Origin of the sequence: Mycobacterium hainanense, assembly GCF_041890355.1 — a bacterium.
GTDB lineage: Bacteria > Actinomycetota > Actinomycetes > Mycobacteriales > Mycobacteriaceae > Mycobacterium > Mycobacterium hainanense.
Map to the genome: position 1 here is coordinate 3,201,864 of NZ_CP169059.1, position 57,671 is coordinate 3,259,534.

General features: G+C 71.3%; 42 protein-coding genes and 2 pseudogenes (2 of these 44 cut by a window edge). 15 read left to right on the forward strand and 29 right to left on the reverse strand.

Annotation, left to right across the window (positions count from 1 at the left end):
* From ACEL92_RS14880 to ACEL92_RS14900, 5 genes are all read right to left on the reverse strand, one after another.
* Nucleotides 1-112 carry the 5' end (the start) of an HAD-IIA family hydrolase gene (locus tag ACEL92_RS14880; protein WP_374021509.1) on the reverse strand. It extends 899 nt beyond the left edge of the window, so the window shows 112 of its 1,011 coding nt (coding positions 1-112); its start codon is at nt 110-112; the stop codon falls past the left edge of the window.
* Between the two features lies 1 nt (nt 113).
* On the reverse strand, nt 114-896 hold the full coding sequence (locus tag ACEL92_RS14885) for a tetratricopeptide repeat protein (protein ID WP_374021510.1): 783 nt from the start codon (nt 894-896) through the stop codon (nt 114-116).
* 28 nt (nt 897-924) lie between these two features.
* Nucleotides 925-1,299 carry a DUF732 domain-containing protein gene (locus tag ACEL92_RS14890; protein ID WP_374021511.1) on the reverse strand — a complete coding sequence of 125 codons (375 nt, stop codon included), beginning with the start codon at nt 1,297-1,299 and terminating at the stop codon, nt 925-927.
* Between the two features lie 75 nt (nt 1,300-1,374).
* The gene (gene tyrS, locus ACEL92_RS14895) at nt 1,375-2,646 is read right to left on the reverse strand and encodes a tyrosine--tRNA ligase (protein ID WP_374021512.1); all 1,272 of its coding nucleotides are present in this window, start codon (nt 2,644-2,646) and stop codon (nt 1,375-1,377) included.
* 87 nt (nt 2,647-2,733) lie between these two features.
* Nucleotides 2,734-3,345, reverse strand: a complete 612-nt coding sequence (locus ACEL92_RS14900) for a DNA-3-methyladenine glycosylase (protein WP_374021513.1) — start codon at nt 3,343-3,345, stop codon at nt 2,734-2,736.
* 71 nt (nt 3,346-3,416) lie between these two features.
* On the opposite strand from ACEL92_RS14900, the gene ACEL92_RS14905 reads away from it, so the two are divergent.
* From ACEL92_RS14905 to ACEL92_RS14920, 4 genes are read left to right on the forward strand one after another with little or no spacing between them, the layout of a single operon-like run.
* A complete protein-coding gene (locus ACEL92_RS14905) occupies nt 3,417-4,697 on the forward strand; it encodes an ammonium transporter (RefSeq protein WP_374021514.1) in 1,281 nt (426 codons plus the stop codon).
* Nucleotides 4,698-4,728: 31 nt separating this feature from the next.
* On the forward strand, nt 4,729-5,484 hold the full coding sequence (locus ACEL92_RS14910; protein ID WP_374021515.1) for an ABC transporter ATP-binding protein: 756 nt from the start codon (nt 4,729-4,731) through the stop codon (nt 5,482-5,484).
* Nucleotides 5,418-6,236 carry an ABC transporter permease gene (locus ACEL92_RS14915; protein ID WP_374021516.1) on the forward strand — a complete coding sequence of 273 codons (819 nt, stop codon included), beginning with the start codon at nt 5,418-5,420 and terminating at the stop codon, nt 6,234-6,236. The genes ACEL92_RS14910 and ACEL92_RS14915 overlap by 67 nt, the downstream gene beginning before the upstream one ends.
* 6 nt (nt 6,237-6,242) lie before the next feature.
* A complete protein-coding gene (locus tag ACEL92_RS14920; protein WP_374021517.1) occupies nt 6,243-6,866 on the forward strand; it encodes a TetR family transcriptional regulator in 624 nt (207 codons plus the stop codon).
* Here the strand turns inward: ACEL92_RS14920 and ACEL92_RS14925 are convergent.
* From ACEL92_RS14925 to ACEL92_RS14935, 3 genes are all read right to left on the reverse strand, one after another.
* On the reverse strand, nt 6,832-7,056 hold the full coding sequence (locus tag ACEL92_RS14925) for a Trm112 family protein (protein ID WP_374021518.1): 225 nt from the start codon (nt 7,054-7,056) through the stop codon (nt 6,832-6,834). The two genes, ACEL92_RS14920 and ACEL92_RS14925, sit on opposite strands and share 35 nt — an antisense overlap.
* Nucleotides 7,049-10,036, reverse strand: a complete 2,988-nt coding sequence (locus ACEL92_RS14930; RefSeq protein WP_374021519.1) for an acyl-CoA synthetase — start codon at nt 10,034-10,036, stop codon at nt 7,049-7,051. Before ACEL92_RS14930 ends, ACEL92_RS14925 begins: the two co-directional genes overlap by 8 nt.
* An 86-nt stretch (nt 10,037-10,122) precedes the next feature.
* Entirely contained in the window at nt 10,123-10,407 is a 285-nt protein-coding gene (locus tag ACEL92_RS14935; protein ID WP_374021520.1) for a hypothetical protein, read from the reverse strand.
* 97 nt (nt 10,408-10,504) lie between these two features.
* Between ACEL92_RS14935 and ACEL92_RS14940 the strand changes: the two are divergent.
* Nucleotides 10,505-10,755, forward strand: a pseudogene (locus ACEL92_RS14940) (enoyl-CoA hydratase); the annotation flags it as partial.
* 33 nt (nt 10,756-10,788) lie between these two features.
* Here ACEL92_RS14940 and ACEL92_RS14945 read toward each other — a convergent pair.
* A complete protein-coding gene (locus ACEL92_RS14945) occupies nt 10,789-11,028 on the reverse strand; it encodes a hypothetical protein (protein ID WP_374021521.1) in 240 nt (79 codons plus the stop codon).
* A 208-nt stretch (nt 11,029-11,236) separates the two neighbouring features.
* On the opposite strand from ACEL92_RS14945, the gene ACEL92_RS14950 reads away from it, so the two are divergent.
* Nucleotides 11,237-11,926: an MspA family porin gene (locus tag ACEL92_RS14950; RefSeq protein WP_374021522.1), complete on the forward strand. Its 690-nt coding sequence runs from the start codon at nt 11,237-11,239 to the stop codon at nt 11,924-11,926.
* A gap of 7 nt (nt 11,927-11,933) precedes the next feature.
* Here the strand turns inward: ACEL92_RS14950 and ACEL92_RS14955 are convergent, their stop codons facing one another.
* Complete coding sequence (locus ACEL92_RS14955) at nt 11,934-13,388, reverse strand: HNH endonuclease signature motif containing protein (RefSeq protein ID WP_374021523.1); 1,455 nt, start codon at nt 13,386-13,388, stop codon at nt 11,934-11,936.
* Between the two features lie 458 nt (nt 13,389-13,846).
* Between ACEL92_RS14955 and ACEL92_RS14960 the strand changes: the two genes are divergently transcribed.
* The 8 genes from ACEL92_RS14960 to ACEL92_RS14995 all read left to right on the forward strand — a co-directional run bounded on the left by ACEL92_RS14960 (nt 13,847) and on the right by ACEL92_RS14995 (nt 23,266).
* Nucleotides 13,847-14,326, forward strand: a complete 480-nt coding sequence (locus ACEL92_RS14960; protein WP_374021524.1) for a hypothetical protein — start codon at nt 13,847-13,849, stop codon at nt 14,324-14,326.
* A 5-nt stretch (nt 14,327-14,331) separates the two neighbouring features.
* Complete coding sequence (locus ACEL92_RS14965) at nt 14,332-15,078, forward strand: gluconate 2-dehydrogenase subunit 3 family protein (protein WP_374021525.1); 747 nt, start codon at nt 14,332-14,334, stop codon at nt 15,076-15,078.
* On the forward strand, nt 15,078-16,781 hold the full coding sequence (locus ACEL92_RS14970; protein ID WP_374021526.1) for a GMC family oxidoreductase: 1,704 nt from the start codon (nt 15,078-15,080) through the stop codon (nt 16,779-16,781). Before ACEL92_RS14965 ends, ACEL92_RS14970 begins: the two co-directional genes overlap by 1 nt.
* Nucleotides 16,774-18,567, forward strand: coding sequence for a glycoside hydrolase family 15 protein (locus tag ACEL92_RS14975; protein ID WP_374021527.1), 1,794 nt, complete (start codon nt 16,774-16,776; stop codon nt 18,565-18,567). Before ACEL92_RS14970 ends, ACEL92_RS14975 begins: the two co-directional genes overlap by 8 nt.
* Nucleotides 18,568-18,584: 17 nt before the next feature.
* The gene (locus ACEL92_RS14980) at nt 18,585-19,592 is read left to right on the forward strand and encodes an SDR family oxidoreductase (protein WP_374021528.1); all 1,008 of its coding nucleotides are present in this window, start codon (nt 18,585-18,587) and stop codon (nt 19,590-19,592) included.
* The gene (locus tag ACEL92_RS14985; RefSeq protein ID WP_374021529.1) at nt 19,589-20,695 is read left to right on the forward strand and encodes an enolase C-terminal domain-like protein; all 1,107 of its coding nucleotides are present in this window, start codon (nt 19,589-19,591) and stop codon (nt 20,693-20,695) included. Before ACEL92_RS14980 ends, ACEL92_RS14985 begins: the two co-directional genes overlap by 4 nt.
* Before the next feature lie 74 nt (nt 20,696-20,769).
* Complete coding sequence (locus ACEL92_RS14990; protein WP_374021530.1) at nt 20,770-21,474, forward strand: PAS and ANTAR domain-containing protein; 705 nt, start codon at nt 20,770-20,772, stop codon at nt 21,472-21,474.
* 19 nt (nt 21,475-21,493) lie between these two features.
* Nucleotides 21,494-23,266, forward strand: coding sequence for an ABC-F family ATP-binding cassette domain-containing protein (locus ACEL92_RS14995; RefSeq protein WP_374021531.1), 1,773 nt, complete (start codon nt 21,494-21,496; stop codon nt 23,264-23,266).
* A gap of 37 nt (nt 23,267-23,303) precedes the next feature.
* Here ACEL92_RS14995 and ACEL92_RS15000 read toward each other — a convergent pair whose 3' ends face one another.
* The 18 genes and pseudogenes from ACEL92_RS15000 to ACEL92_RS15085 form a co-directional block, all read right to left on the reverse strand.
* Complete coding sequence (locus ACEL92_RS15000) at nt 23,304-23,795, reverse strand: STAS/SEC14 domain-containing protein (RefSeq protein WP_374021532.1); 492 nt, start codon at nt 23,793-23,795, stop codon at nt 23,304-23,306.
* Nucleotides 23,796-23,906: 111 nt separating this feature from the next.
* The gene (locus ACEL92_RS15005; RefSeq protein WP_374021533.1) at nt 23,907-24,968 is read right to left on the reverse strand and encodes a type III polyketide synthase; all 1,062 of its coding nucleotides are present in this window, start codon (nt 24,966-24,968) and stop codon (nt 23,907-23,909) included.
* Nucleotides 24,969-25,095: 127 nt separating this feature from the next.
* On the reverse strand, nt 25,096-28,125 hold the full coding sequence (locus tag ACEL92_RS15010; protein WP_374021534.1) for a type I polyketide synthase: 3,030 nt from the start codon (nt 28,123-28,125) through the stop codon (nt 25,096-25,098).
* A 1-nt stretch (nt 28,126) separates the two neighbouring features.
* Nucleotides 28,127-34,489 carry an SDR family NAD(P)-dependent oxidoreductase gene (locus ACEL92_RS15015; RefSeq protein ID WP_374021535.1) on the reverse strand — a complete coding sequence of 2,121 codons (6,363 nt, stop codon included), beginning with the start codon at nt 34,487-34,489 and terminating at the stop codon, nt 28,127-28,129.
* Nucleotides 34,470-40,829, reverse strand: coding sequence for an SDR family NAD(P)-dependent oxidoreductase (locus ACEL92_RS15020; protein ID WP_374021536.1), 6,360 nt, complete (start codon nt 40,827-40,829; stop codon nt 34,470-34,472). The genes ACEL92_RS15015 and ACEL92_RS15020 overlap by 20 nt, the downstream gene beginning before the upstream one ends.
* A gap of 80 nt (nt 40,830-40,909) precedes the next feature.
* The gene (locus ACEL92_RS15025) at nt 40,910-41,971 is read right to left on the reverse strand and encodes a type III polyketide synthase (RefSeq protein WP_374021537.1); all 1,062 of its coding nucleotides are present in this window, start codon (nt 41,969-41,971) and stop codon (nt 40,910-40,912) included.
* A 108-nt stretch (nt 41,972-42,079) separates the two neighbouring features.
* Complete coding sequence (gene argH / locus ACEL92_RS15030; RefSeq protein WP_374021538.1) at nt 42,080-43,498, reverse strand: argininosuccinate lyase; 1,419 nt, start codon at nt 43,496-43,498, stop codon at nt 42,080-42,082.
* The gene (locus ACEL92_RS15035; protein ID WP_374021539.1) at nt 43,495-44,703 is read right to left on the reverse strand and encodes an argininosuccinate synthase; all 1,209 of its coding nucleotides are present in this window, start codon (nt 44,701-44,703) and stop codon (nt 43,495-43,497) included. Before ACEL92_RS15035 ends, argH begins: the two co-directional genes overlap by 4 nt.
* Nucleotides 44,704-44,719: 16 nt before the next feature.
* Nucleotides 44,720-45,214, reverse strand: a complete 495-nt coding sequence (locus ACEL92_RS15040; protein ID WP_374021540.1) for an arginine repressor — start codon at nt 45,212-45,214, stop codon at nt 44,720-44,722.
* A complete protein-coding gene (gene argF / locus ACEL92_RS15045; RefSeq protein ID WP_374021541.1) occupies nt 45,211-46,137 on the reverse strand; it encodes an ornithine carbamoyltransferase in 927 nt (308 codons plus the stop codon). Before argF ends, ACEL92_RS15040 begins: the two co-directional genes overlap by 4 nt.
* On the reverse strand, nt 46,130-47,335 hold the full coding sequence (locus tag ACEL92_RS15050; RefSeq protein ID WP_374021542.1) for an acetylornithine transaminase: 1,206 nt from the start codon (nt 47,333-47,335) through the stop codon (nt 46,130-46,132). The genes argF and ACEL92_RS15050 overlap by 8 nt, the downstream gene beginning before the upstream one ends.
* On the reverse strand, nt 47,332-48,219 hold the full coding sequence (argB, locus tag ACEL92_RS15055) for an acetylglutamate kinase (protein WP_374021543.1): 888 nt from the start codon (nt 48,217-48,219) through the stop codon (nt 47,332-47,334). Before argB ends, ACEL92_RS15050 begins: the two co-directional genes overlap by 4 nt.
* Nucleotides 48,216-49,427, reverse strand: a complete 1,212-nt coding sequence (argJ, locus tag ACEL92_RS15060) for a bifunctional glutamate N-acetyltransferase/amino-acid acetyltransferase ArgJ (protein ID WP_374021544.1) — start codon at nt 49,425-49,427, stop codon at nt 48,216-48,218. Before argJ ends, argB begins: the two co-directional genes overlap by 4 nt.
* Nucleotides 49,424-50,483: pseudogene (gene argC, locus ACEL92_RS15065) on the reverse strand (N-acetyl-gamma-glutamyl-phosphate reductase). The gene argJ and the pseudogene argC overlap by 4 nt, the downstream one beginning before the upstream one ends.
* 40 nt (nt 50,484-50,523) lie before the next feature.
* Nucleotides 50,524-53,010, reverse strand: a complete 2,487-nt coding sequence (pheT, locus tag ACEL92_RS15070; RefSeq protein WP_374021545.1) for a phenylalanine--tRNA ligase subunit beta — start codon at nt 53,008-53,010, stop codon at nt 50,524-50,526.
* A complete protein-coding gene (gene pheS / locus ACEL92_RS15075) occupies nt 53,010-54,053 on the reverse strand; it encodes a phenylalanine--tRNA ligase subunit alpha (protein WP_374021546.1) in 1,044 nt (347 codons plus the stop codon). Before pheS ends, pheT begins: the two co-directional genes overlap by 1 nt.
* Nucleotides 54,054-54,185: 132 nt before the next feature.
* Nucleotides 54,186-54,992: a rhomboid-like protein gene (locus ACEL92_RS15080; RefSeq protein ID WP_374021547.1), complete on the reverse strand. Its 807-nt coding sequence runs from the start codon at nt 54,990-54,992 to the stop codon at nt 54,186-54,188.
* Nucleotides 54,993-55,009: 17 nt separating this feature from the next.
* A complete protein-coding gene (locus ACEL92_RS15085; protein WP_374021548.1) occupies nt 55,010-55,924 on the reverse strand; it encodes an adenylate/guanylate cyclase domain-containing protein in 915 nt (304 codons plus the stop codon).
* 191 nt (nt 55,925-56,115) lie between these two features.
* Here ACEL92_RS15085 and ACEL92_RS15090 point away from each other — a divergent pair, with 191 nt between their 5' ends.
* On the forward strand, nt 56,116-57,159 hold the full coding sequence (locus ACEL92_RS15090) for an oxygenase MpaB family protein (protein WP_374021549.1): 1,044 nt from the start codon (nt 56,116-56,118) through the stop codon (nt 57,157-57,159).
* On the opposite strand, the gene ACEL92_RS15095 is transcribed toward ACEL92_RS15090, so the two are convergent.
* Nucleotides 57,146-57,671: the 3' portion of a TrmH family RNA methyltransferase gene (locus tag ACEL92_RS15095; protein WP_374026226.1), read on the reverse strand. It continues 266 nt past the right edge of the window; only the last 526 of its 792 coding nucleotides appear in the window; its start codon lies beyond the right edge, outside the window; it ends in the stop codon at nt 57,146-57,148. The genes ACEL92_RS15090 and ACEL92_RS15095 overlap by 14 nt on opposite strands.

Sequence of the window (57,671 nt, forward strand, 5' to 3'; positions counted from 1 at the left end):
TTGTGACCTCGGCCAGCGCCTCGACCGCGCCCTCGGTGGGCCGGCGGCCCCGAAACAGCGTTCCGTCCAGGTCGAGCAGCAGACAATCATATTGGCGCGCAACGCTTGTCATCTCAGCCCAGCTCGCTGACCCGGTCTTCGGCGTCGGTGACGCCCTCGACGTCGGCGGCGGCCGAGCGCAAAAACCATTGCAACGCTTCGTCATTGCGGCCCAGCGCGAGCAGCGTATCGGCGTAGGCGTAAAACAACCGCGCCGCCGTCGTACCCTGGCGGGCGGGATCGAGCTGCGGGGTCGACAACACCGTCAGCGCCTGCTCCAGCTGCCCGAGATCCGCGCGCGCGCCGGCGGCGACGATGCGCAGCTCGTCGGCGTCGTCACCCGCGAGCTGGGCCGCCTCGGGGCCGCGCGCGAGTTCGATGGCCCGCTCCGGGCGGCCAAGCCCGCGTTCGCAATCCGCGATCAGCGCGAGCAGATTGGACTTGCTGCCCATCCTGCGGGCGGCGCGCAACTCGGACAGTGCCTGGGCCCAGTCGCCGCAGTGATAGGCGGCGATGCCGACCGCCTCGCGAATCGCGGCGATCCGGCTGGACCGGGCCCGCGCCGCGCGGGCGTGGGCCAGCGCGGCCTCGGGGTCCTCGTCGAGCAGCTCGCCGGCCGCGACCAGGTGGCGCGCCACCGCGTCCGCCGTGGCGCGGTCCAGCGTGCTCAGCTCGCCGCGGATCTCGGGCGCCAGCTGTCGGGCTTCCACGCCCGGCGGTATCGGCGGCCCGGCATCCGGCGTGCGAGGGCCGTCGGGCTTCTGCGGCTGCGCGGGTCGCGCGCGGCCCGGCCCCGACCAGGCGCCGGATGCGCGCGGGCGCCGCTCACCCCGCTGCCGCTGCCTGTCGTCGACCACGCAGCCGAGGATACGGGGGCGGCGCGGCTTAGTACGCCGTGAGCCGGTTCTGCAGCAGCGGCGCGATCACGGCCGGGCAGTAGTTCGCGACGGCGACGATGGTGAACAGGCCGGCCGACTCATAGCCCAGCCCGCTGCGGTTCGACATCTCGGCGGCCACCGAGTCGAAGGACTGGCCGGGCATGACCACCATCGGGCACACCGACTCGCCCAACGCCAGGGCGCTGGCCGGGTGAGGATATGTGATGCCGGCGTTCGACAGGGCCATCAGGAAGGCGTTCCCACGCATGTCGGCGCGGACCGGCGCAGCCAGCGGCGCGGCCAGGCCCGCCACACAGGCGCCCACTCCGACGAGACGCAGCAGGGCCCACTCCACACGCCTCAGTGATGTCACCGTGACCACCCTGGCCAATGTGGGTCACAGCCGCAACACGGTGCGGTAAAGATTTGCGCATCCAGGCGTTTTACGGGTGCGTTCCTAGACCTTTTCGATCCCCGCGACGGTGCGCTTGCCGCGGCGCAGCACCAGCCACCGGCCGTGCAGGAAGTCCGATGGTTGCGGCGCCCAGTCCTCGCTGTCGATCCGGGCGTTGTTGACCGACACCCCGCCCTCGCCGATGGTCCGGCGGGCGGCCTTGCGGCTCTCGGACAGGCCGCTGGCCACCAGCAGGTCGACGATCCCGTCCGGGCCGCCGGGCTTGAGCTCCGCGACCGACGCCTCGCGCAGCGCCGCCGCCAACGTCGCCTCGTCCAGTCGGTCCAGCTCGCCCTGCCCGAACAGCGCCCGGCTGGCGTGCTCGACCGCCTCGGTGGCCGCCTCCCCGTGCACCAGCACGGTCAGCTCGCGGGCCAGCCGCCGCTGCGCGGCGCGCTGCTGCGGCCGCTCCCGGGTGGCTTGTTCCAGTTCGGCCAGCTCGTCGGCCGACAGGAAGGTGAACCACCGCAGGTACCGGATGACGTCGGCATCAGCGGTGTTGAAGAAGTACTGATACCAGGCGTACGGCGTGGTCATCGTCGGGTCCAGCCACAGGCTGCCGCCGCCGGTGGACTTGCCGAACTTGGTCCCGTCGGCCGCCGTCACCAGCGGGACGGTGAGCGCGTGCACCGTCGCGCCCAGCTTTTGGCGGACCAACCGCACGCCGGCGATGATGTTGCCCCACTGGTCGGAGCCGCCGACCTGCAGCGTGCAGCCGTACCGGCGGTGCAATTCGACGTAGTCGTTGGCCTGCAACAGCATGTAGCTGAATTCGGTGTAGGAGATGCCGTCGCCCTCGAGCCGCCGCCGGACGGTGTCGCGATCGAGCATGACGTTGACCGAAAAGTGCTTGCCGAGGTCGCGCAGGAACTCGATGGCCGACAACGGGGCCGTCCAGTCGAGGTTGTTGACCACGACCGCGCCCGTCGGGGATGCGTCGAAGTCGACGAAGCGCTCCAGCTGCCCGCGGATGCGCTCGGTCCATTCGGCGACGGTGTCCGCCTCGTTCAGGGTGCGCTCCCCGACCTCGCGCGGGTCACCGATCATGCCCGTCGCGCCGCCGGCGAGGACGATCGGACGGTGGCCGACGCGCTGAAAGCGGCGCAGCGCCAGCAGCGGCACCAGGTGGCCCGCGTGCAGGCTGGGCGCCGTGGGGTCGAAGCCGGCGTAGACCGTCAGCGGCCCGCGTTGCGCCTCCGCGGCCAGCGCGTCGAGGTCGGTGGACTGCGCGATCAGTCCGCGCCAGCCCAGCTCGTCAAGGATCCCGGAAGACATCGCCAGCGACTTTAGTCGCTCCCGCGGCGACCAATCGCCCTCGCACTGCCCGATCAGGCAAGCGCGCTCTACCGTGCCGTCGGCGGATCAGTCGCTGGTGCCGGGGGCCGGCGCCCGCGGACTGCGCCGGTAGGCCGACACCTCGGGCCGGCCCGCGAGCCACAACCGCCAGGGCCGGTCGGCGGCCTGGCTGACGCCGACGCGAGGGCCGGACACGGCGGTCAGCGGTTCGTTGAGTTCCAGCGTTATCGGGCTGGCGGGGTCGAAGAGGTCGATCCCGTTGTCGTCCATGGTGATTCCCAGGGCCGAACACAGGTTGCCCGGGCCCCGGGCGAGGGCGGCCGCGCGTACCAGCTCGCCGCGGCGGGCGCGCGCGACGTCGGCGCCGTCCTCGAGGGCGGCCGCCCGCAGCAAGACGGCCGCCGCGGTCCCGTCCGGACCGCACGAGACGTTGGCGCAGACGTGGATGCCGTGGCTGCGGTAGGTATACAGCCGTCCGGGGGGTCCGAACATCACCGCGTTGCGCCCATTGATGCCGCGATAGGAGTGGGCCGCCGCGTCCGGCCACGGGCCGTCCGGCACGCCGCCGTACGCCTCGACCTCGACGACGATGGCCCTGACGTCCCGGCCGGCGAGGGTGGCGCCGAGGAGCCGATGCGCGGCCGCCACGGGGTCGACTAACAGCTGGCTTGCGGCCACCCACCGAACCTACCGACGGCGCTGCCATGGCAATATCCCGGTGTCCTGGGACCAGTGAAGGAGCGCACGTCATGCATGCGATCGACCCCGCCGCCACCGCGTGGCTGCTGGCCAGCACGGCACTCGTCCTGCTGATGACCCCCGGCCTGGCTCTGTTCTACGGCGGCATGGTCCGCACCACCGGGGTGCTCAACATGATCATGATGAGCTTCATCTCCATCCCGCTCGTCACGGTGGCATGGCTGCTGGTCGGCTACACGATCGCGTTCTCCGAAGACGGCGCAAGCGGATTCCTGGGCAACCTGCGCCACCTCGGGATGCTGGGCATCACCCCGGACACCGTCCACGGCACGGTTCCCGAACTGCTGTTCGCCACCTTCGAGGTGACGTTCGCGATCATCACGGCCGCGCTGGTCAGCGGCGCGATCGCCGACCGCGCCAAGTTCGCGGCCTGGATGGTGTTCGTGCCGATCTGGGCGGTCGTCGTGTATTCGGTTGTGGCGCATTGGGTCTGGGGGCCGGGGGGCTGGCTGGCCAGGCTGGGCGTGCTCGACTACGCGGGCGGCCTGGTCGTCGAGATCGTGTCCGGTTCCTCCGCGCTGGCCCTGGCGCTGGTGCTCGGCCCGCGCATCGGCTTCAAAAAGGACGCGATGCGGCCGCACAACCTGCCGCTGGTGCTGCTCGGGGTCGGCCTGCTGTGGTTCGGCTGGTTCGGGTTCAACGCCGGATCCGCCCTGGCGGCCAACGGAACCGCCGCGGCCATCTTCCTCAACACGCTCGTCGCCGGCTGCCTCGGCATGCTCGGCTGGCTGTCGGTCGAGCAGACCCGCGACGGCAGGCCGACGACGTTCGGCGCGGCGTCGGGCGTGGTTGCCGGGCTGGTCGCCATCACGCCGTCCTGCGGGACCGTCAACACGCTGGGCGCGGCGGTCGTCGGGTTGGCGGCCGGGGTCGTGTGCTCGTTCGCGGTCAGCGCGAAATTCCGCTTCAACTATGACGATTCGCTCGACGTGGTCGGTGTGCACTTCGTCGGCGGCGTCGTCGGGGTGTCGTTGATCGGGTTGCTCGCCACGGCGGTCACGACGGCCGGCCCGCGGGGCCTGTTCTACGGCGGCGGCGTCACCCAGCTGGGCAAGCAACTGCTCGCGATCGTCGTGGTCGCGCTGTACGCGTTCACGGTGTCGTTCGTGCTCGCCAAGGTCATCGACCGGGTGATGGGCTTCCGGCTCAGCCCGGAAGACGAGACCACCGGCGTCGATCTCACGCAACACGCCGAGACCGCCTACGCCGAGGGTGTGCACGGGCACCTGCCGCTGCGCCGCCCCGGATCGGACGAACGCGCCCACCCTTGACAACTCCCCGCCGGAGGACGATATTCATCACATGATGACTTCATCACGTGATGAATTAATCACGGCCCCGGCCGTCCGCATCGAACACCTGCGGGTGATCCGCGGGAAACGCCCTGCCCTGCATGACTTCTCGGTGCAGATCGGGCGGGGCAGCATCACCGGCCTGCTGGGCCCGTCCGGCTGCGGCAAGACCACTCTGATGCGCTGCATCGTCGGCACTCAGATCGTCACGTCGGGGACCGTCGAGGTGCTCGGCCACCCGGCCGGTTCGGCGTCGCTGCACCGCCGGGTCGGCTACCTGCCCCAGGACCCGACGATCTACAACGACCTGCGAATCGTCGACAACGTCCGTTACTTCGCCGCGTTGTACGGCTTTGACCACCAGGCCGCCGACGCCGCGATCGAGCGGGTCGGCCTTGCCGATCACCGGACCGCGTTCTGCGGCAACCTTTCCGGCGGCCAGCGCACCCGGGTGTCGCTGGCCTGCGCGCTGGTCTGCCGGCCCGACCTGCTCGTGCTCGACGAGCCCACGGTGGGCCTCGACCCCGTGCTGCGCGCGGATCTGTGGGAGCAGTTCGCCGACCTCGCCCGCGCCGGAACCACGCTGCTGGTCTCCAGCCACGTCATGGACGAGGCCGACCACTGCGGCGACCTGCTGCTGATGCGCGAGGGTCACCTGCTTGCCCACACCACCCCGGCCCAACTACGAGAGGACACCGGATGCACGTCACTGGAGGACGCGTTTCTGTCCATCATCAAGCGCAGCACCATGCCCCAGGCCGGCTAGGGCTCACGGGCTACACCGCCACCACGACGCGGATCCTGCGCCAGCTGGCGGCCGACCATCGCAGCGTCGCGATGATCCTGTTCGTGCCGGTCTTGGTGATCACGTTGATGTACTACATGTTTCAGAACGCGCCGCATCGACCCGGCACGCCTTCGCCGTTCAACAACGCCTGCCTGATCCTGCTGGGCCTGTTCCCGCTGTTCGTCATGTTCATCATCACGGCGATCACGATGCAGCGCGAACGGGCCTCCGGGACGCTGGAGCGCATCCTGACCACTCCCCTGCGCCGGTTCGACCTGCTGATCGCCTACGGCACCGCCTTCTCGGTGGCCGCCGCCGCGCAGGCGGTGCTGGCCTGCATCGTGTCCTTCTGGTTGCTCGGCTTCGACACCGCAGGCAGCCCGGCGTGGGTGTTCGTGATCGCGATCGTCAACGCCGTCCTCGGCGTGGGCCTGGGCCTGCTGTGTAGTGCGTTCGCGCGCACGGAGTTTCAGGCCGTGCAGTTCATCCCGCTGGTGATGGTGCCGCAACTGCTGTTGGCCGGCATCATCGTGCCGCGGGCGCTGATGCCGCACTGGCTGCAGTGGGTCAGCAACGTGATGCCGGCCAGCTACGCGCTGGAGGCGCTGCAACAGGTGGGCGCGCACCCGCAGCTGACCTACGTCGCGGTGCGCGACATCGTCGTCGTGCTGGGTTTCGCGCTCGCGGCGCTGTGCCTGGCCGCCGCCACGCTGCGACGGCGGACCGCCTAGACCCCGGTGGCGACCACCAACAGCCGCGGTCGGCGGCCCGGGCGGCCGGCGGGTAACTCCGACACCCGCGAGCGCATCCTATCCAGCGCGCGAGAGTTGTTCGCCCGCAACGGTATCCGCAATACCTCGATACGCGCGGTGGCGGCGGCAGCCGGGGTGGATTCCGCGCTGGTGCACCACTACTTCGGCACAAAGGAGAAGCTCTTCGCCGCCGCCGTGCACATCCCGATCGACCCGATGGAGGTGATCGGTCGGCTGCGCGAGGTGCCGGTCGACGAACTGGGCCATACCCTGCCGTCGACGTTGTTGCCGCTGTGGGATTCCGAGGTCGGTACCGCGTTCGTCGCCGCCCTGCGTTCCATCATCGCCGGCAGCGAGGTCAACCTTTTCCGTACCTTCATCCAGGACGTAATCGCGGTGGAAGTTGGTGCGCGCGTTGACAATCCACCCGGAAGCGGACAGATTCGCGTCCAATTCGTCGCGTCGCAACTGATCGGCGTGGTGATGGCTCGCTACATCCTCAAGCTGGAGCCGTTCGCCTCGCTGCCGGCCGAGCAGGTCGCTTCGGCCATCGCGCCCAACCTGCAGCGCTACCTCACCGGGGATCTGCCGGACGGCCTTGTGCCGTGAGTCGGGCATGCTCCTCGTCGTCGACGTCGCGGGCCTCGTCGACGAGCAGCACCGGAATGCCGTCCTCGATGCGGTAGGCGCGCCGCAGCCGCGGGTTGTACAGCAGTTCCCCATCGGCTGAGTCCACGAGCAACAACGGGCCCCGGTCGGCGGGGCACACGAGGATGCTCAGCAGCGAATCGTCAACCATCGGCGTGCCCCTTCAGTTCGGATCGGATGCCGGGGGTCAGCTTGCGGAAGTGCTGGCCGTCGGCGTCGAAGTACCACACCTGGCGACCCGGCTTGGGAATTCCCGCCGCGCGCAAAGCGCTGACGGTCGGACGGTAGGTCGCGCTCAATGTCATCTCCGGGCAGACCTGGACGATGTCGGGGCCCACCCCAATCGGAATCTTGGCGACGGCGTCCGTCAGGTCCGCCGCGGTGATGCTGGCCCCGGGAAGCAGCGTCACCGCCGAGACCGCGACCTCCCGGTCGCCCAACGGCACGCTGTAGGTCACCGCCAGGTCGACACCGTTGATGCAGCCCAGCACGTTGGTGACCGGCTCGTCGAACACCAGGCCGCGCGCGGTGTGAACCACCGAGCCGCGCCTGCCGGCCAGCCAGTAGTCGCCGTCGTCGTCCCGGTAGAACAGGTACTCGGTGGAGATCCACGTGTCGCCGGCGGCGAACACCCCCCGCTTGACCGACGCCGTCGGATCGATCGGGCCGTTGGACGCGGCGAGCAGCACCCCGACCTGTTTCGGCTCGGCGACCTGGACGAAGCCGCGCTCGGTCTCCAGGATCAGGTCCTGCTCGGCGTCGTAGGCGGCCAGTTCGATGCGCCCCGCGCCGGGCAGCGGACGACCCTTGCTGCCGGTCTTCGCGCCGGACACGTTGGCCAGCACCGCTTGCCCGTCGGTGGTGGCAAAGAACTCGACGACGTGCGCGGGCGCGAACGCGTCGACCACCCGGCCCCACAGGCCCGTCGGCATGCCGGACCCGATGAACAGCCGCACCGGGTGGTTGCCGTGCAGCACGAACGCGGGATCGTCGACGATCTCGCGGAGCATGGCCCAGGTGTAGGACACCACCGTGACGCCGTACTGCCGCACCTCCTGGACGAACCGGTTGCGGTCCAGGCCGCGGGACAGCGCGATGCGGGTGCCGCCGACCACCGCCCCGCCCAGGCTCACCAGCAACGCCGACTCGTGGTGCAGCGGGGTCAGGCAGTACACGGTGTCGCGGCGGTCCAGGGCCGCCGTCGACGCGGTCCCGAAGGCCGACACCGCCCAGCGATAGTTGGTGATCTGCTTGGCCACCAGCTCGCCACCGGCCGCGCTGAACGCGATGAACGCCAGGTCGCGGGCCAATCCCGGGTTGGGGCGGTACCACCCGGGCAGCTGGACGGCGGCCGGGTCGATCTGCTCCATGTCGATGACATCGCTGTCGTCGGGCAGATGCAGGTCGCGCGCCTCGCCGCCGCCGAGCACCAGCACCTGCCGCAGGCCTTGGCGGTCCGACGCCAGCACCGCCTCGAGATTGGTGGGGTCGGTCAGCAGCTCGGTCACCCCGCCGAGCCGGACCGACGCGGCCAGGTCGGCGTCCGGTCGCATCACGACCCCGATCGCGCCCAGGCGGGACAGGGCGGCGATGGCCACCAGCGCGCTGGGGCGCGTCTCCATCAGGACACCCACCCGGTCACCCTGCCGGACGCCGACCTCGATCAGGCCGCGGACGACGTTGTTGATGCGCCGGTTGACGGCCTCGTAGGTGTGCACGCGCCCGTCGAACAGCAGGAATTCGCCCTGGGGGGCGTCGTGCGCCTGCTCGTCGATGATGCGGCCCAGCGAGATGCGGGTGTGGTCATTGATCTGTCCCAGGCGCACCAGGCGCGGCAGCGTGCGGGCCGTCTCGACGGCGAGCGTGCGCATCGACTTGTTGGCCGCGACCACCGTGTTGGCCGCGCCGCGAACCATGCCCAGCGCCGCCTCGGAGACCTCGCCAAGGCCGTGCGTGATCCGGGAGCTCAGCGCGACGCCGCTGTCGGTGTGCTCCGCGGGCTGGTCTGCCATCAGGTCGATGCTCTCCGGCTTGTCACCGCCGGTGGACAGCCACTTCACCCAGGCGGCGACGGTCGGCCAACTCTGTTGCGCCGCTTTGGATCCCACGACCAAGCCGAAATGGCCTGTGCGGATGGTGGATTCGTAGACCTCGGCGTCGGGAGCTGCGCGTCGGATGCCGCGCACCGAGGCGGGCTGCCCGATGTCGTCCACCTCGCCAACGAAGGCCAGCACCGGGCAGGTGATGTCGGTGAGCGTGACCATCTGGCCGTTGACCGCGAAGCCGCCGGTCATCATCCGGTTGTGGGCGATGAATTGCTTGAGCAGTTCGGAGATCGCCGGACCCGACCAGGCGATCCAGCCTTCGCGCTCGAGGAACCGGCGCTGCTGTTCGCGCGGGAGGAGCGCCTCGCGGTCGTGCAGCTGCCGCAAGAAGTCGACGCGCGCCTTGGCGGTCTTGAGCGGATCGAGCATCTGAAAGCCGGTGCGCGCCATCCAGCTTGGGATGGCCAACCGGCTGAAGACGTGGTCGGCCATGAAGTTGGCGGCGGGCGCCGCGAAGTTCGCCGGGATGCCCATGGGCAGCGCGGCCAGGGTGTCCACCGGCGAACCGAACGTGACGATGCTCGCCAGGCTCTTCGACCGCCGGTAAGCGGCGACCTGGTAGCACCACATGCCGCCCTGTGAGTAGCCGACCAGGTGAATGTCGCTGCCGGTGACCTCCTTGACGGTGTCGATGGCCTGACTGAGCGCGACGATGTGGTCGGCCAGGGTGCGGCGCATGCCGCCTTCCACCTTGTCGGGCTCGCCGAAGTCGATCACCCAGGGATCCAGCCCGTTGGCGTGCAAGATGCCCACCGCGCCCTCGTCGCGCGTGACGTCCCACATGTTCGCCGACATCATCATCGGGTGCACCATCAGAACCGGCGGACCCACCCGCGGCTTCTCGCGCCGGCTGTCCGGGGGGAAGTAACGCCGCAGCTTGTACATCGGTACGCTCTCGACGATTTGCGACGGCGATGGGACGCTACCTGTTTCCAAGCCCCCCAGCCGGACAACCTCCAGCCCGTTCTGCGCCGTAGCGATCAGGCGCTCGACCGGTCGCGTGACAATCGACAAGTTGAGATCCACGGCCGCTCCCTTGTGTCTTGACAGCTCCGACATCATGGCACACCGGTGGGCTTGCCAGTCCTGGCCAGGCGATTTGCTCCGGACGGTCAACCGTTGCAGTCGTGGAGGTCGATTTTGGACCCCGACCCCGCGCCGTCGAGGGCCGCCGCGTCGGCCGCGTAGAGGGTCGGCGCTACCCGCGCCGCCAGCGCGTTGCCGTCCCCGCCTTCCGCGATCGACAGACACCACAGCCCCGACGTGAGGACCTGGCAGTCGTTGGTCTTGCCCATGAGGTCGCACCACGGGACGGCGGCGTCCTCGGCCTGCAGCCGGGTGCGGTAGTTGAGGCGGATGGCTTCACTCTCCGGTCGAGGGCGACGCCGCGATCGCACCCCAGCAGCCGGGCCGGCAATAGAAGTCGATGTCGGCGTGGGCCACCGGGGCCGCCGTTTGCCATCCGGCGGCGAGCAGAGCACTCACCACCACCACGGACTGCCTCTAATCGACGGCGGCACCGTCCGACTGCCCCGACTCATCGGACACAGTCGGGGGCTGCCGAACTCTCGGCGCTGCAATTGCGCCTGCGCTCGGACCACCTGTCGACGCTCTACCAAGGGGGTCGAAGCGAGGCCGGGGCCATGGACTTCGAGTTCGTAAGCCTGTCGCGTTTGGGATCCGAATTGCAGTCGGGCGCCGAGCGGTTCGTGGACGGTGCAGGCCGACACGGCTCCACGACGTGATGAGCCGACAGTGCTGACAGCGTCGCGATCCGCCTAATGGCACCGCGCGAAACGGTTCTCGCAATACATGCCGACGGCATTCGAGTCCACCGTGGGACCGTTTTCGTTCGCGGGAGCCGGATTCAGCGCCGGGGTGGACGTGATCAGCTGGTTGAGCACGTTCGGTCCCGTCGGGTCTCCGGAATCCGCCTGCGCTACGCCGGTGCCCCCCGCGAGAGCCAGGACGGTCACCGCCCCGGCCAACAGTCCGCGAACGCGCGGGTGGGTTTTCATCGCCGCCCTTTCTGTCGCCGGGACACTCGTCACCTTACCGGTTTGGCAAACGCAGCGGGTGCGGAGATTCCTTCACACCGGTTTTTGCCACCGGTCATCCACAGAGTTCCGGACCGATGTTCCATAACGGTCACGAACGCAAAACGACTTCGGCCGGTCGGCCAGCAAATTTCGGGACCGCAATCTGGCCGCGCTTACCGTATCGCTCGTGTGGCCGGTAGCCGTCATCGTCCGTCGCGCTGCGATTCTCGCGCTGTGCGTCGTCACGGCAGTGACCTCGGCGCCGCCGACGGCCGCCGATCCCGACGCTGAAAACGCAGCGGCCACCGCGGGGGCACCGGATGACGGGCGGGTGCCGTCGTCCGACCCGGTGACCTTCACGACCCCCGAGGGCTGGATCCTGACTCTCGGGGCGAGGGACGAGTCGCAGGTTCCCGTCGCGCCGCTGACCACCGCGGTGTCATCCCGCGAATACGTTTCTCGCGGAACGTTTACCGCTTCGCTAGAAGGCCTCGAACAACCTCACGGCGTGCTCGAGGTGGGTTATGAGATCGGCTGCGGAATCGACATGAGCACCTCCAACGGCGTCACCATGGCGGGCAGCGCCGGCCTCAACCCGGGCGTCGGCTTTCCGCTGGCGGGCGGTCTCATCCCCTTGGTCACCGCGCCGATAAACGGCGTGATCACCGTGGGCCTCAAGCCCGGCGTGGTACTCGTCGTGCCGGTCGTCAGGAAGGACTTCAAGGGCCCGAATCCGCGAGTCATTGTCACGGGCTTCCACGTCAAGATCGACGGATGCGTGGGTCAGTCGTTCATCCGGTCTTACGCGACCCTGACCCAAGCGACGGACGAATCCGACGTGGTGCTGTCCTACGTGGGCGTCACCAAGTCCGTCTGACCCGCGATCAGAAGGGCGGGGGGTCATCATCTGGGGGTGCCGGGCCAGCGGGCGCCGGATTGGTCGGCACTGCGGGTTGGGCGGCCAGCCGGGCTTGGCGGTTGTGGCGGCGTTCGGTGGTGATGCGCTGGGCCCGGTTCTGGGCGCGGGTGCGGCTGCGCCGCGGCATCATCGCGGTGCGCTCGGCGCACCGCTCGACCGGTGTCGGGGTGGCCGGCGGGTGGCCGGTGGGGGCACACAGGCTGGGGAACAGCAGCGCGCTGCCCGGGGTGGTCACATAGGTGTGCCCGTCGGGCAGCCGCCAGATCAAGGTGCCGTCGGGTAGCTGTTCGTCGCGCCAACCCCAAAACGTTTTCAGCAAATGATGTTGGCGGCACAGGCATTTCAGGTTCGACGGATGCGTCGCACCGCCCTGGGAGTAGGGCACCGTGTGGTCAAGGTCGCAGTCGACGGCCGGGCGATCACACCCCGGCGCCCGACACGTCAGGTCCCGGCACCGCACGAAATCGGCCAGCCTCTGCGACGGGGTGTAGCGCGGCTCCGCGGCGCGCGGGACGGCCAAGGGCACCAGCGTGGCCGAGCCGGCCAACTCGGCGATCACCTCGGCGGGAAGCAGTCCCTCGAAACCGGGCAGCACGCCCGGGACCGCGCCGGGGCCGGCGACGGTGGCCTGCTCGGCGACGACGTGAATCACCACAGCGCTCGGGGTGCGCTCGGCGGCCGCACACCCCGGGGTTCCGCATTGGCACCGCAACCGCTGCGCCCCGGCGGCCAGCGCGCCCAGCGCATCGGCACGCCGCTGGCGGTGGTTGCGGGGATCGGCCGCACACACCCCGCGCGCCAACTCATCAAGCCGCCGATCCAGGGCATGCCCGTCAGCACCGACCATGCTGCCCGTCAGCCACGCCATCCCCGACTCGTTGGCCTGCACATCCACGAATCGATCACTGACCGCCTCCTTGGCCCGGCGCACCGCATCGGCATCCACCAGCGCCACCACGCGATCCACCGCCGCGCTCAACCCGCCCCGGGTCAGCGAGGGACGCCGGGACAGCAACGCCGCCAGCCGCGCATCCACCCGCGCCAACACCGCGGCGTCGGTGATCAGATCAGTGCGGAACACGATCGTCTGAAACGCGCGATAGTCGATATCGCCGGCCTGCAACGCCTTGCCGACCTCAGGCAGCCGCTCACGCAGCGCCATCGCATACCGTAGATAACTCTGCGCCATCGCCACACTGCATCCCAGCGCCGCACCGACCTGCCCGGCGACCGCCGCCCACGCATCAGCCGCCCAGTCCGCCTGCTCCCCCGAATCCCGGCAGCGCAACACCAGCAGCTCCCCGACCGCCACCAAACGTTCGGCCGCCGCCCGCGCCTCCGCACGCCCCGCCTCACGCACCCGGTCCAGCAGCGCCGCCGATTCCGGCGTCGCCCGCGAGGCCTCCGCAAACTCGAACATGTGTTCGACAGTACCCCGAGCCATCGACAAGTTGCGGGGAGCTATGAGCGGGGCGGGGGTACACGCGCCGCGGCACCGCAGTCTCGAAGACCTTCGCGGCCGCCAACCCGACACCGATCGAACTGTTTACACCGGCAGGAATCGGGTACGCAGCCGATGCGCTTCGGTCACGACGCGCCGTCGGGACCACCTCGGTTGAAACACGCAGCTGGGCGCACGCAGTTCTCGGCAGTCATCGCGATCCTTCATCGCGTTGGTTGCCAGAGCGTGTTTCGTCCCGGGAGTGAGGTGACGCATGGACAAGACGGCGGCAGGCTTTCTCCGCGCACGGCTACCCCATCCCGGCGATGCTTCGCAATACATCCCGCACATCCGCGTGGGTCAGCGAGCGCAGCCGATCGGCTGACTCACAGGAAGCAAAAAGCGAGCATGAAGCAAAAAGCGAGGAAGGGAACTCAATGTTGTTGTTAGGCAGCGGCAGTCGGCGCACGGGCGAGGCAGAACACCTCGCCGAGCGGGCGCTGTACGACGTCGCGCACGGCCGCTTCGAACGCTCACTGTCCGGGTTGACGGCCATCGCGGCCGTCGTCACGACAGCGGAAATCTATTTCGAGCACTACAAGGCCAGCTTCGGCAACAAGTGGATGTGGAGCCCGATCGTGGTGACACCGCCCGTGGTGGTCGCCGGAATCGGCGGAGTGTTTTCCCGGCGCTGGGCCAAACTCTGGCTGCCGATCACCGCGGGGGTCTACACCGCCAACGGCCTGATGGGTGAATACCTGCACGCGCGCGGCGTCGCCCGCAAGCCGGGCGGGTGGAAGAACGCGTCCTACAACGTGCCCATGGGGCCACCGATCGCGGCCCCCGGGCTGATGTGCATGGTCGGGGCGATGGGGCTGCTGGCCTCGATCCTGCGGCGCGAGCGGTTCCGGGGCTGACCACGATGGCCGACACCTCTCGCCCCGATCACCTCCCGAACCTGCGCGCGGATCGCAAGCCGCCGCACCCGTCGTGGCTACCGGAGCAACGCCGCGGCGTCACGCCCCAAATGATCGGCCGTTACCCGGATTTCGATGTGCTGGACACGACGGACACCTGGGACAAGGCCACCAAGAAGGTGGTGCTGGCTCGACTGGAACCGCCCGGCCCGCTGCGGTTTTTCACCGCCGAGGAGGAGCCGTGCCTGCGCGCGTTCTGTGACACGGTGCTGGCGCAGGACCGCGAGCCGCGCGTGCCGGTGCCCGAGGTCGTCGACTCCAAGCTGGCCGACGGTCGCCTCGACGGCTACCAATACGCCGACATGCCCGACGACCGCGACACCTGGCGGCTGGTGTTGCGGGGGCTCGACGAGACCGCGTCCAGCCGCTACGCCAAGGCGTCGTTCGCCGACGCCGACCCCGGCACCCGCGAAGCGATCATCGACCAGTTCTCACAGGGCGCCCTGCAGGGCGATGCCTGGGAACGCCTGAACGTCAAACGCGCTTGGTCGGTGTGCATGCGAATGGCGTTGTCCGGCTTCTACTCCCACCCATGGGCGTGGAACGAGATTGGGTTCGGCGGGCCCGCTTACCCGCGCGGGTTCATGCGCCTGGGCGGTGCGACCGGTCCCGCCGCCGCCCGCGAGCCGTTCGAGAAGCGGGGCGCCACGGCCGAGGACCCGGTCCGCGTGGTCGAGCGGGACGAGCTGTGATGGGCGACCGCCTCCGCGGGCTCCTGAGAGGAGCGATCGGACCGAAGGACAACGAATCGCGGTTCCTGCTCGACGTGCATTCGCGCGACCTGCCCGGCGAAAAGACCATGCAGCGCTACCGCGACGACGACGAGGTGGACCTGGTGGTGGTCGGTGCGGGCGCCGGCGGGTCGGTGCTGGCGCAACGGCTGGCGCGCGCCGGGTGGCGCGTGGTGATCCTCGAGGCGGGCCCGTTCTGGCACCCGGACGAGGACTGGGTCTCCGACGAGGCGGGCTCCCATTCCCTGTACTGGACCCAGAAGCGCATCATCGGCGGTGACGACCCGATCGAATTGGGCAAGAACAACTCCGGGCGCGGGGTGGGCGGCTCGATGGTCCACTACGCCGGCTACACCCCACGGTTCCATCCCAGCGACTTTCGCACTTACAGCCTCGACGGGGTCGGGGCGGACTGGCCGATCCAATACGAGGCCATCCGCCGCCACTACGAGCGCATCGAGCTCGAGTTGCCGGTGGCCGGGCAGAACTGGCCGTGGGGTTATCCGCACCGTTACCCCTTCTCGCCACACCCCATTTCGGGCGCCGCCGCCAAGCTCTGGCGCGGGGCGATGCAGCTCGGCATCGAGATGCGAGTCGGGCCCGTCGGCATCGTCAACGGCACTTTCGGTAACCGCCCGCACTGCATCTACCGTGGCTACTGCCTGCAGGGCTGCAAGGTGGCGGCCAAGGCCAGCCCGTTCGTCACCCACCTGCCCGATGCGCTGGCACACGCGGTGGAGATCCGCGCCAACTGCATGGCCGCCCGCGTCGAGCTCGACGACACCGGCGCGGCCCGCGGGGTCGTCTACTACGACGAGGCTGGCGGCAAAGAACGGCTGCAGCGGGCCAAGGCCGTCGCGATCGCCGGCTACTCCATCGAAACGCCGCGCCTGCTGCTGAACTCGGCGAGCGAACGCTTCCCGAATGGATTGGGCAACAACGACGACCAGGTCGGTCGCTACGTGATGGTGCAGGGCGCCACGCAATCCGCCGGGCGGTGGCCCGAAGAGCTCCGGATGTACAAGGCCCCGCCTCCCGAGGTGTCCTCGGAGCAGTTCTACGAGACGGACCCGTCGCGCGGGTTCGCCCGCGGCTTCTCCATCCAGACGGTCTCGCCGCTGCCCATCGGATGGGCCGAACACGTACTCGCGGAGGGGCATTGGGGCCGCGCGTTGCGGGAGTACATGCGCGACTACAACCACTGGGCGACCATCGGAGTGCTCAACGAGTTGTTGCCGCAGCCGGACAACCGGGTCAGCCTCGCCGAAGAGAGGGACCCCTACGGCATCCCGGTGGCCCGGTTCGACTACACGCTGTGCGACAACGACAAGGCCAACATCGCGTACTCCACCAAGGTGATCGGCGACATCCTGCACGCCGCCGGCGCCCAGGACGTGCTCACCATCCAGCGGTTCGCCCACCTGATCGGCGGCGCCCGGATGGGCAGCCGGCCGGACAACTCCGTGGTGGACTCCGATCACCGGGTGTGGGGCGTGCCGAACCTGTTCTTGGCCGACGGCTCGGTGTGTCCGACGCAGGGCTCGGCGAACCCGGCGCTGACCATCATGGCGCTGGCGTCGCGGCTCGCGGAGCGGATGGCGACCGGGAAGATCGGCACGGACGTCGCGGCGAGGCGGCCTGCGGAGGCGGGGGTCCGTGGCTGACCGCCCGATCGACGTCGAGGCGACCTTCTCGCCCCGGGTGTTGCGCGAGTACGCGCTGCTGGCCGACGGGGAGCGCGGTGCCCTGATCGGGCCGCAGGGCGACGTCGCGTGGATGTGCGCGCCGCGCTGGCACTCCGACGCGGTGTTCTCGAACCTCATCGGGGGCGGCGGGATTTACGCGATCACCCCGACCGACGTGCGGCACGTGTGGGGCGGCTATTACGAGCCGGGCAGCCTGATCTGGCGCAATCGCTGGATCACCCGCGACGGCATCGTGGAATGCCGCGAGGCACTTGCCTTTCCGGGCGACCCCGATCGGGTGGTGCTGCTGCGCCGGTTGATCGGCTGCCGCGGCACCGCGGGCGCGCGGGTGGTGCTGCAGCCGAGCGCGGCGTTCGGCCGGCGCGGACCCGGCGAGCCGAGCGTCGACGACGGGGTGTGGAGCGGAAAGTCGGGAGCCTTGCGGTGGCGCTGGGCCGGCGGCTGCGGTGTGCGTTCGGTCAAGGCGGCGCGCGGCCGTGGCGATTTGCTCACGTGCGAGATCACCGTCGACGAGGGCGGTCAACACGACTTCGTGCTGGAGCTTTCCGAACGCGCGCTCCCCGACCGTCCGCCCGATCCCGACACCACCTGGGACGCAACCGAAGCCGCGTGGCATCGCAGCATGCCCGAGCTCAACTGCACCATCGCCCCCCGGGACGCGCGTCACTCCAATGCCGTGCTGCGCGGGCTGACCAGCGGCGGCGGCGGGATGGTCGCCGCCGCGACGATGAGCCTGCCGGAGCGCGCGCACACCAACCGGAATTACGACTACCGCTACGCGTGGATCCGCGATCAGGCCTACGCCGGCATCGCCGCCGCGACGGTCGGGGCGCACGAATTGCTGGACAGCGCGGTCGATTTCGTCGGCGCCCGGCTGCTCGAGCACGGACCCGACCTCAGGCCGGCCTACACCGTCACCGGCGACTGCGTGCCCGGCGAGGAAGACCTCGACCTGCCCGGCTATCCCGGGGGCACCGACAAGGTTGGCAACTGGGTCAACCAGCAATTCCAGCTCGACGTCTTCGGGGAGGCCCTGCAGCTGCTGGCCCGGGCGGGCCACGCCGGCCGGCTCGACGTCGAGGGCTGGCGCGCCGCGCGGACCGCCATCAACGCGATTGAAAAGCGCTGGCGCGAACCGGATGCGGGCATCTGGGAGATCGACGACGAGCACTGGACGCAGTCCCGACTGGCGTGTGTGGCCGGACTGCGCGCCATCGCCAAGGTGGCCGGCGGCGGCCCCGAGGTGGCCGCCTGCGCGCCGCTGGCCGACGCGATACTGGCCGACACCGCCGCCAGCAGCCTGCACCCGCAGCGCGGCTACTGGCAGCGCAGCCCGCGACTGCGCGGCACTGACGCGTCGCTGCTGCTGGCTCCCGTGCGCGGGGCCGTGCCGGCCGACGACCCGCGCACCCGGGCCACGCTGGACGCCGTCCGCCAACAGCTCAGCGACGACGGGTTCGTCTATCGCTTCCGGCACGACGAGCGAGACCTCGGCGACGCCGAGGGCGCCTTCCTGCTCTGCGGCTTCATGATGGCGCTCGCCGAACACCAACTGGGACACGGTCATTGCGCGACGCGCTGGTTCGAGCGCAACCGCGCCGCCTGCGGACCGCCGGGATTGTTCTGCGAGGAATACGACGTCCGGCAGCGGCAGCTGCGCGGCAATCTTCCCCAGGCGTTCGCGCACGCGCTGCTGCTGGAATGCGCGTCCACCCTGGCCGGCGACGCCATCCACCACGACTGATCGAAAGGAGGACTTCGATGACACAGACCGTGGTGATCACCGGAGCCAGCGCGGGAATCGGCCGCGCCACCGCCCAACTGTTCGGGCAGCGTGGGGCGAACGTGGCCCTGCTGGCCCGCGGCGCCGCCGGGCTGGACGGTGCGGCGCGCGACGTCGAAGCCGGCGGCGGCAAGGCGCTGGCCATCCCCACCGACGTCGCCGACCACTCGGCCGTCGTCGCCGCCGCGGACGAGACCGAGGCTGCCTTCGGCCCCATCGACGTGTGGGTCAATGTCGCCTTCACCTCCGTGTTCGCGCCGTTCAGCGAGATCAGCGCCGAGGAGTTCAAGCGTGTCACCGACGTGTCGTACCTCGGGTACGTGCACGGCACCATGGCTGCGCTGGCCAAGATGCGGCCGCGGGACCGCGGCACCATCGTCCAGGTCGGGTCCGCGCTCAGCCAGCGGTCCATCCCGCTGCAGTCGGCGTACTGCGGCGCCAAGCACGCCATCAACGGGTTCACCGAATCGGTGCGGTGCGAGCTGCTGCACGAGCACTCTAGGGTGCGGGTGACTGTGGTGCAGATGCCCGCGGTCAACACCCCGCAGTTCTCCTGGGTGCTGTCCCGGCTGCCCCGCCATCCGCAGCCGGTGCCCCCGATATACCAGCCCGAGGTCGCCGCCCGCGGCGTCCTCTACGCGGCGGATCACCCGCAGCGCAAACAGTATTGGGTCGGCGATTCCACCATGGTGACCCTGTTGGCGCAGAAGTTCGTCGCACCGCTGCTGGACCGCTACCTGGGCCGCACCGGGTACGACTCGCAGCAGACCGAAGAGCGCGTCGGCGCGGGGCGGCCGCACAACCTCTGGCGGCCGCTCGACCAGGAGCCCGGCAGCGACCGCGGCGCCCACGGCGGGTTCGACGACAAATCGCACGCCATGAGCCCGCAACTGTGGGCGTCGCAGCACCCGGTGGTCAGCGGCACCGGCGCGCTCGGCGCGGCCGGGCTGGGCGCGTGGCTCGCGGCGCGCCGGTGGGCACGATGAGCGTCGACGCACCCGTCGACGGCGTCGCCGCCCACGTCTACCAAATCCCTACCGACGCACCGGAAGCCGACGGCACCCTGCCGTGGTCGTCGACCACGCTGGTGCTGGCAGAGGTCACGGCCGGCGGGCGGCGCGGTATCGGCTACACGTACGCCGACGGCGCTTGCGCGGCCTTGATCACCGGGGCGCTGGCCGGCACGCTGACCGGACACAGCGCTCTGGACATCACCGGCGGATGGCAGGCGATGGTCAGGGCGATGCGCAACAACGGCCGGCCTGGATTGGTGTCGTGCGCGATCTCGGGCCTCGACACCGCCCTGTGGGACCTCAAGGGCAAGCTGCTCGGCCTGCCGGTCTGCCGACTGCTGGGCATGGCGCACGAGGCGGTCCCGATCTACGGCAGCGGCGGCTTCACCACCTACGACGAGCGGCAGACCCGCACCCAATTGGACCGCTGGGTCAAGGAGTGGAGGATTCCGCGCGTCAAGATCAAGATCGGCGAGTCGCGGGGGTCCGACGAGCGCCGCGACCTCGAGCGAATCGCCTTGTCGCGCAGCGTGATCGGGCCCGACGTGGAACTCTACGTCGACGCCAACGGCGGCTACCGCCGCAAGCAGGCGATCCGGGTCGCGCACGCGGCGGCCGACCAGGACGTCACCTGGTTCGAAGAACCCGTCTCCTCCGACGACCTCGCCGGGCTGCGCGAGGTGCGCGACCAGGTGACCCCCGACGTCGCCGCCGGCGAGTACGGCTACGACCTGGCTTACTTCAACCGGATGCTCACCGCCCAGGCGGTCGATTGCCTGCAGATCGACGTCACCCGCTGCGGCGGCATCACCGACTGGTTGCGCGCCGCGGCCGTCGCAGCCGCCCACAATGTCGACGTGTCCGGCCACTGCGCACCCAACCTGCACGCCCACGTGGCGACCGCCATCCCCAACCTGCGGCACCTCGAGTACTTCCACGATCACCACCGCATCGAGCACATGCTCTTCGACGGCGCCCTGCCCCCCGACGGCGGCGCGTTGCGGCCGGATCAGCACCGGCCCGGGCTGGGGCTGGAATTCAAACAGGCTGACGCCGAGCCGTACCGGAAAGCCTGATCCGTGCATGGACCCCCGCAAAAGCGGGCATTGATACGCGAGGGACATAGTTACCGATCTGAAGGGCAAGCGCGATGAGCGTGAACTTCGAGGACGAGGCCGTTCAGAGGCGCACCGGGGAGGCGGCCGCGTCGGAGGCGCTGATGCCCGAAGCCGTGGAAGAGGATTTGAGCGCGGTCGACTTGGTGCTGGGGCTGGGCGAACCGCAGCGCGTCGGCCGGTTCCGGTTCTTCCTGGACGGCGAGCGCTGGGAGTGGTCGGACGCGGTCGCGCGGATGCACGGCTACCAGCCGCGGCAGGTGGAGCCCACCACGGAACTGCTGCTCAAGCACAAGCATCCCGACGACCGCGAGCGCGCCGCGGCCGTCCTGGACCGCGTGATGCGGGGCAAGCCGTTCAGCAGCCGGCACCGCATCATCGACACCGGCGGCCGCACCCTCTGCGTCGTCGTCGCGGGCGACCGGATGCTCGACGAACACGGCACCGTGATCGGCACGTCCGGGTTCTACGTCGACGTCACCGAATCGCTGCAAACCGACATCAACAACGTGCTGTCGGCGGTGGCCGACGCCCGCGCCCGCATCGAGCAGGCCAAGGGGGTGCTGATGGCCGCCTATGACATCTCCGCCGAGCGGGCGTTCGACATCCTGGTGTGGCGCTCCCAGGAGACCAACCTGAAGCTGCGCGACCTCGCCAGCCGCTTCCTGGACGCGGTGGCCAGCAAGGCATCGGCCGAGACCCAGAGCGAAGTCGACCGGGCGCTGCTCACCCTGGAGTAGCCGCAGTAGGGTCGGGCCAGTGGCGCACCTATTGGGAGCCGAGGCCGTCCGCCTCGAATATCCGACCCAGCTGGTATTCGATTCGGTCACGCTGGGCGTGAACGACGGCGCGCGCATCGGCATCGTCGGCCGCAACGGAGACGGGAAGTCGAGCCTGTTGCGGCTGCTCACCGGCCAGCTGCGGCCGGATTCGGGCCGGGTGACCCGCCGCACCGGCTTGCGGGTCGGCGCGCTCAGCCAGGCCGACACCCTTGACCCGGACCACACGGTCGGCTGGACGCTGGTCGGCGAAGCGGCCGAACACCAGTGGGCCGGCGACGCGCGGGTCCGCGACGTCGTCGGCGGCCTGGTCTCCGACATCGCTTGGGATGCAGCGATATCCACGCTCAGCGGCGGTCAGCGCCGGCGGGTGCAGCTGGCCCGGTTGCTGGTCGGCGAGTGGGACGTCATCGCCCTCGACGAGCCCACCAACCATCTCGACATCGAGGGAATCACCTGGCTGGCCGACCATCTCAAGCAGCGCTGGGCGCGCAACACCGGTGGGCTGCTGCTGGTGACCCACGACCGCTGGTTCCTCGACGAGGTCGCCACCACGACGTGGGAGGTGCACGACGGGATCGTCGAGCCGTTCGAGGGCGGCTACGCGGCCTATGTCCTGCAGCGCGTCGAACGGGACCGCCTGGCCGCCACCGCGGAGGCCAAGCGGCAGAACCTGATGCGCAAGGAGCTGGCCTGGCTGCGTCGCGGTGCCCCGGCGCGCACGTCCAAGCCCAAGTTCCGCATCGAGGCGGCCAACCAGCTGATCGCCGACGTGCCGCCGCTGCGCAACCCCGTCGAGTTGGCCAAGCTGGCCACCGCCCGGCTCGGCAAGGACGTCGTCGACCTGCTCGACGTGTCGGTCTCGTTCGGTGGGCGCCCTGTGCTGCGGGACGTCGAGTGGCGGATCGCCCCGGGCGAACGCACCGGCATCGTCGGCGCCAACGGCGCCGGGAAGTCGACGCTGCTGGGGCTGATCGCCGGGACCATCACGCCCGACAGCGGACGGGTCAAGCGCGGCAAGACCGTTCAGCTGGCCGTGCTCGACCAGCAGGGCGACGCCCTGGCCGGCCTCACCGACGACCGCATCGCCGACGTGCTGGGCCGGCTGCGCGGCGGCTACGAGGTCGAGGGCCGCGAGGTGACGCCGACCCAACTGCTGGAGCGGCTCGGCTTCGGGCGCGGCCAGCTCTCGGCCCGCATCGGCGAACTCTCCGGCGGGCAGCGGCGGCGGTTGCAGCTGATGCTCACGCTGCTCTCCGAGCCGAACGTGTTGCTGCTCGACGAACCGACCAACGACGTCGACACCGACATGCTCACCGCGATGGAGGACCTGCTCGACTCGTGGGCCGGGACCCTGATCGTCGTCTCGCACGACCGCTACCTGCTCGAGCGGATCACCGATCAGCAGTACGCCGTTCTCGACGGGCAGCTGCGGCACCTGCCCGGCGGCATCGACGAGTACCTGCGGCTGGCGGCCAGGCCGGCGTCTGGGCCCCCGGAGCCGTCGCGGCCGCCGGAGCTCTCGGGGTTGTCCGGGGCGCAGCGGCGTTCGGCCGAAAAGGAGCTCTCCGCGGTCGACCGCCAGCTCGCGCGGCTGGCGGACCGGATCGCCGCCAAGCACCACGAGCTCGCCGAGCACGACCAGTCCGACCACGTCGGACTGACCCGGCTCACCCGCGAGCTTCGCGGGCTCGAGGACGAGGTCGCCGCGATGGAGGGCCGCTGGCTGGAGCTCTCGGAGCTGCTCGAATGACCGCGGCGCCTTGAGTTGGGTCAGACGGGGAGTTGGGTCAGACGGGCCGGTGCCGGTTCTCCCGGCCCGGGAAGAAGAGGAGTCGTCCCAGGCTGGCGGCCGCGGCGAACGATCCACCGACGTAGGCCTTGGCCATGTCCCGGGCTGACACGTCGGCGCGGGCCGGAAGGGAGTCCAGCCAGGCGACCGCGTCGTTGCGCTCGTCGTTACCGAACACCCGCGTCGGACACGGCATGAACCCGGCGATGGCGCGCGACGGTTCCCGGATCCAGCCGACGTCGCTGACAACGGCGCAGCCATCGAGCAGCCGCACGTAACCCGACCCCAGTCGGGTGTCCGCCCATAACGCGCCCGGCGTGATGCGGTCGAAGTCCGGGCCGAATTGGTAGAGCAGCCGCATCCGCCGCCCGGCAGCGCGCGCCCGATGGATCATCGGTGCGAAGACGCGACCGTAGTCGTCCGCGGTGAGGGTCCCGGCCGCCTCCAGGGCCTGGATGCCGGCTGGCATGTTCGTGAGTCGTGTCAGCACAACAACTACTCTCGGCGGGCGTCGAAGGGTGGGATGGCAACAATTTTATTGCTTAGCGCAATAATTGCATAGGGCTATAGTTGCCCGGCTTAGGCCGACGGCCGGAGGCGCTTAGCGCCAGCGCAGTAGCACGAACTCGGCGCTGAATCCCGGCCCCATCGCGAGCATCAGCCCGGGCCCCCCGCCGGGCGGCGGCTTCGCGATGGTGTCTCGCAAAATGTGCAGCACCGACGCCGAGGACAGGTTCGCGACCTCGCCCAGCGAGCGCCAAGTCAGCTCGAGGGCGTCCGGGGGCAGCTCGAGGCTGTTGCCGATCGCGGTGATCACCTTGGGACCGCCGGGATGGGCGACCCAGGCGCCCACGTCGTCCTTGGTCAGCCCGTGGGCGCTCAGGAATCGCCCGACGTCGTCCGCCAGGTAACGGTCGATGAAGTTGGTGAGCTCCGCCGACATCACCAGGTGCAGCCCGGCCGAGCTGACGTTCCAGGCCATGACGTGCAGCGACTCGGGATAGAGCCGGCTGCGGGAATCGACGATGTCGGGCCCGCTCGGGCTCAGCCGCTCGGCGCGACCGTCCCCGACCGCGACCACGGCGGCCGCCCCGTCGCCGAACATGGCGGTGCCCACCAGCCCGGACACGGTGGGCTTGACCGCCGGGAAGGTGAGCGAGCACAGCTCGACCGACACCAGGACGGCGACGCCGTCCGGCGCGCCGCGCAGGTAGTCGTGCAGCCGGCCCACCCCCGCCGCCCCGGCCGCGCAGCCCAGCCCGAACAGCGGCACCCGGCGCACATCCGGCCGCAGGCCGAGCCGCCCGGCGATCCGCGCGTCGAGGGACGGCACCGCCACCCCGGTGACCGTGGTGGTGGCGATCATGTCGATGTCCTGCGGCTGCAGGCCGGCCTCCTCGAGCGCGCCGAGCAGCGCCTCGCAACCGAGTTCGACGGCGTGTTCGATGAAGACCTCGTTCGCCTCACCGAAATCGGTGAGCGACGAGTACCGCTCCAGCGGCAGGACCAGGTGGCGGCTGTTGACCTTGGCGGCGGCGTGCAACCGGCGCACGATCTCCTCGTGTTCGGTCAATGCGGGGAATCCCACGAGCTGGTCGGTGATTTCGGCCTGGCTGTAACGATGCGGCGGCAATGCTCCGAATACACCCGCGACGACGCTCATGCCCGACCCTTTTGCTTGCATCCCAGCTCGAATGGGACTTTCGCCAATTTCCGGAGTTTAAGCGGTTGCCGGTAATGCGGCAAAAGCTCGATGTATTCGACATGTGTCTTATTGCAACGGGATTTGTTCATTCGGTGTCCTGGTTTTTCAGCGCCATCGCGATCAGGGCGTCGGGGCTCAGCTCGTCGATAAGATCGGTGACCGGTTCGGCCACAACGTTTTCCGCGCCGCGCGCGAGCAGGAGAAGTTTGTCGAGCAATCCGGTTCTGCGCAGCTCGGCGAGGGGAATGCTGCGTAGCGCGGACCACACCCTTTCCTCCTCGGATTCCCGGTCCTCCCCGCGGAACAGCTGCTGACGCAAATGGTCGGCCAGCGCCGCGGGAGTGGGATAGTCGAAGATCAGGGTTCGCGACAGGGCCAGCCCGGTCGCCGTCGTCAGCCGGTTGCGCAGTTCGACCCCGGTCAGCGAGTCGAAGCCGAGGTCGGCGAAGGCGCGGTCGCGATCGATGGCCCGGCCGTCCGGATGCCCCGCGACGGCGGCCGCGTGCTCGCAGACCAGCTCGGCCAGTCGCCGATGTTGCTCCCCAAGGGCCAGGGCGTGCAACTGCCCGGCCAGGTCTGGGGACCGGGTTACGTTGGCGGGCGGCGCATCCTGTGCACCGCCCAGCCAGAATCGTTGGCGGGCAAAACCGTACGTCGGCAGGTCGACGCGGCGGCCCCCGGAGTTAGCCAACACGGCCGGCCAGCCTACGGACGCCCCGGCGGTGAACAGCCGTCCGGCCGCCGTCAGCAGCGACTCGACCTCGGGTTCGCCCTTGGGCAGGGTGATCACCGAGATCGGCCGTTCGGTGGTCAGCGACTGGTCCACCGCCGCGCTCAATCCGCCGCCCGGGCCCACCTCCACGAACGCCGTGACCCCGAGGGTCTCGGCGGCGCGCACGCCGTCGAGGAACCGCACCGGCCGGCGCACGTGCTCCACCCAGTACCGCGCGGACCCGTACCCTGGGCCGGCCGGCTCCCCGGACACGTTGGAAATCAAGCAGATTCGCGGCTGTCGCGGCACAACGTCGGAGACCCGCTGGCCGAACTCGTCGAGCATCGGTTCCATAAGCGCCGAATGAAACGCGTGCGACACCGCCAGCCGATGCGTCCGCCGACCGCCGTCCGCCAGCCGATCCGCCACGGCGGCCACCGCGGCGCGCTCACCTGACAGGACCACCGCATTGGGGCCGTTGACCGCCGCGATGCCGACACCATTGCCCAGCAGCGGGGCGACCTCGGCCTCCCCGGCGCTCACCGCCACCATCACTCCATCACCGGGCAGCGCCGCCATCAGCCTGCCACGCGCCGCCACGATGCGCGCCGCGTCGCCCAGCGACAACGCGCCGGCCACATGCGCCGCCGCAATCTCACCGACCGAATGGCCCAGCACCACGTCGGGCGCAACCCCCCACGACCGCCACAGCGCGGCCATGGCGACCTCGAGCGCGAACAAGGCCGGTTGCGCGAACTCGGTGTCCTGCAACAGCTTCGCGTCGGTGCCCCACACCACCGCGCGCAGCGGCGACCGCAGGTGGGGATCCAGCGCCGCTGCGGCCGCGTCGAAGGCGCGCGCGAAGGCCGGGAACCGCCGGTGCAGTTCGCGGCCCATCCCCGGCCATTGGGAGCCCTGGCCGGGGAACACGAAGGCCGTCTTGGCCGCGGGCCCGGCTCGGCCGGCGACCACGCCGGGGGGCGCCCCCCCGTCCGCCAGGGCGCGCGCCAGCGCACTTGGGTCGGCGCCGACCAGGACCGCCCGATGCTCGAACACCGAGCGGGTCGTCGCCAACGACCACGCCACGTCCGCCGCGTGCAGCCCGGGCTCGGCGACCCACGCCGACAGCCGGCGGGCCTGGTTGGCCAGGGCGCGCTCCGAACGTGCCGACAGCACCCACGCGAGCGGCGGCTCGTGCGGTTCGGCGGGCGGATCCGGTTGCGGCGGAGCCTGTTCCACGATGACGTGCGCGTTGGTGCCGCCCATCCCGAAGGACGACACCCCGGCGCGGCGCGGGCGTCCCACCGCCGGCCAGGGCAGCGCGGCGGTGTTCACCCGCAGTCCCGGATGTCGGGAATCGCCGTCGGAGTAGTTGAGGCTTGCCGGCAGCACCGAATGCCGCACGGCCAGAATGGCTTTGAGTAGGCCCGCTACCCCGGCGGCGGCGCCGGCGTGGCCGATGTTGGTCTTGACCGACCCGACGTGCACCGGGCGCTCGCGCGCGCCGAACACCTCGCCCAGCGCCTGGGCCTCCACCGCGTCGCCGACCTTGGTGCCGGTGCCGTGCGCCTCGATGTAGTCGATGTCGCCGCAGCCCACGCCGGCGGCGGCGAGCGCCCGCCGGATCACGTCCACCTCACCGGGGACCGAGGGCACGGTCTGGCCGGCGGCGCTGTGTCCGGCGTTACCCACGGCGCTCCCGCGGATGACCGCGTGGACGCGGTCCCCGTCGCGCACGGCCGCCGGCAACGGCTTCAGCAGCACCAGTCCCCCGCCCTCGCCACGCACGTAGCCGTCCGCGCGCCGATCGAACGCGTAGGTGTGCCCCGACGTCGACAGCGCGCCGAATTCGCGCTCCAGCATTGCGGTTTCGTCGGCCAGGTTCAGGTGGACCCCGCCGGCGATCGCCAGCGCCGACTCGCCGGCGCGCAGGCCCGCGCAGGCGAGGTGCACGGCGAGCAGCGAGGACGATTGGCCGGAGTCGACGGTCATGCTGGGTCCGCGCAAGCCGAAGGCGTACGAGACTCGGTTGGCGATCATCCCGCGGCCGATCCCGGCGAACGAGTGGTGGTCGAGGTTGTCGGCGATGTCGCGCAGCGTGAGCACCGCGTAGTCGTCGGCCATCGCACCGACATACACCGAAACAGCGGCTCCGCGAACCGTTTCGGGCACCACGAACGCGTCCTCGAAGGCTTCCCAGGTCAGTTCGAGGGCCAATCGCTGGCGGGGGTCCATCGCGCACGCCTCGCGCGGCGAGAGGTTGAAGAAGTCGGCGTCGAACTCCGCGACGTCCCCGGGCAACCGCGTCGCTTCCCGCCCGTCGCGGATCAGCTCCCAGAACTCGCGGGGGTTCGCTGAGCCGGGGAATCGGCACGCCAAGCCGATGACTGCGACGTCGGTCATGCTAGGGGCCGATCTCTTCGTCGAGGATGGCGAAGAGCTGGCTTTCGGTGGCGGTGGCGATGTCGTCGTCGAACGGGTCGTCGGGCTGCTCCTGGTAGGTAACTTCGGGGCCGGTCAGCGTCTGCAACAGGGCTTCCAGCCGGGTGACGAGCTGAGCCTTGTCGCCGGGGCTCCAGCCGGATTGGCCGAGCAGCGCCTGCAATTCGCGCGCCACGTCGTTGAAGCGGGCCATCCGGTCGGGTGGCTCACCGGCCGTGCCGGTGGCCAGCTGGCCGTCGAGGTGCTCGGCCAGGGCCGCCGGCGTCGGGTAATCGAAGATCAGCGTCGGCGAAAGCGTCAGGCCGGTCGCGATTTTGAGCCTGTTGCGCAGCTCCACCGCGGTCAGCGAGTCGAATCCGAGATCTCCGAAAGCCTGGTCGGCGTCGACGTCCGCGGTGCTGTGCCCCAACACCGTGGCGGCGTTGCCGCACACCAGCTCGACGAGCTCGCGGCGCCGCTGCTCGGGGGTCAGGCCCTCCAGTCGCGCCCGCAGGCCGGTCAACGACACCATGTCGGTCGGGTTGAGCACCCGTCGGGCGCGGCGAGTGGCCAACTGGCTCAACAGCGGTGGCAACGTGGCGCCGCCGTGCGCCAGCGCGGCCGTATCGAGCCGGGTGGCCACGACGACGGGCGGCTCGGCCAGCAGCGCGGCGTCGAGCAGGTCGAGCGCTTGGGCGGTGGACAGCGCGGCCAGCCCGGCGCGGCTCATCCGGGCTTTGTCGCGGTCGCCGAGGTGCCGGGTCATGGCCGACGCCTCTTCCCACATCCCCCAGGCGATCGACAGGGCGGGCAGGCGGTGGGCGTGGCGGTAGGCTGCCAGCGCGTCGAGGAAGGAGTTGGCGGACGCGTAGTTGCCCTGACCCGGCGCGCCGACGATCCCCGCCATCGACGAGAACACCACGAACGCCGCCAGGTCCAAATCCTGGGTCAGCTCGTGCAGGTGCCACGCCCCGTCGACCTTGGACCGCAACACCGTGTCGATGCGCTCGGGTGTCAGGGAGGCGATCACCGCGTCGTCGAGCACCCCCGCGGCGTGAAACACGCCGCGCAGCGGGAAGCGCTTCGGCACCCGCGCCAGCAACCCCGCCACGGCGTCGCGATCTCCGACGTCGCAGGCCACCACCGACACCTCGGCGCCCGCCTCCCGCAGCTCGGCCACCAGCCCGGACATCCCGTCGGCCCGCTCACCGCTGCGGCTGACGAGCATGACGTGCCCCACCCGGTGGCGGTCGACCAGGTGGCGGGCCACGGCCGAACCCGCCATGCCGGTTCCGCCGGTGATCACGGCGGTGCCGCCGGCCAGCCCGGCCGGCCCGTCGGGCATGGTGAGCACCACCTTGCCGATGTGGCGGGCCTGGCTGACGAACCGGTAAGCCTCCGCGGCGCAACGCACGTCGAAGGTCTTGACGGGCAACGGCTTTAGAGCTCCGGCCGCGAACAGGCGCATCAGTTCGTCCGACATCTCGGCGATGCGGTCCGGGCCCGCCTCCATCAGATCGAAGGCTCGGTAATAGATCTCGGGATGGTCCGCCGGGTCGCGCAGGTCGGTCTTGCCCATTTCGATGAAGCGCCCGCCGGGGCCCAGCAACCGCAGCGACGCATCGGTGAACTCGCCGGCCAGCGAGTTCAGCACGACGTCCACACCGGCTCCGCCCGTGGCGGTGGAGAACTTCTCCTCGAACTCCAGTGTCCGCGAATCCGCGATGTGGTCGTCGTCGAGACCCATGGCGTGCAAGGTGTCCCACTTGCCGCGGCTGGCGGTCGCGAACACCTCGGCCCCCCAATGCCGGGCCAGCTGCACGGCCGCCATACCCACCCCGCCGGCGCCGGCATGCACCAGCACCCGCTCGCCGGCGCGCAGGCCACCCAAGACCGACAGCCCGTAATACGCCGTCAAGAACACCACCGGCACGCCCGCCGCCCGCGCGAACGACCAGCCCGACGGCACCCGGGTCACCAGCCGGCGATCGACCACCGCCTCCGACCCGGTCAGGCCAAAGATGCCCATCACCGCGTCGCCGACGGCCAAATCCGTGACTCCGGGGCCGATCTCGGTCACCAGTCCCGCGCCCTCGGCGCCCAGCTGCGCGGCGCCCGGGTACATGCCCAGCGCCACCAACACGTCGCGGAAGTTCACCCCGGCCGCGGCGACCGCCACCCGCACCCGACCGGCGCCGACCTCGTCCGGCGGCCCCGACTGCACTGCCAGGTCCTCCAGCGTCCCGGCGTCGCCGGCCGCCAGCCGCCACACCGACGGCGGCTCGGGCAACGGCAACAGGGGGTGCGGCTTGAGCGGCTGCAGCCGTGCGCCGTAGGCGGCGCCCGCGCGAACCGCCAATTGCGGTTCGCCGCAAGCGATGACGGAACCGAGATCGAGCGAACCGTCGGAGTCGACCAGCACCGCCCGGCCGGGATGCTCGGCCTGCGCCGAGCGCACCAGTCCCCACACCGCGGCGCCGGCCAGGTCCGAGACCTCCTCGGCGGGCAGCGCGACCGCGCCGCGGGTCAGCACCACCAACGGGCCGGCGTCCTCAGCCCTGGACTGCAGCACGCCCAACGCCTCATGGGTGGCGGCGTAGACCGATGCGAGGACCCCGCCGGCGTTCGAGGGCGGCCGCCACACCTCGGGAGCGGGTCCATCGGCGTTGTCGGCCAACGCGATTGGGGACCACACCGCCTCCAGGAGTTCGCCGCCGCCGGAGCGGGCCGCCGCGGCCGCCGCCAGCTGCGCGGCCGAGACGGGCCGCGTCACCAGCTCCCGCACCGACAGCACCGGCAAGCCCGACGAATCGGCCATCTCCACCGACACGGCGCCTCTACCTACCGGCGCCAGCCGCACCCGGACCCGCGACGCGCCGGCCGCGTACAGGCACACCCCCTGCCACGAGAACGGCAACACGGTCTCGGCGTCCCCGTCGGCCACGCCCAGGGCGTGCAGGGCCGCGTCCAGCACCACCGGATGGATTCCGAAGCCGCCCACCGTGACGGCGGCCTGCTGCGGCGCCTCGACCTCGGCGAAGATCTCGGCCCCCCGCCGCCACACCTTCCGCAGGCCGCGGAAGGACGGGCCGTAGCCGTAGCCGCGGTCGGCCAGATCGTCGTAGGCACCGGTCACATCGACCGCCGTGGCGCCGACGGGCGGCCACACCGACAGGTCCGCGTCCGGCGTGGGCGAGCCTTCGCTCACCACCCCTTGAGCGTGCAAGGTCCAGTCCGGACCGGCCTGCGAATAGACCGCCACCGCACGGGATCCGGTCTCACCGGGGGCGTCCACCACCACCTGCACCCGCACCGCGCCGGCCGGCAGCGGCAACGGCGCCGACAGCGTCAGCTCCTCGATCACCGGGCAGCCGACCTCGTCGCCGGCCCGCAGCACCAGCTCGACGAACCCCGCACCCGGGAACAACACCGTCTGAGTCACCGCGTGATCGGCCAGCCACGGCTGGGCGGCCGTCGACAGCCGGCCCGTCAACACCACACCGCCCGAATCGGGCCGCGGGACCACGGCGCCCAACAGGGCGTGCTCGGCGCCGGTCAACCCCAGGCCCGCGGTGTCGCGGCCGCCCACCGCCTCCGGCGACAGCCAAAACCGGCGCCGCTGAAAGGCATACGTCGGCAGGTCGACGCGGCGCGCGGTCAGGCCGGCGAACGCGGCGGCCCAGTCCACCTCGGCGCCGGAGACGAACAGCTGCCCGGCCGCCAGCAGCAGCGAATCGATTTCGGGACGGTCCTTGGCCATCGACACCGCCGCAACGGCCGGCTCCGCCGCCAGGGACTGCTCCGCCGCGGCCGTCAGCGCCGCGCCCGGGCCCACCTCCACGAAGGCGCCGGCGCCCAGCGATTCGGCCAGCCGCACGCCGTCGACGAACCGCACCGGCCGGCGCACATGCTCGACCCAGTAGTCGGCGGAGCCGTATCCGGGGCCGGCCAATTGCCCGGTCACGTTGGACACCAGGTCGATTCGCGGCGCGCCCGGCGACACCCCGGCCAGCACCGCGGCGAACTCCTCGACCATGGGCTCCATCAACGCTGAGTGGAAGGCGTGCGAGACGGCCAGCCGTCGCACCCGTCGGCCGCAATCCGCCAGCCGATCCGCCACCGTCGTCACCGCGGTCCGCTCGCCCGAAAGCACCACCGCATCGGGGCCGTTGACCGCCGCGAGGCTCACCTCGCCGTTCAGCAGCGGCGCGACCTCGGCCTCGGTGGCGCTCACCGCGACCATCACCCCGCCGGCCGGCAGCGCCGCCATCAACCGCCCGCGGGCCGCCACCACCCGCGCCGCGTCCGGCAACGACAGCACGCCGGCCACGCAGGCCGCCGCGATCTCCCCCACCGAGTGGCCGATCACCAGATCGGGGGTCACCCCCCACGACCGCCACAGCGCCGCCAAGGCGACCTCGAGGACGAACAGCGCCGGCTGGGCGAACTCCGTGTTCTCCAACAGGTCCGGGTCGCCGCCCCACATCACGTCGCGCAGCGGTAGCCGCGCGTGGCCATCCACCGCCGCCACGGCCTCGTCGAAGGCCTGCGCGAACGCCGGGAAGCGTTGGTACAGCTCGCGTCCCATCCCGAGGCGCTGCGAGCCCTGGCCGGGGAACACGAACACGCGCTTACCGGTCGCGCGGGTCCGCCCGACCACGACACCCGGGCCGGGCGCCCCGGACGCCACCCCGGCCAGCCCCGCCATCAGGGTGTCCCGGTCACCGCCCACCAGCACGACGCGGTGATCCAGGGCAGCCCGGGTGGTGGCCAGCGACCAGCCGACATCCAGCGCCCGCAGAGCGGGCTGGGCGTCCAGATAGGCCGAGAGCCGCCCCGCTTGCGCGGCCAGCGCCTCGGCCGACCGGGCCGACACCACCCACGGCGTCACCGCGTCGGGTTGATCATGCTGAGCCGCAAGGGTTTCCGGCTCCGCGGGCGGCTGTTCGACGATGACGTGCGCGTTGGTCCCGCTGATGCCGAACGACGACACGCCCGCGCGCCGCTGCCCGTCCCGCGCCGGATCGCATGGCCAGGGCCGGGGTTCGGTCAGCACCGACACCGCGCCCGCCGACCAATCCACGTGCGGCGACGGCACATCCACGTGCAGCGTCTTGGGCATCACCCCGTGCCGCATGGCCTGCACCATCTTGATCACGCCGGCCACCCCCGCCGCGGCCGAGGTATGCCCGATGTTCGATTTGATCGATCCCAGCCACAGCGGCCGATCCGCCGGCCGGTCCTGCCCGTAGGTCGCCAGCAGGGCCTGGGCCTCGATCGGATCGCCCAAAACCGTTCCCGTGCCGTGGCCTTCGACCACGTCGACGTCCGCCGCGGTCAACCCGGCGTCGGCCAGCGCCGCCCGGATCACCCGCTGCTGTGACGGCCCGTTCGGTGCGGTCAGCCCGTTGGAGGCGCCGTCTTGGTTCACCGCCGAACCGCGCAGCACCGCGACCACCGGATGCCCCAGCCGTCGCGCGTCGGCCAGCCGCTCCAGCACCAGCACGCCCGCGCCTTCCGACCACGACGTGCCGTCCGCGGCACCGGCGTACACCTTGCACCGGCCGTCGGGGGCCAGCGCCCGCTGCCGGCTGAACTCCACGAACGCGGCGGGGGTGGCCATCACCGTCACGCCACCGGCCAGCGCCAGGTCACACTCCCCGGAGCGCAGCGACTGCGCCGCCAGGTGCATGGCCACCAACGACGACGAACACGCCGTATCGATCGACACCGCGGGGCCTTCCAGCCCCAGCACGTAGGACACCCGCCCCGAGGTCACGCTCAGGGTCGAACCGGTCAGCCCGTAGCCCTCCAGCTCACCCTTCACCTCGCCGCCGTAGCCGGCGTGGATGACGCCGGCGAACACGCCGGTCGCCGAGCCGCGCAAAGCCAGCGGGTCAATCCCCGCCCGCTCCAACGCTTCCCAAGAGATCTCCAACATCAACCGCTGCTGGGGATCCATCGCCAAGGCCTCGCTGGGTCCCACCCCGAAGAATCCGGCGTCGAAGTCCGCGGCGTCGCGCAGGAAGCTGCCCTGGCGGGTGTACATCTTCCCCGCCGCGTCGGGATCCGGGTCGTAGAGTCCCTCGACATCCCAGCCGCGATCCGCCGGGAAGTCCGACACCGTGTCGCGGCCGTCGTTCACCAGCTCCCACAGGGCCTCCGGCGAATCGACCCCGCCGGCGTACCGGCAGGCCATGCCCACCACCGCGATCGGTTCGGACAGCTTGCCTTCCAGCTCCGAGACGCGTCGCCGCGCCCGCCGCAGATCGGCCGTCAGGCGTTTCAGGTAGTCGACGTGCTGCGTGGTGTCGGGCATCGCGGTCTCAGCGGCCGAGTTCTTCATCGAGGATGGCAAAGAGTTGGCTTTCGGTGGCGGCGTCGAGGTCGGCGTCGAGGCCCTCGGGGTCGAGGGGATCGGCGGGGCCCAGGGCGGCGAGCAGATTGTGCAGCCGCGCCCGCAGCGCCGACTTGTCGGATGGCTCCCAGTCGGGCCGGGTGAGCAGCGCCTGCAATTCGCGGGTGATATCGGTGAAGCGGGCCATCAGGTCCGGCTGGTCGCCGGCCTGGCCGGCGGACAGGTGGCGGTCGAGGTGTTCGGCGAGGGCCGCCGGTGTGGGGTAGTCGAAGATCAACGTCGGCGAAAGGGTAAGACCCGTCGCCGTTTTCAGCCGGTTGCGCAGTTCGACGGCGGTCAGCGAATCGAAGCCGAGATCCCCGAACGCGCGGCCCGCGTCGATGTCGGCGGGGTTGGGCAGGCCGAGCACGGTCGCCGCGTTGGCGCGGACCAGGTCGGTCAGCTCACGCCGGCGCGCCTCGGGCGTCAGGCCGTGCAGGCGCGCGGTGAGACCGGTCAACAGCGCGGTCGTGTCGACATCGTCGACGACGCGGCGGGTGGTGCGGGCGGCCAGCTCGCTCAGCAGCGGTGGCAGCGCGGCGGCGTTGTCGGACAGGGCGACCCGATCCAGGCGGGCGGCCATCAGCACCGGGGCTTCGAGCAGCATCGCGGCGTCGAAGGATTCCAGCGCCTGTCGGGTGGACAGCGGCGCGATGCCGAGCCGGCTCATCCGGGCCTTGTCGCGCTCCCCGAGGTGCGCCGTCATCGCCGAGGCTTGCTCCCACAGGCCCCAGGCCAGCGACAGGCCCGCGAGCCCGTGCGCCCGCCGGTGGGCGACCAGGCCGTCGAGGAAGCTGTTGGCCGCCGCGTAGTTGGCTTGGCCCGGGGTGCCGACGATCCCGGCCATCGACGAGAACACCACGAACGCCGACAGATCCTTCTCCCGGGTCAGCTCGTGCAGGTGCCAGGCGCCGTCGACCTTGGCCCGCAACACTGCATCCACCCGATCCGGGGTCAGCGAGGCGATCAACCCGTCGTCGAGGACGCCGGCCGCGTGCACCACGCCGCGCAGCGGATGCTGCGCGGGAATCTGCGCCAGCATCGCCGCGACCGCGTCGCGGTCCGCGACGTCGCAGGCCACCACCGACACGCCGGCGCCGGCCTCCCGCAGCCGGTCCACCAACTCCGCGACCCCCGGGGCCGCGGCGCCGGCCCGGCTGGCCAGCATGACGTGCCCGACGCGATAGCGGTCGACGAGGTGGCGGGCCAGCGCCGAACCGGCCATGCCGGTACCGCCGGTGATCACCACGCTGCCGCCGGCCAGCCCGCCACAGCCACTGAGCACGGCGCCGGGCCCGGCCGGGAGGGTCAGCGCGACCTTGCCGATGTGGCGGGCCTGGCTGACGAACCGGTACGCCGCCGAAGCGCAGCGGACGTCGAAGGTCTTGAGCGGCAACGGTGTCACCGCTCCATCCCGCAGCAGTTCCACGATCTGGGCCAGCATCGCCGCGGTGCGGTCGGGTCCGGCCTCCAGCAGGTCGAAGGCGCGGTACTGCGCGCCTCGATGTTGTTCGGCGACGACGCGCGGGTCGCGGACGTCGGTCTTGCCCATCTCGATGAACCGCCCGCCGGGGGCCAACAACCGCAGCGACGCGTCGGTGAACTCACCGGCCAGGGAGTTGAGCACCACGTCGATCCCGGCCCCGCCGGTCGCCGCCGAGAATTTCTCCTCGAAGCCCAGCGCCCGCGAATCGCCGATGTGGTCGTCGTCGAATCCGATGGCACGCAATGTGTCCCACTTGCCGCGGCTCGCCGTCGCGAATACCTCCGCACCCCAGTGCCGCGCCAGCTGGACCGCGGCCATGCCGACCCCGCCGGTGGCGGCGTGCACCAGCACCCGCTCGCCGGCGCGCAGCCCGGCCAGCACCGACAACCCGTAGAGCGCGGTCAGGAACACCACCGGCACCCCCGCGGCCGTGACCAGCGACCAGCCCTGCGGCACCGGCGTGACCAGTCGCCGGTCGACCACCGCCTCGGAGCCGACCACGCCCAGCAGCCCCATCACCGCGTCGCCGACCGCCAGTCCCTCGACGCCCGGACCGACCTCGACGACCACGCCGGCGCCCTCGGCCCCCAACTGGCCGCCGCCCGGATACATGCCCAAGGCCACCAACACATCCCGGAAGTTCACGCCGACCGCGGCCACCGCCACCCGGATCTGCCCGGCCTCCAGTTCCGCCCGCGGGCACGGGCCCACGACCAGGTCCTCCAGCGTGCCCGCGCCGCCCGCGTCCAGCCGCCACCCCCCGGGCGGCAGCCGCAGCACCGATCCGCCGCGCGCCGGCCGCATCCGGGCGGCGTAGGCCACGCCCGCGCGGACCACCACTTGCGGTTCGCCGCAGCTGATCACGGCGCGCGCGTCCAACGATCCGTCGGAGTCGATCAGCACCACCCGGCCCGGCTGCTCGGCCTGCGCCGACCGCACCAGGCCCCAGACCGCCGCACCGGACAGGTCCGCCACGTCCTCACCGGCGAGCGCGACCGCCCCGCGGGTCTGCACCGCCAGCGTCGCGGACTCGGGATCGGCCAACCACGATTGCAAAACGCCCAGCGCCTCGGTGGTGGCGGCGTGCACCGACCGGACCGGATCGGAGCCGTGCCCGCCGGGCTCCCACAGCTTCGCGTCGGAGTCCTTGTCGCTCAACGCTATCGGTGACCACGCCACTTCGAAGAGGCCATCGGGGGACGTGGCCGCCGCGGCCAACTGCCCGGCCGACACCGGGCGCATCGCCAGCGAGCGCACCGACAACACCGGCAGCCCCGATCCGTCGGCCAATTCCACCGACACCGCACCGGCGCCGGACGGCGCTATCCGGACCCGGGCCCGCGAGGCGCCTGCCGCGTGCAGCGTCACCCCCTCCCAGGAGAACGGCAGCAGGGTTTGCCCCTGTTCGCCGGCGACGCCGATCGCGTGCAGCGCCGCGTCCAGCAACACCGGATGTATGCCGAAGCCGCCGTCCTGCGCGCCGGCGCCCTCCGGCACGGTGACGTCGGCGAAAATCTCGTCACCGCGCCGCCACATCGCGCGCAGGCCGCGGAAGGACGGGCCGTACTCGTAGCCGCGGTCCGCCAGCCGTGCGTAGGCGTCGGCCACGTCCACGGGCGCCGCACCCGCCGGCGGCCACACCGACAGGTCGGCGGACGGCGCCACCGCCGCCGGGCGCACCGAGCCGTGCGCGTGCAGCACCCACTCCGATTGCGCGACAGCCGAATACAGCGACAGCTCGCGCTGCCCCGACTCGGCGGCGGCGCCGACCACCACCTGCACCTGCACGCCGTCCGTCGCCGGCAGCGCCAGCGGGGCCGACAACGTCAGCTCCTCGAGCACCCCGCACCCGACCTCGTCGCCGGCGCGGATGGCCAGCTCCACGAACGCCGCACCGGGGAACAGCACCGTGCCGCCCACCGCATGGTCGGCCAGCCACGGCTGGGCGGCGGTCGACAGCCGGCCGGTCAGCACCACCCCGCCGGAATCGGGCCGCGCCACCACCGCGCCCAGCAGCGCGTGCCGGGCGCCCGCCAGGCCCAGGGCGGTCACGTCGCCCGATCCGGTGGAGCCGCCCGGCAGCCAGAAGCGCTGCCGCACAAAGCCATACGTGGGCAGATCGACGCGCCGACCGCCCAGACCGGCGATGGCCGCGCGCCAGTCCACGGCCACGCCCGCCACATGGGCTTGGCCCGCTGAGAGCCAGAACCGCTGCAGCGACCCGTCGTCGCGGCCCAGTGAGGGAACCACCAACGCGCCGGCGCCGCAGTCGGACACGGTGTCTTCGACGGCGGCCAGCAGCACCGGGTGCGGGCTGGATTCGACGAACACCCCGTATCCGGCGCCACACGCTCCGCGCACCGCGCGCTCGAACTGGACCGTCTGCCGGATGCTGCGGTACCAGTAGTCGGCGTTCAGGCCCGCGGTGTCCAGCAGTTCGCCGGTCACGGTGGAGAACAACGCGACCGAGGACGATCGCGGCTCGATGCCGGCCAGCGCGCCGGCCAGCGCCGGGCGAATCGCGTCCACGTGCCGGGAGTGCGAGGCGTAGTCCACGTCGATCCTGCGGGCCCGCACGCCGTCGGCCGCGCAGCGGATCATCAACTCGTCGAGGGCGCCCACCTCGCCGGACACCACCACCGCGGAAACACCGTTGACGGCGGCCACATTCAACCGTTCGCCCCAGCCGGCGATCAATTCCTCGGCCCGGGCCAGCCCGCAGGCCAGCGACACCATGCCGCCCGCACCGGACAATTCCACCAGCAGCCGGCTGCGCAGCGCCACCACCCTGGCCGCGTCCTCCAGGGACAGCGCCCCGGCCACGTACGCCGCCGCGATCTCGCCCTGGGAATGACCGATCACCGCGTCGGGGACGACGCCCACCGAGCGCCACAACTCTGCCAGCGACACCATCACCGCCCACAGCGCCGGCTGCACCACGTCCACCCGGTCCAACCCGGGCGCGCCGGGCGCGCCGCGGATGACGTCGACGAGCGACCAGTCGACGTGTTCGGCGAGCGCCTTCTCGCAGCGCTGCAGGTGATCGGCGAAAACGGCTGAACTGTCCAACAATTCGGCTCCCATGCCGACCCACTGCGACCCCTGCCCGGGAAACACGAACACGGTCTTGCCGAGCGGCTGCGCCCGGCCCACCGCCGCGCCCGCACCGGGCGCGCCGGCCGCCACGTCGGCCAGCCCCGCGATCAGGCGCTCGCGGTCGGCGCCGACCAGGACCGCCCGGTGCTCGAACAGCGACCGCGTCGACACCAAGGACCAGGCCACGTCGACCACCCGCAGACCCGGGTCGTCGTTGAGCCGCGCCAGGAGCCGGGACGCCTGGTTGGCCAGCGCGTCGGCCGATCGGGCCGACAGTACCCACGGCGCGGTGGCGTCATCGCCCGCCGGCACAGCGCTTTCCGGCGGCGGCTGCTCCACGATGACGTGCGCGTTGGTGCCGCTGATCCCGAAGGACGACACTCCGGCGCGGCGGGGCCGGTCCTGCGCCGGCCAGTCCCGCGCCTCGGTCAGCAGCGACACCGCCCCCGCCGACCAATCCACATGCGGCGTAGGCACATCCACGTGCAACGTCTTCGGCATCACCCCGTGGCGGATCGCCTGCACCATCTTGATCACCCCGCCGGCGCCCGCCGCCGCCGACGTGTGACCCATGTTGGACTTGATCGACCCCAGCCACAGCGGCCGGTCCGCCGGCCGGTCCTGCCCGTACGTCGCCAAAACCGCTTGCGCCTCAATCGGATCCCCGAGGGTGGTGCCCGTCCCGTGTCCCTCCACCAGGTCCACGTCCGCCGCCCGCAGGCGCGCGTCGGCCAGCGCGGCGCGGATCACCCGTTGCTGCGACGGCCCGTTCGGCGTCGCGAGCCCGTTCGAGGCCCCGTCCTGGTTCACCGCCGACCCCCGCAGCAGCGCCAGCACCGGATGCCCCAACCGCCGCGCGTCGGACAACCGCTCCAGCACCAGCACGCCGACGCCCTCGGAGAAACCGGTGCCGTCGGCGGCGCCCGCGTACGCCTTGCACCGCCCGTCGGCGGCCAGCGCCCGCTGCCGGCTGAACTCGATGAACATCGCCGGCGTCGCCATCACCGTCACGCCGCCGGCCAGCGCCAGGTCGCACTCGCCGGCGCGCAGCGATCGGGCCGCCAGGTGCATGGCCACCAACGACGACGAACAGGCCGTGTCGACGGAAATGGCCGGCCCCTGTAGGCCCAGCTCGTAGGCCACCCGGCCCGACGCCACGCTCAACGTCGAACCGCGCAGCCCGTAGCGCTCCAGGTGGCCCGGCACCCGGCCCTGACCGCCGTACGAGCCGTGGAAGATGCCGGCGAACACGCCCGTCGGCGAACCGCGCAACTCGGCGGGGTCAATGCCGGCCCGCTCCAATGCTTCCCACGACACCTCCAGCAACAGGCGTTGCTGCGGGTCCATCGCCAGCGCCTCGCTGGGCGCGATGGAAAAGAACGCGGCGTCGAAATCCGCCACGTCGGCCAAAAAGCCCCCGCAACGGGCATAGGACTTGCCCACCGCGTCGGGGTCGGAATCGAACAGGCCCGCCAGGTTCCAGCCCCGGTCGGCCGGGAACTCCGACACCACATCGCGGCCCTCGACCACCATCTGCCACAGCGCCTCCGGGGAGTCCACGCCGCCCGGATACCGGCACCCCATTCCCACCACCGCGACGGGTTCGGTTGCCGCGGCGAGGTATTCGCGGGCCTGCCGCTTCAGCCGCTCGTTTTCCTTCAGGGAAGCGCGCAGGGCCTTGACGAGCTCCTCGGGGTCGGCGCTCATGAGCGGCCCGGGCCGGAGGGCCGGCTCGTCGGCCGGTCCATCGCGAAATCTCTTAACGGCACAAGAAGCAACGCCTTAGGTCAGTGCCAGCGCAGCAACACGAGTTCGGAACAGAATCCCGGGCCCATCGCGATCATCAGGCCGGGGCTTCCGCCGGGTGGCGGCTTGGCCAGGGTGTCGCGCAGCACGTGCAACACCGAGGCCGACGAGAGATTGCCGATCTCGCCCAGCGACCGCCAGGTCAGTTCCAGTGCGTCCGGCGCCAGGCTCAGGCTGGCGTTGATCGCGTCGATGATCTTCGGGCCGCCGGGGTGGCTGACCCAGGCGCCGATGTCGGTCGTCGTCAGCCCGTGCGCGCCGAGGAACCCGGTGACGTCCCGCTCGATGTGCTCCTCGACCACCTGGGCCAGGTCCTTCGCGAGGACGAGCTCGAAGCCGGCGGCGCCGACGTCGTAGCCCATGGTGCGCAGCGAATCGGGGTAGAGCGTGCTGCGCGAGTCCAGAATGCTGGGCCCGCAGGCGGCGACCTTTTCGGCGCGCCGCTCGCCAACGGCGACCACCGCGCCCGCCCCGTCGGCGAACAGCGCGCTGCCCACCAGGCCCGGCAGCGACGGCTTGTACCCCGGATAGGTCAACGAGCACAGCTCGACCGAGATCAGGGCCGCCGCGGCGTCGGGCGCCCCGCGCAGGTAGTCGTTCAACCGGGCCACGCCCGCGGCGCCGGCCACGCAGCCCAGGCCGAACAGCGGCACCCGGCGCACGTCGTCACGCAGCCCCAGGCGCCCGGCGATCCGGGCGTCCAGGGACGGCACCGCCAGGCCGGTGACCGTCGTCGTGATCAGCACGTCCAGGTCCTGCGGCCGCAGGCCGGCCTCGTCGAGGGCGCCCGAGAGGGCTTCGCAGCCGAGGTCGACGGCGTTTTCGATGAAGATGCGGTTCGCCGCGCCGAAGTCGGTCAGGGTGGGATACCGCTCCAGCGGCAGCACCAGGTGGCGGCTGTTGACCTTGGCGCTGGCGTGCAACTGCCGGACGATGTCTTCGTAACCCTCGAAGTCGGGGATGCTGACGAAGAAGTCGGTGAGCTCGCGCTGGGAATAGCGGTACGGCGGCAAGGCACCGAACACGCCGGCGACGACGCTCATTGGTCCCACCCCTTGGTGACGAAGTTTCGGCTCGACAAGTTCAGCCGCATCGCTTGAGCGGGGATTGTAGTCCGGTTCAAATGTGCCGGCGCGGTTATCCGCGTCATCTCATTCGCTGCCGCCGAGCCGCGCTTTGAGCTGCTCACACTCGGCCAGGACGGCTTGGAGCTGCTCGGCGACCCTGGCGGGGGCGGTCCCGCCCCGCCGGTCGCGCGAGGCCACCGAGCCCTCGACGGTCAACACCTCGCGGACCTCGGGTGTCAGCTCGGGGCTGATGGCGGCCAGTTCGTCGTCGGTGAGTTCGTCGAGCCCGACGGCGCGTGCCTCGGCGGCGCGCACGGCGGCCCCGGCGGCCTCGTGCGCGGACCGGAACGGCACGCCACGCCGGACCAGCCATTCGGCGATGTCGGTGGCCAGTGTGTACCCGGCGGGGGCCAGCGCGGCCATCCGGTCGACGTCGAAGGTCAGGCTGGCCACCAGCCCGGCCATCGCCGGCAGCACCAGCTCCAGCTGGGCCACCGAGTCGAAGACCGGCTCCTTGTCCTCCTGCAGGTCGCGGTTGTAGGCCAGCGGCTGGGCCTTCAGCGTCGCCAGCAGCCCGGCCAGGTTTCCGATCAGCCGCCCGGACTTGCCGCGGGCCAGCTCGGCGATGTCGGGGTTCTTTTTCTGCGGCATGATCGAGCTGCCGGTGGACCACGAGTCGTGCAGGGCGACGTAGCCGAATTCCGTCGAGCTCCACAGGATGATGTCCTCGGCCAGCCGCGAGGTGTCCACCGCGATCATCGCGAAGACGAACGCGGCCTCCGCGGCGAAATCCCGGGCCGCGGTCGCGTCGATGGAATTGTCCGCGGCCTCGGCGAAACCCAGCTTCGCGGCGATGGCGTCCGGGTCCAGCCCCAGCGACGAGCCGGCCAGCGCCCCGGACCCGTACGGGGAGACCGCGGCGCGCTTGTCGAAGTCCACGATGCGGTCGACGTCGCGCAGCAGCGGGTGCGCGTGGGCGAGCAGGTGGTGGGCCAGCAGGACCGGCTGGGCGGACTGCAGGTGTGTCTTGCCCGGCATGATCGCGGTCGGGTGCGCGCCGGCCTGGGCGGCGAGCGCGGCCACCAGCTCCAGGACCGCGTCGGCGACCCGGCGCACCGCGTCGCGCAGCCACATCCGGAACAGCGTGGCCACCTGGTCGTTGCGCGACCGCCCGGCCCGCAGCCGGCCGCCCAGGTCGGGCCCGACCCGGTCGATCAGCCCGCGCTCCAGCGCGGCGTGCACGTCCTCGTCGGTCACCAGCGGCTTGAAGCTGCCGTCGGCCACGTCCTGCGCGAGGCTATCCAGCCCGGCCAGCAGCCCGTCGCGCTGTTCGGCGGTGAGCAGCCCGGCGTGGAACAGGATCACGGTGTGGGCGCGCGAGGCGACGATGTCGTAGGGGGCCAGCACCCAGTCGAAGTGGGTGGACTTGCTCAGGGCGGCCAGCGCGTCCGACGGGCCGTCGGCGAACCGGCCGCCCCACAGCGAGCCCTCGCGGGTGCTCACGCTTCGTCGGCCGCCAGGTCCCGGCGTGACGCGATCTTGGACGACAACCCGTGCACATAGACGAAACCCTTCGCGGCCGACTGGTCGAAGGAGTCGCCCTCGTCGTAGGTGGCCAGGTTGAAGTCGTAGAGCGACTGCGCGCTGCGCCGGCCGTTGACGGCGATGTGCCCGCCGTGCAACACCATCCGGATCTCGCCGGTGACGTGCTCCTGTGTCTTGTCGACGAAGGCTTCCAGCGCGGCCTTCAGCGGCGAGTACCACAGCCCGTCGTAGACCAGCTCGGCCCAACGCTGGTCGGTGTGCCGCTTGAAGCGGCCCAGTTCGCGCTCCAGCGTGACGTGCTCGAGCTCGGTGTGGGCGGTGATCAGCACCATCGCTCCGGGGGCCTCGTAGATCTCGCGGCTCTTGATGCCCACCAGCCGGTCCTCGACCACGTCGAGCCGCCCCACGCCCTGGCTGCCGGCGCGGCGGTTGAGCTCCTCGATGGCGGCCAGCACCGACACCGGTTTGCCGTCGATGGACACCGGGACGCCGCGCTCGAACCCGACGATCACCTCGTCGGGGGTGTTCCAGTTGATCGTGGGGTCTTCGGTGTAGGCGTAGATGTCCTTGGTGGGCGCGTTCCAAAGGTGTTCCAGGAAACCGGTTTCCACCGCGCGGCCCCACACGTTCTGGTCGATGGAGAACGGCGAGCGCTTGGTCACGTTGATCGGGATGGCGTTCTCCTCGGCGAACGCGATCGCCTTCTCCCGGGTCCAGGCGTAGTCGCGGACCGGCGCCAGCACCTCCAAATCCGGTGCCAGCGAAGCGAATCCGACCTCGAACCGGACCTGGTCGTTGCCCTTGCCGGTGCAGCCGTGCGCGACGGTGGTGCCGCCGTGCTCGCGGGCGGCCGCCACCAGGTGCTTGGCGATCAGCGGCCGGCTGATGGCCGACACCAGCGGGTAGCGGTCCATGTACAGCGCGTTGTTCATGATGGTGGGCAGGCAGTAGCCCTCGGCGAACTCGTCGCGCGCGTCGACGACGACGGCCTCCACCGCGCCGCAGTCCAGGGCGCGCTGGCGGACGACCTCCATGTCCTCGCCGCCCTGGCCGAGGTCGATCGCCACCGCAACCACCTCGCGGCCGGTCTCCTTGCCGATCCAGCTGATCGCGACCGACGTGTCCAGCCCGCCGGAGTACGCCAGGATGACGCGATCTGACATGAACCAATCTCCTTTTTTAGGTGAGCTCTTCAAGGGTGCGGGCCAGCTCGGCGCCGGTCATCGGCTCTCGGGCGGCCACGAAGACGGTGTCGTCACCGGCGATGGTGCCGACGACGTACGGTAGCGCCGCGCGGTCGATCGCGCTGGCCAAATAGTTGGCCCCGCCCGGCGGGGTGCGCAGCACGGCGAGGTTGGCGCTGGCGTCGGCCGACACCAGCAGCTCGCTCAGCAGCCGGGACAGCCGGGCGGTGCCGCCGGACACCCCGCGCACCGGACTGCCGTCCTCGGGGACGATGTAGACCCCGACGCCGCCGTCGGCGCCCCGCAGCTTCACCGCGCCCAGCTCCTCGAGGTCGCGCGACAGGGTCGCCTGGGTGACCTCGATGCCCTCGTCGGCCAGCCGAGCCGCCAGCTCGCTCTGGCTGCTGATCGATGCCGACGACAGGATCGCCACGATGCGGTCCTGCCGGCCGGCCCGGGTGATCTCCGCGGTGGTCTTCGAGCGGGTCATCGGGAGCGCTCCAGCAGCCACACCAGCAGCGCCTTCTGGGCGTGCAGGCGGTTCTCGGCCTCGTCCCACACCACGCTGGCCGGCCCGTCCATCACGGCGTCGGTGATCTCGTCGCCGCGGTGGGCCGGAAGGCAGTGCAGCACAATGGCTTCCGGGTCGGCGAGGCCCAGGAGCCGCTCGTCGACCCGGTACGGCAGGAACGGTGTGCGGCGGTCGCGCCCGTCGTCCTCCTGCCCCATCGACGTCCAGGTGTCGGTCACCAGGACGTCGGCGCCGCGCGCGGCCGCGTCGGCGTCGGCGGTGAGCGTGACCGAGGCGCCGGTGGCTTCGGCGCGCTGCGTGGCGGCCGCGACGAAGGCCGGGGCGGGGGCGAAGCCGTCCGGCGCGGCGATCGTGACGTGCATGCCGGCGGTCACCCCGCCGAGCAGCAGCGAGTGGGCCATGTTGTTGGCGCCGTCGCCGAAGTAGGACATCCGCAGCCCCGCCAGCGACCCCTTGTGTTCGGCGATCGTCTGCAGGTCGGCGAGCACCTGGCAGGGATGGAAGTCGTCGGAGAGCGCGTTGACCACCGGCACCGTCGCCGCCTCGGCCATGGCCGCGAGCCGGCTCTGCTCGAAGGTCCGCCACACGATGGCCTCGACGTAGCGGGACAGCACCCGCGCGGTGTCGGCCAGCGTCTCGTCGCGGCCCAGTTGCGTGTTGCGGGCGTCGACGACGACGGCGTGCCCGCCGAGCTGGGCGATGCCCACCTCGAAGGAGAACCGGGTGCGGGTGGAGTTCTTGTCGAAGAGCACCGCGACGCCGCGCGGCCCCTCCAGCGGGCGCCAGCTGAACGGGTCCTTCTTGAGCTCGGCGGCCAGCTGCAGCACCTCGGCCTGCTCCTGGGGGGACAGGTCGTCGTCGCGCAGGAAATGCCTAGGCATGTGCGGCCCTATCCAGGATGCCGGGCAGGGCCGCCACGAAGCCGTCGAGCTGGGCTTCGGTGATGATCAGCGGCGGGGCCAGCCGGATGACGTCGGGGGCGGCGGCGTTGACCAGGAAACCTGCTGCGCGCGCGGCGCTTTCGGCCTCCTTGGCCCGCGGCGCGGTGAGCACCACGCCCTGCAGCAACCCGCGCCCGCGGACGTGGTCGATCAGCGGGTGATTCAGGGATTCGATGCCGTGGCGAACGGACTTGCCGAGCACCTCGGCGTGCCGGGTCAGGTCCTGGTCCGCGATCACCCGCAGCACCGCCCGCGCCGCCGCCGCGCAGATCGGGTTGCCGCCGAAGGTGCTGCCGTGCAGACCGGGGGTCATCAGGTCGGCGGCCGGCCCGACGGCCAGGCAGGCGCCGATGGGCAGCCCGCCGCCGAGCCCCTTGGCCATGGTGACGATGTCCGGGGTGATGCCGTCGTGCTGGTGGGCGAAAAAGGCGCCGGTGCGGCCCATTCCGGTCTGCACCTCGTCGAGCACCAGCAGCGCCCCGTGCCGGGCGGTGATGTCGCGGGCGGCGCTCAGGTAGCCCTCGGGCGGGACGACGACGCCGCCCTCCCCCATGATCGGCTCGAGGAACACCGCGGCGGTCGTGTCGTCGACCGCGGCGGCCAACGCGTCGGCGTCGCCGTAGGCCACGTGCGTGACGTATCCGGGCAGCGGTTCGAACGGCGCCTGCTTGCTCGGCTGACCGGTCAGCGCCAGCGAGCCCATCGTGCGGCCGTGGAAACCGCCTTGGGCCGCAACCAGTTTCGTGCGCCCGGTCAGCCGCGACAGCTTGAACGCCACCTCGTTGGCCTCGGTCCCCGAATTGCAGAAGAACGCCCGCGTCGGCGCCCCGGTGTCCTCGGAGGTACCGAGCAGGGCCACCAGCTCCTCGGCCAGGGCGATGCCCGGTTCGCTGGCGTACAGGTTGGAGGTGTGACCCAGCGTCGCCATCTGGTGCGTGACGGCCTCGATGACCGCGGGGTGGCGGTGGCCGAGGACGTTGACGGCGATGCCGCCGAGCAGGTCCAGGTAGGTGTTGCCGTCGACGTCGGTGACCACGGCCCCGTCACCGCTGGCCAAGGCCAGCGGCGGGGTGCCGTAGTTGTTCATCATCACGGCTTCCCAGCGCTGCCGCATCGCGTCCCCTCGGGTGTCAGTCACGCGGGCACCACCTTGGTGCCGGTGCCCGCGTCGGTGAAAAGCTCCACCAGCACACAGTGTTCGACCCGCCCGTCGATGACGTGCGCGCTCGGCACGCCCGCGGTCACGGCCCGCAGGCACGCCTCGACCTTGGGGATCATCCCCGCCTCCAGCGTGGGTAGCAGTTGCGAAAGTGTGGCGGTGTCGATCTCGCTGACCAACGAGCCGCGGTCCGGCCAGCTGGTGTAGAGGCCCTCGACGTCGGTGAGCATCAACAGCTTTTCGGCGCGCAGCGCCTCGGCGAGCGCGGCCGCGGCGGTGTCGGCGTTGATGTTGTGCACCACGCCCTCGGCGTCCGGGGCCAACGTCGACACCACCGGAATGCGGCCCGCGGTAATCAGATCCAACACCGCCGCGGTGTTGACCCGCTCGACGTCGCCCACCAACCCGATGTCGGTGACCACTCCGTCCACGGTGACACTGCGCCGCACGGCGGTGAACAGCTGCGCGTCCTCGCCGGTGATGCCGACGGCATAGGGCCCGTGTGCGTTGATCAGGTTGACCAGTTGGCGACCCACCTGGCCGAACAACACCATCCGCGCCACGTCGAGCACTTCCGGTGTGGTGACCCGGAATCCGCCCTTGAAGTCGCCCTCGATGCCGAGGCGGCGCAGCATGGCGGTGATCTGCGGGCCGCCGCCGTGCACGACGACCGGCAGGATGCCGCAGTTGCGCAGGAAGGCCATGTCGGCGGCGAACGCGTGCCGCAGCGTGTCGTCGGTCATGGCGTTGCCGCCGTACTTGATGACGACGACTTTGCCGTACAGCTGCTTGAGCCAGGGCAGCGCCTCGGCCAGCACCTGGGCCTTGACCGCGGTGGACAACTCTTCCGTTTTGAAAGTCATGAGCTGTAGGCCGAGTTCTCTTCGACGTAGGCGTGCGAGAGGTCGGTGGTGCGCACGGCGGCGGCGCCGTCGCCCACCCCCAGGTCGACGGTGATGTCGATGTCGGCACCGGAGAGGTCCACCTCGCGCGCGCCGGGCGCCCCCACCCCGTCGATGCACACGGCAAACCCGTTGAACGACACGGTGATTCGGTCCGGATCCAGCGTCACCGGCGCCATGCCGACGGCCGCCAGCACCCGGCCCCAGTTGGGGTCGGACCCGAAGACCGCGGTCTTGACCAGGCTGTCGCGGGCGATCACCCGCGCGGCGGTCAGCGCGTCGTCCTCGGTGGCGGCCCCGGTCACGGTGACGGTGACGCGTTTGGTGACACCCTCGGCGTCGGCCTGCAGCTGCGCGCACAGGTCGTCGCAGACCCGCAGCACGGCGTCGTCCAGATCGGCCTGGCCCGGTGTGATTTCGCTTGCCCCCGAAGCCAGCAGCAGCACGGTGTCGTTGGTCGAACAGCTCCCGTCGATGTCGAGCCGGTCGAAGGTGCGCGCGGTGGCCCGGCGCAGCGCCCGGTCGAGCGCGACGGGCTCGACGGCCGCGTCGGTGGTGAGTACGCAGAGCATGGTGGCCAGCGACGGCGCCAGCATGCCCGCGCCCTTGGCCATCCCACCGACGGTCCAGTTGCCCGCGTGGTGCAGCGCGACCTGCTTCGGCACGGTGTCGGTGGTCATGATCGCGCGCGCGGCCTCATCGCCGCCGCTCAGCCCGCCGGCCATGTCCTGCACGATCGTCCGGACTCCGGCCAGCACCTTGTCCATCGGCAACCGGTCACCGATCAATCCGGTCGAGCACACCGCGACCTCGATGGCGCCGGTCTCGGTTCCCCAGTCCGACAACGCCGCCGCGACCGCCTCGGCGGTGGCGTGGGTGTCCTGGAAGCCGCCCGGGCCGGTGCAGGCGTTGGCACCACCGGAGTTGAGGATCACCGCGCGCAGGGCGCCGGTGCTCAGCGCCTGCTGGGTCCACAGCACCGGCGCGGCCTTGACCTTATTGCGGGTGAACACCCCGGCGGCCGCGTAGTCGGGGCCCTCGTTGAAGACCAGGGCCAGGTCGCGGTTGCCCGACGCCTTGATGCCGGCGGCGATGCCGGCGGCCCGGAACCCGGCCGGCGCGGTGACGCCCTGTTCGCGCACCAAGCGCGTCTCCGCGGTGCGAGTCACGGCGCGATCCCGACCACCGAAAGGCCTTGCGCCTCCGGCCAGCCCAGCGCCAGGTTCATCGCCTGCACCGCCGCGCCGCCGGTGCCCTTGACCAGGTTGTCGATCGCGGCGATGGCCACGAACGTCTCGGCGGCCTCGTCCACCGCGACGGCGATGTGCGCCGCGTTGCTGCCGATCACCGAGCCGGTGCGGGGCAGCTGGCCCTCGGGCAGCAGGTGGACGAAGGGCTCTGCGTCGTAAGCCTTTTCGTAGGCGGCGCGCAGCTGCGACAGCGGCGAGCGGGTGCGCGCGGTGCAGGTGGCCAGGATGCCGCGCGACGTCGGGATCAGCACCGGGGTGAACGAGACCGTGACGTCGCGGTCGGTGACCGCCCGCAGGCCCTGGGCGATCTCGGGGGTGTGCCGGTGGGCCCCCGCGATGTTGTAGGCCCGCGCCGACCCGATGACCTCGGAGCCGAGCAGGTCGGTCTTGGCGGCCCGGCCCGCGCCCGAGGTGCCGCTGACGGCGACGACGGTGACGGCGGGCTCGATCAGGTCCTCGGCGACCGCGGGGAACAGCGCCAGCAGCGCCGCGGTCGGGTAGCAGCCCGGCACGGCGATGCGGCGGGCGCCGCGCAGCCGTTCCCGCCCGCCCGGCAGTTCCGGCAGCCCGTAGGGCCAGCTGCCGGCGTGCGGGGACCCGTAGAACCGCTCCCAGGCGGCGGCGTCGGTGAGCCGGAAGTCGGCGCCGCAGTCGATGATCAGGGTGTCGGGGCCGAGCTGTTCGGCCAGCGCGGCCGAGTGCCCGTGCGGCAGGGCCAAGAACACCACGTCGTGGCCGGCGAGCACCGCGAGTTCGGTGGGTTCGACCACCCGCTGCGCCAGCGGCGTGAGGTGCGGGTGGTGCTCGGCCAGCAAGCTGCCCGCGCTGGTCGCGGCGGTCAGCGACCCGACGGCGAGGCGGCCGTCGGCGTAGGCCGGATGCCCCAGCAGCAGGCGCAGGATCTCACCGCCCGCATAGCCGCTGGCCCCGGCAACCGCCACCCTTAATACGTCGGCCATTCCGCCGATTCTGCATGGTTATGCAATGCTTTGCAAATCCATTACCAGGGTTGGGGCTAGGCCCGCAGCTCGGCCCCGACCGCCTCGGCGGCGCGGCGCACCGCGGCGTCGCGGGCCGCGCTGGCGTCGTCCTCGGTCAGCGTGCGGTCCGGCGCGCGGAACCGCAGCGCGAAGGTCAGCGATTTGCGGTCCTCCCCGACTTGCGGGCCGGTGAAGACGTCGAACAGCTGCAGGTCTTCCAACAGGTCGCCGGCGCCCTCCCGGACGGCGTCGGCCACCGCCTGGGCCGGCACGTGGGTGGGCACCACCAGGCTGACGTCCTGGAAGACGGCCGGAAACGGCGACACCCTGGGTGCGGGCAACGCCTCGACGATCGGGATCGCGTCGAGGTCGAGCTCGACCGCGCAGGTCCCCTTCGGCAGCCCGCAGCGCTCGATCACCGCCGGGTGCAGCTGGCCGGCGTGGCCGACGACGGTCTCCCCGACGAGCACCTCGGCGCAGCGGCCGGGGTGCCACGGCAGGTGCTGGGCCGCCCGCAGGGTCACCGAGACCCCGCTGGCGCGGGCGATGGTGCGGGCCGCCTCGAACGCGTCGGCGGCTTCGACCCGGCGGCCGGGCCCCCAGGGGCCGCGCCGTTCGCGCAGCCCGGCCAGCACCGCCGCGACGTGCTGCGGTTGCCGGGGCAACGAGGCGTCCAGCACCGCTATCTCTTCGTCGGTGGGCCGCCGGTGCACGGGGATCGGCTGCACGCCGCGGGTCTGTTCGGTCGGTTGCACCACCTGCGCCACCGCGTACAGCGCGACGTCCACCAGACCGCGGGACACGTTGCGCGCCAACGCTTCCAGCAGCGCGGGCAACAGCGTGGTGGCCAGGTGCGGGCGGTCGGCCTCCAGCGGGTTGAGCACCTGGGTTGTCGAGCGTCGCGGATCGTCGGCCGGCAGCCCCCACAGGTCGAACACGCCCGCGGGCAGGAACGGCGTCGGCAGGATCTCGACGTAGCCGGACTGGGCCAGCGATCTGCCGATGGCCCGGCGACGCTTCTGCCTCGCCGTGAGGCCCCGGCCCGCCGGGGCCGCGGGCAGCACCGACGGGATGGTTTCCAGCCCCTCCAGGCGCAGCACCTCCTCGACGAGGTCGGCGGGCTGCAACAGGTCGGGCCGCCAGCTCGGCGGGATCACCGTCAGCGTCCCGCCGCCGTCGCTCACCGATGCCCCGACCTGCGCCAGCCGCCGCGCGGTGGTGCCCGGTGGGTAGGCGACCCCGGCGACGCGGTCGGGCAAATCGGCGGGTATCCGGATCGGCGGGAGCGACCAGTCGTCGGTCGGCGGCTCGCCGCGCCAATCGGTCAGCTCGTCCGACACCGCTCCCCCGGCGATGTCCACGAGCAGCGCCGCGCAGCGGTCCAGCGCGGCGACCGAGATCGCCGGGTCCACCCCGCGCTCGTAGCGCCGGGCGGCCTCGCTGGGCAGGTGCAAACGCCGCTGGGTGCGCGAGACGGCGGCCGGGTCCCACACGGCGGCCTCCAGCAGCACGTCGGTGGAGTCGGCGCGGACCTCGGTGCTCGCCGCGCCCATCACGCCGCCGATCGCCGCGGTCGCCCGGTCGTCGACGATCAGGACGTCGGCCGGGTCGAGCCGGCGCTCGACGTCGTCGAGGGTGACGACGGTCTCGCCGGCCCGGGCGAACCGCACCGCGAGGCCCCCCGAGATGCGGTTGCAGTCGTGCGCGTGCATGGGGTGGCCGAGCTCGAGCATCACGTAGTTGGTGACGTCCACCGCCGGGGAGGTCGCGCGGATGCCGGCCAACAACAGCCGGCGCTGGAGCCACCACGGCGACACGGCGGCGGGGTCGATGCCGGTCACCGGGCGCAGGGCGAACCGGCGGACACCGGTTTCGGGCTGGACGGTCAACGGCCAGGCCTCCCCCACGGCCGGCAATGGCTTGACGTCCGCGGGGTCGACGAAGTCGAGGTCGTAGGCGCAGGCGATCTCGCGGGCCAGGCCGCGCACCGACATGCAGTAGCCCCGGTCGGGGGTGATCGCCAGGTGGAAGACCACGTCGTCCAACCCCAGCACCGCGGCGCCGGCGGCGCCCGGTTCGGCGGTGCCGGGCGGCAACACCAGGATGCCGGAATGGTCGGCGCCCAAACCCAATTCGGCCGCCGAGCAGATCATGCCGTCTGAGTCGCGGCCGTAGGTCTTGCGCGCCGTGATGGCGAACCCGCCGGGCAGCGTGGTGCCGGGCAGCGCCACCACCACCAGGTCGCCGACGGCGAAGTTGGTTGCGCCGCAGACGATGTCGCGCGGCTCGGGCTCGCCGACGTCGACCCGGCAGGCCCGGATCGGCTTCTTGAACCCGGTGAGCTCCTCGATGGCGGCCACCCGTCCCACGGTCAGCGGCCCGTCGACCGGGCCGAGGGTGACGACCTCCTCGACCTCGTGGCCGATGCGCACCAGCGTCTGCTCGAGATCGCCGGGCGCGACGTCGAAGTCCGGGGCGCCGGCCGCCACGATCTCCCGCAACCAGCTGTAGGGGATGCGCATCAGGCACCCACCCCGAAGGGCAGCGAGAACCGGACGTCGCCCTCGACCATGTCGCGCATGTCGGGGATGCCGTTGCGGAACTGCAGGGTGCGTTCCAGGCCCATCCCGAACGCGAACCCGGAGTACTCCTCGGGGTCGATTCCCGCGGCGCGCAGCACGTTCGGGTGCACCATGCCGCAGCCGCCCCACTCGACCCAGCCGGCCCCGCCCTTCTTGCCGACGAACCAGACGTCGACCTCGGCCGAGGGTTCGGTGAACGGGAAGAAGTGCGGCCGGATCCGGGTGCGGGCCCCGGGGCCGAACTCGGCGCGGGCGAACGCGTCCAGCGTGCCCCGCAGGTGCGCCATGGACAGCCCGCGGTCCACCGCCAACCCTTCGACCTGGTGGAAGACCGGTGTGTGAGTGGCGTCGAGTTCGTCGGTGCGGAAGGTGCGCCCGATCGAGATGATGTACACCGGCAGCTCGTGGGCCAGCAGGGTGCGCACCTGAACCGGCGAGGTGTGGGTGCGCAGCAGCTGCCGGGAATCGTCCGGCGCGATGTAGAACGTGTCCTGCTCGCTGCGCGCCGGGTGGTCCGCCGGGAAGTTCAGCGCGTCGAAGTTGAACTGCTCGGTTTCGACTTCGGGTCCCTCGGCCAACTCCCAGCCCATCGCGACGAAGGTGTCGGCGATGTGCTCGGCCAGCTGGGTGATCGGGTGCCGGGCGCCGACCGGTTGCCGGCTCGACGGCAGGGTGACGTCGATGCGCTCGGCGGCCAGCACGGCCGCGTCGCGCTCGGCGCGCAGCGCCGCCAGGCGTTCGTCGTAGCTGCGCTGGGCCTCGGTCCGCGCGGCGTTGACCCGCTTGCCGGCGTCGGCGCGCTCGGCCTTGGGGACGCCGCCGAGCGCCTGGCGGGCCAGCGCCAGCGGCGAGCGGTCGCCGAGGTGCTCGGTCTTCACGCGTGCCAGCGCGTCGAGATCGCCGGCGCGTGCGATCGCCTCCCGGGCGGCGTCCACCGCCTTGGTCAAGGCGTCCGGTGACAGGTCGACGGGCTGAGCACCCACGCGGCGACACTCTCCTTGCTGATGTGGGCTGGGGAGGAAGTGGCCCAGCGGCAAGTGCCGATCATAGTGATGCGGCGTGGACCGCCCGGCGGGCGCGTGGGACTGGCGACGCTCCGGCGGCGCGCGGCCTGCCTAGCCCGCGGTGACCGGCTGCGGGCTGCTCAGCGCTTCGTCGTCCAACGCCGCGCCGCGGGCGGTGGCGAACTGCACGATCTTGTGGGCCGCCAGGGCGCCCAGGATGCCGAATACGGGCGCCCCGGCCATGGTCCCCCAGTGGTGAGCCAGCAGCAGGAAGCCGAAGCCCGACGAGGCGGCCAGCATCAGGATGCGCACCGGCGTCCAGTGGATGGGCTGACGGAACCGGGCGGACACCAGCACGCCCAGGACCACGGCGACGGTGTGACCGGCGTCGGTGAAATCGCCGCCGATGATCGCCGACGCGATGCCGGCCGACACCCACCAGCCGACCCAGGCGGGCCGCCAGCGCTGGGGAATCACCGCCGTCATCGCGCCGAGCACCGCCAGGGCGCCGTAGCTCATGCCAACGTCGCTGGCCCGGGTGATCGACACCGGCATCCACTCGAACTCGACGGCCGCGGCCAGGGCGGCGGCCACCAGCAGCGTCGCGCCGATGTGCCCGATCAGGAACGCGACGACCAGCCGGATGGTGCGCAGGTGCAGCTCGCCGAGCGCGAGCAGGCAGGTCAGGAAGGGCAGCCAGAAGTAGAGCGGACCCGCGTCGACCACCAGCGCGCTGCCCAGCAGCGTGCCGATGTGGCCGTGGGCGAGGTTGTGCAGGTTGGTGCTGGCGCGTTCGACCAGCACGTCATGCGCGTGCGGGCCGAGCGCCAGGATGGCACCGCTGACGCCAAGCAACGCCGCGACGTACCCCACCGTGAATTGGACCCGGGCGAGCCGGGAGAAGATGCCCCCAAACATTGCATCCATTATGTCGGCTAATTTGTTTCGGAGGTGTGATCGGACGCTGTCAACTCCCTATGAGTCCGCAACCGGTATATCGCCAGATCGGCCGGGACTCCGGTCGTCTTCGGGGAGAAAACGGGTTTACGTGCGCGTTTGGCGACGACGCCCATCGCGTCGAGTTCACTCTGGGGGATCAGGTCGAGTGTCGAACCTGACACCATCACCCCGCCCTTGGTGGCCCGCTCCATCACCCGCGCGGCGATGTTGACGTCGACCCCGAGCCAGTCCGACGCCATCCGCTGGGGCCGGCCGGTGTGGATCCCGACGCGCATCCGCGGCGTGTGACCCGCCACCTCGACCGACTTCAACGCCTCTTTGGCGGCCAGCACCGCCCGCACCGCGACGGTCGGGTCGCCGAACACCGCCATCAGGCCGTCGCCCATCCGTTTGACGATGTGGCCGCCGGCGTCCAGCAGCGGCGGCTCGACGGCCCGCGCCACCTGTCGCAGCAGGGCCAGCGCCGCCTCGTCGCCGGCCTGCAGGGACCAGGACGAGAAGCCGACGAGGTCGGTGAAGACCAGGGTGACCTCCGGGTTGGCCGGCCGTCGGGATACCGACTCGGTCAGCGCCTGCCACACCTGCAACAGCCCGAGGCCCACCTCACGCGACACCGCGTCGCGATCCCCCAGCAGCCGGTCGGCGGCGCGCGCCGCGGCGCGCGGCCCACCGTCGCCGGCCGTGGAGAGCGGGTCGCCGAACTCGGGATCGCCGGGCAGCAGCCGCCGCGCCCGGCGGATCAAGGCCACCGCGCCCGGGCTGCGGTTGCGGTTGTGCAACCACTGCGTCGCGTTGTGCACCGAGACCGAAGGACGCCGCGGGGAATCGGATGCCGTCGCCCTCGGTTCTTCGGGCCCGCCCGAATCCGTATCGCGACGCGCGAGTTCCACTCGGCCAGGTTATTTCCTTCCGCACGACGCGGGCAATGAAGGGTCGCGCCGCAGTGGTGCGGCTCGCGACGTATCGCCTGATCACGACTGCGGCACGCCGCTGTCGACGGTCGATAACACCGGCGGGTACGCGCCGCCGAAAGCGTAGACAACGCCCGTTGTCAAAGTTATCGTGAGCGCAGGAGGCCGAGATGACTGCCATTCCAACGACATCCGACGATCCGCTGGGACCGGATTCGCTCACCTGGAAATACTTCGGCGATCTCCGCACGGCAATGATGGGTGTCTGGATCGGCGCGATCCAGAACATGTACCCGGAGCTCGGGGCGGGCGTCGAGGAGCATTCGATCCTGCTGCGCGAGCCCCTGCAGCGGGTGGCCCGCTCGGTCTATCCGATCATGGGCGTGGTCTACGACGGCGACCGCGCGGCGGCGACCGGCCAACAAATCAAGAGCTATCACCGCACCATCAAGGGCGTCGACGCGTCCGGGCGCCGGTATCACGCGCTGAACCCGGAGACGTTCTACTGGGCGCACGCGACCTTCTTCATGCTGGTGATCAAGGTGGCCGAGTACTTCTGCGGCGGCCTGACCGAGGCCGAGAAAAGGCAGCTGTTCGACGAGCACGTGCGGTGGTACCGGATGTACGGGATGAGCATGCGCCCCGTGCCCGGCTCCTGGGAGGAGTTCTGCGAGTACTGGGACCGGGTCTGCCGCGAGGAACTCGAGATCAACCAGGCGACGCTGGACATCTTCCAGATCCGGATTCCGAAGCCGAAATTCGTGCTGATGCCCACGCCGATGTGGGACCAGATGTTCAGGCCGCTGGTCGCCGGCCAGCGCTGGATCGCGGCTGGCCTGTTCGAGCCGGCGGTTCGCGAAAAGGCGGGCATGCGCTGGACCCCCGGCGACGAGGTGCTGCTGCGCCTGTTCGGCAAGCTCATCGAGCTGGCCTTCCTGGCGGTCCCCGACGAGATCCGGCTGCACCCGCGCGCGCTGGCCGCCTACCGCCGGGCGCAGGGCCGGTTGCCCAGCAACGCGCCGTTGGCGGAGGCGCCGACGTTCATGGCGCCGCCCCGCGACCGCCGCGGGCTGCCGATGCATTACTTCCCCCCGAAGCCCCGCTCGCCCCTCGACCCGGCCAAGGCGCTGATGGAGCGCGCCGGCTCGCTGGTGCACGGGACGCTGTCGCTGGCGGGCCTGCGGACCGCCCGGGGGCGCGTCAGGGCCGCCTGAACGCGCCCAGCGCCTGCGCGCTCTGGTAGAGGCAGATCGCCGCGGCGGAGGCCACGTTCAGGCTCTCGGCCGCGCCGGCCATCGGGATGCGCATGCGGTGATCGGCCGCCGTCGCGATTTCGCTTGGCAGGCCCTGTGATTCGGGCCCGAACAGCCACGCCGTCGGCCTGCCGAGCAGCTCGGCGGCCTCGTCGAGCCGCGTCTCGCCGTCGACCGTGGTGGCCAGCACCTGCAGCCCCGCCTCGCGCAGGGCGCCCAGCGCCGCGGGGGCGTCGGGCGCGGCGACGACCGGGACCGAGAAGATGCTGCCGGCCGAAGCGCGCAGGCATTTGCCGTTGTACGGGTCGACGCTGTGCCCGCCGAGGATGACGCCGTCGGCGCCCATGGCGTCGGCGATGCGGATGATCGTGCCGGCATTGCCGGGCTCGCCGATCCCGACGGCGACCGCGACCAGCCGGGGCGAGCCGGCCAGCACGTCCGCCAGCCGGGTCGACGGCATCTCGCACACCGCC

What these genes read in the sequence shown, in the direction of transcription:
- tyrS (WP_374021512.1), bottom strand. Translation starts at nt 2,646, where the DNA reads ATGTCTTCCGGGATCCTTGACGAGCTGGGCTGGCGCGGACTGATCGCG.
- ACEL92_RS14905 (WP_374021514.1), top strand. Translation starts at nt 3,417, where the DNA reads ATGCATGCGATCGACCCCGCCGCCACCGCGTGGCTGCTGGCCAGCACG.
- ACEL92_RS14910 (WP_374021515.1), top strand. Translation starts at nt 4,729, where the DNA reads ATGATGACTTCATCACGTGATGAATTAATCACGGCCCCGGCCGTCCGC.
- ACEL92_RS14915 (WP_374021516.1), top strand. Translation starts at nt 5,418, where the DNA reads ATGCACGTCACTGGAGGACGCGTTTCTGTCCATCATCAAGCGCAGCAC.
- ACEL92_RS14925 (WP_374021518.1), bottom strand. Translation starts at nt 7,056, where the DNA reads ATGGTTGACGATTCGCTGCTGAGCATCCTCGTGTGCCCCGCCGACCGG.
- ACEL92_RS14945 (WP_374021521.1), bottom strand. Translation starts at nt 11,028, where the DNA reads ATGAAAACCCACCCGCGCGTTCGCGGACTGTTGGCCGGGGCGGTGACC.
- ACEL92_RS14955 (WP_374021523.1), bottom strand. Translation starts at nt 13,388, where the DNA reads ATGTTCGAGTTTGCGGAGGCCTCGCGGGCGACGCCGGAATCGGCGGCG.
- ACEL92_RS14960 (WP_374021524.1), top strand. Translation starts at nt 13,847, where the DNA reads ATGTTGTTGTTAGGCAGCGGCAGTCGGCGCACGGGCGAGGCAGAACAC.
- ACEL92_RS14965 (WP_374021525.1), top strand. Translation starts at nt 14,332, where the DNA reads ATGGCCGACACCTCTCGCCCCGATCACCTCCCGAACCTGCGCGCGGAT.
- ACEL92_RS14970 (WP_374021526.1), top strand. Translation starts at nt 15,078, where the DNA reads ATGGGCGACCGCCTCCGCGGGCTCCTGAGAGGAGCGATCGGACCGAAG.
- ACEL92_RS14980 (WP_374021528.1), top strand. Translation starts at nt 18,585, where the DNA reads ATGACACAGACCGTGGTGATCACCGGAGCCAGCGCGGGAATCGGCCGC.
- ACEL92_RS14985 (WP_374021529.1), top strand. Translation starts at nt 19,589, where the DNA reads ATGAGCGTCGACGCACCCGTCGACGGCGTCGCCGCCCACGTCTACCAA.
- ACEL92_RS14990 (WP_374021530.1), top strand. Translation starts at nt 20,770, where the DNA reads ATGAGCGTGAACTTCGAGGACGAGGCCGTTCAGAGGCGCACCGGGGAG.
- ACEL92_RS15005 (WP_374021533.1), bottom strand. Translation starts at nt 24,968, where the DNA reads ATGAGCGTCGTCGCGGGTGTATTCGGAGCATTGCCGCCGCATCGTTAC.
- ACEL92_RS15010 (WP_374021534.1), bottom strand. Translation starts at nt 28,125, where the DNA reads ATGACCGACGTCGCAGTCATCGGCTTGGCGTGCCGATTCCCCGGCTCA.
- ACEL92_RS15015 (WP_374021535.1), bottom strand. Translation starts at nt 34,489, where the DNA reads ATGAAGAACTCGGCCGCTGAGACCGCGATGCCCGACACCACGCAGCAC.
- ACEL92_RS15020 (WP_374021536.1), bottom strand. Translation starts at nt 40,829, where the DNA reads ATGAGCGCCGACCCCGAGGAGCTCGTCAAGGCCCTGCGCGCTTCCCTG.
- ACEL92_RS15025 (WP_374021537.1), bottom strand. Translation starts at nt 41,971, where the DNA reads ATGAGCGTCGTCGCCGGCGTGTTCGGTGCCTTGCCGCCGTACCGCTAT.
- ACEL92_RS15035 (WP_374021539.1), bottom strand. Translation starts at nt 44,703, where the DNA reads ATGTCAGATCGCGTCATCCTGGCGTACTCCGGCGGGCTGGACACGTCG.
- ACEL92_RS15040 (WP_374021540.1), bottom strand. Translation starts at nt 45,214, where the DNA reads ATGACCCGCTCGAAGACCACCGCGGAGATCACCCGGGCCGGCCGGCAG.
- argF (WP_374021541.1), bottom strand. Translation starts at nt 46,137, where the DNA reads ATGCCTAGGCATTTCCTGCGCGACGACGACCTGTCCCCCCAGGAGCAG.
- argB (WP_374021543.1), bottom strand. Translation starts at nt 48,219, where the DNA reads ATGACTTTCAAAACGGAAGAGTTGTCCACCGCGGTCAAGGCCCAGGTG.
- pheT (WP_374021545.1), bottom strand. Translation starts at nt 53,010, where the DNA reads ATGCGCATCCCCTACAGCTGGTTGCGGGAGATCGTGGCGGCCGGCGCC.
- ACEL92_RS15080 (WP_374021547.1), bottom strand. Translation starts at nt 54,992, where the DNA reads ATGTTTGGGGGCATCTTCTCCCGGCTCGCCCGGGTCCAATTCACGGTG.
- ACEL92_RS15090 (WP_374021549.1), top strand. Translation starts at nt 56,116, where the DNA reads ATGACTGCCATTCCAACGACATCCGACGATCCGCTGGGACCGGATTCG.